Source organism: Rahnella sp. P4_A8 (assembly GCF_056402435.1).
On sequence record NZ_JBFUHK010000016.1, the window covers coordinates 57,672 to 100,834 of the forward strand.

Genomic DNA, 43,163 nt, shown 5'->3' on the forward strand with positions numbered 1-43,163 from the left:
AGGCCGTGCAGACCGTGATAAAGCGCCCGCCGGTGCCATCATTTGTAGCTGTTATTCCGTGGGGGAAATCCCGATCACTGAAGCCGTCCACCAGGGATGTCACAGCGTGCAACAGCTTGGCGAAAAACTCAAATGCGGCACAAATTGCGGCTCATGCATTCCTGAACTCAAAAAAATCATTGCCGGTCAGCTCGCCACGCTGACGGCGGGAGACAGCCAATGAACAACATTCCCGAAAGAACATTACAGATGCAGCAGATCGCGCAAATTCTGGCGGGTGCCAACCGGCGTAATCCGGTGTGTCGCGGTGAAGTCTGGCTGGTCGGCGCGGGGCCGGGGGATGTCGAGCTGCTGACCCTGAAAGCGCTGCGCGTGATCCAGCAGGCGGATGTGGTGGTGTTTGACCGGCTGGTGTCTGAGCCGGTGATGGCGCTGATCCCGGACGAGGCGCTGCGCATTGATGCCGGTAAATCGACGCGCAATCACACGCTGGGACAGGAAGAAATTAATCAGTTGCTGGTCAGTCTGGCGCTGGCCGGGCATCGCGTGGTGCGCCTCAAAGGGGGGGATCCGTTTGTGTTCGGTCGCGGCGGCGAGGAGATGGCACATTGCCAGCAGCACGGCGTAATGTGCCACATCGTGCCCGGCATCACAGCGGCGATGGGGTGTGCGGCATCCACGGGTATTCCGCTGACCCACCGCAGTCTGGCGCAGTCAGTGCGGTTTGTGACAGGTCACGGGGCACAGGGGGAGCCGGATGTTGACTGGCGGGCGCTGGCCGAAGCGCGTCAGACGCTGGTGTTTTATATGGGCATTGCCAACAGCGAAACCATCAGCCACCAGCTGATGGCGCATGGCTTACCGGGGACGACCCCGGTGGCAGTCATTGAGCGCGGCACCCGGCCGGAACAGCGGGTGCTGACCGGCAGGCTGGAGACACTGGCAGACATGATCCTTACCGGACAGGTGCAAACGCCTGCGCTGCTGATTGTCGGTGAGGTGGTGGGGATGTACCGGGGAGAGGGACAACGTCAAGACCGTGGGTTGCCACTCACACCGGCCCAAAGGGTTTTAACCGAACCTCTTTGCAATCCTGCGTTTTTTTAACTGCGCGCTAACGCTGGCTGGCTATGCTTCAGTTACCGCAGTGACAGGCTGGAAATCTTGCCGCTGCGCGGTGCCTTCTCCCGGTCCTGGAGCCTTGGGTCTCCAGGCCGCTCCGTTCAGCAAGATTTCTGAATCGGCAGCACGCACAACTCCCCCGCACGATCATCCGAAAAGCTTATGCTTAATTGATCCATCTATATCCTTTTTTGTTAGTGGCATCGACCTCATTCCTTATGCAATTCTCTGACTCACAAAAGAAAAAAAATTAAATCTCCTGCTTTGTAAATTTGGGGCGCAAGCCCTCTGCAGACTATTCATAAGGAAAAACGATGACCGTTATTCAGTTTAATCAACGTCAAATGACAACAAGCAAAATTGCTGCCGGGCTGGTTCTGGCAATCAGCACGCTTTCTACTTTTGCCGCCCATGCTGACCAGCTGGCGGATATCAAAAAAGCCGGTGTTGTGAAAGTTGCGACTTTCGATTCCAATCCGCCGTTTGGGTCTGTGGATGCGAAAACGCACGATATTGTCGGCTATGACGTCGATTTCGCCAAAGCGCTGGCGAAAACGCTGGGTGTGAAATTGCAACTGGTACCGACCAATCCGGCCAACCGTATTCCGTTGTTGCAGTCCGGCAAGGCGGATCTGATTGTGGCTGATATCACCATCACCCCGGAACGCGCGAAAGTGATCGACTTCTCCGTGCCTTATTTCGTCACCGGCCAGCAGTTCCTGGTGCCCGCCGGATCGCCGGATAAGCTCGATGCGTATGCTACGGCGCGCATTGGCGCGGTGAAAGGCACCACCGGTGAGCAGGAGTTGCATAATCGCTTCCCGCAATCCCGCGTGCTGTCTTATGACGATATTCCGCTGGCGCTTTCCGCTTTACGTAACGGCAACGTGCAGGCGATTACCCAGGACAGCACCATTCTGGCCGGTCTGCTGGATGGCGCGCCGGACAAGGCGAAATACAAAGTGTTGCCTGAATTGCTGAGCAAGGAAGAGATTGGCGTTGGCGTGAAAAAAGGCGAAACCAACCTGCTGAAAGTGGTCAACGACGAGCTGCTGAATCTGGAGAAAAACGGCCAGGCGGTCAGCATTTATAACGTCTGGTTCGGCCCGCAGACCAAATCTCCTCAGCCGCGTCTGTTCAAAATCGAAGCCAAATAATCTGTTTTATGCAAGGTAAGGCACATGCCGCAAGACACTTACTCAACCGCAGCAACGTCTGCGGTTTTTTCACATTCATCCGCCGGTAAAACCGCTGCCGTCGAATTTCGTCAGGTCAGTAAATCTTTTGGTCCGCATGAAGTGATCCGCAACGTTGATTTGCGTGTGGACAGCGGCGAAGTGGTGGCCGTTTGCGGGCCTTCCGGCTCCGGAAAATCCACCCTGATCCGCCTGATTAATCAGCTTGAATCCGCCTCAGGCGGCGAGATCCTGATCGACAATCTGCCGACGCGAAACCTCAAAGGTGCGGCATTACGCCAGTTGCGCACGCATATCGGTTTCGTGTTTCAGCAGTTCAATCTGTATGCCCATCTCACCGCCGAAGACAACGTCAGTCTGGCGCTGATCAAAGTGCATGGCTGGAAGAAAAGTGAAGCGCGGGAAAAGGCGCGGGCGCTGCTGACGCGTGTCGGGCTGGGGGATAAAGCGCGGCATTATCCCGAGCAGCTATCCGGCGGTCAGCAACAGCGCGTGGCAATTGCCCGGGCGCTGGTCACCGATCCGAACATTATTTTATTTGATGAACCGACTTCAGCGCTCGATCCGGAAATGATCGGCGAAGTGCTGCTGGTGATGCAGGAGCTGGCGAAAAGTGGCATCACCATGATTGTGGTGACGCACGAAATGAGTTTTGCCCGTGAAATCGCCGACCGGGTGATTTTCATGGATGGCGGAGAAATTCTCGAACAGGCGCAGCCGGAAGATTTCTTCCTGCGTCCGCAACATCCGCGCGCGCAGCGGTTTTTGCAGAAAGTATTGTTTCCGCTGCATCCGCAGGCAGGAGCAGAGCGATGATCTGGCATCCTGACTGGGCGGGCGTGCTGAGCGGCCAGCCTTTGCAATGGATTATCTCCGGCTTTCTCACCACGCTGTATGTCAGCCTGGCGGGAAGTCTGATCGCTACGTTACTGACTGTGCTGCTGATTGCGCTGCGCCTGAGTACCTCGCGTATTGCACGCGGCGCGGTGGCGGCGTTCGTCTCTGTTTTCCGTAACACGCCGCTGCTGGTGCAACTGCTGTTCTGGTATTTCGCGGCGTATGGCGCGCTGCCGCAAAGCTGGCGTTTTTACATTGGCGACAATCATCCGTGGGCGACGTTTCCGGGCAACATTGCCTGGCTGACGCCGGAATTTTTGTGTGCGGCCTGGGGGCTGGCGCTGTTCACGGCGGCGTTTCTGGTGGAAGAAGTGCAGGCGGGTCTGAATTCCGTGCCCAAAGGCCAGACTGAAGCGGCGATTTCGCAGGGGTTTAGCCGCAAGACATTGCTGCTTTCCATTCTTTTGCCGCAGGCGCTGACCAATGCGTGGCAGCCAGTCACCGGCCAGTATCTGAATCTGATGAAGCTTTCCTCGCTGGCGACCGGCATCGGTTTTTCGGAACTGACGTATCAGGTCAGTCAGATTGAAAGCTATAACGCACACGCCTTCGAAGGGTTTGCGGTCGGGACATTGCTGTATCTGGCGCTCGGGCTGATCCTCGGCGGGCTGATGACGGCGTTTGGTCCGAAACGTCCGCAGCGCAGGCCGCAGGCGGCAATGACGGAGGAAACCCGCGATGGAATTTGACGGGTCTGTTTTGCAGGATAATTTCACTTATCTGCTGTGGGGAAGACTGGCTGACGGTGAGCCGGGCGGGGTGTTGCTCACATTAATCATGGCGGCATCGGCGGGCGTTCTGGCGTTACTGGCCGGGGTTCTGATGGCGGCACTGGCGTGGCGTTTCGGCGGCTGGACGCGAAAAATTCTGTTTATCTGGGCGTCGTTTATCCGCGGCATTCCGCTGATTTTCGTGATTTTCTGGCTGTATTTCCTGCTGCCGGTGGTGTTTGGCGGATCGATCCCCGGTCCGCTGACGGTGATTCTGGCACTGGCCTGGTTTACCTCGGCGGCGGTGATGCATTCGACGCTGGCGGGTCTGGAAGCCTTGCCGCGCGGGCAAACCGAAGCGGGGATCGCGTCCGGCATGAGCTACGGCAAAGTGTTGTTGTTCGTGCTGTTACCGCAGGCGTGGCCGAATCTGCTGCCGTCCTATCTCGGACTGCTGATCTCACTGGTGAAAGACACATCGCTGGCGTTTATCGTCAACGTGCCGGAACTCACCACGGTGGCCGGACAGGTGAACAACCGGGTGCAAATTTACCCGGCAGAAATCTTCCTGCTGGTCGGGCTGATGTATTACCTGCTGTGTGTGACGCTGGCGTATCTGGCGGGGAGGGTAGTAAGAAAAAACAAAACAGCGTGAACGATTAAACAGTTGTAAGTGAAGGATAAGGATATGGATAACCGGGAGCCGTAAATAACCTCCGGTTATCCAAAATGAGTACAATAAAAATCAGCTCTGTTTTTTTATATCCTTACCCCATAACTTCAACCAAGGCGCAGTTTCAAAGTCTTTGGGGTAATTACTTTTTTCTTCCTCCTCGTCTGCAAATAAGTCGCGGAAATTTTTAACAAATCGTTCTAATGAGCTTAAATCTGGTGTGTAACCTCTATGTGAGTAGTTTAGTATTGGAAGCACACTTCCTTTGCTTTGTTCCATTTGCGCCATAAATGCATGAGCGCTTATATAGCCCGTAAGTTTTTCATCTAATCTGTACCAGCTATTTTTTTCATAGAAGTCAGGGCTAACTGCTTTATTATTGTAAAGATATAACGTGGCATAAGAATTTTTAGCGTTAGTTGAGATCGGAAAATGGGGATCCATGTTGTTCACGATACTGGCTGAATAATGCTTTGCAATATCACGTAATAACCTGGGTTTGACATGCCGGATGAATATTTCATAGGGAATGTAGGCCCACGCTGACCAGAATCCCATTAAAACAGAAAATTCTGCACTTTCCAGAATTTCAATATTGTCTATGACATGCAGGCTGCGTGAATCTGGCATTGAAATTTTTAATAAAAAACCAGAATATTCTTTAACCTTATTGAGCAAGTTTTTATATTCTGTATCAGATATTGCTGCAACTAAATCACAGGTGCTTCCATATTTCAAATCTTCGGAGCCCCATATTATACCGTGCACAGCAGCATACTTCAGTACGTATGAAGGGTCGAATGCAAACGCTGTACGTTGTTCTGCTTCGGCCTGATTGTGTATTGCTGACCACTTTACGGCTTCAACATCGTGGTCCAGTCGTTCGCTTTCCGGCCAATCTTTGAGATGATTTTTGCGGTCATTCATTAAGAGTTTTTCTAACCATTCCGCATTTTTTCGCACTTCAGTTTGAGTCCAGCGAACAAAAGATTCATCTGGTTCAATGATCTTTTGCTGCAATACAACGATCGGTGCGGCTCCTCTATGGCAGTTTCCTTGTAAGCAGGCCGCGGTATTAACATCTTCCTGCAATGCTGTCATGCGCACACGCAGCGCCTTTGTTTGATCTTGACTGTTACACGCAAAATGTTCAAAGCATGATTTTTTTAGCGGATTGCTTATATCATTGAAAATAAACTCTTTGGTTCTTGTATTAGGACAAGCCAGTGTTGTTCCCACTGCTCTTAATGCTTCACGAAAGTCTTGACGCGGTAAATTATGCGTGCCTTTTGCACTTACTACGGCAATTCTTGGACGCATCCAGATATAAAACTGATCTAAATCATCCCTGTCTTTAGGTTTATTATCCGAAAGATAAACTCTTCCTCCGTGGTGCGGTGCTTTAAGCACATCAACTCCAAGACCAGCAGGATATTCTGAGCAAATCCAGGACCAGTTTTCCTGATCCCCGGTTAAAACGATGCGTCTGCGTTGACTACCGTCCAGTAATGCATCAATAACAATAACCAGCGAGGTATCGTTTAAAACGGAATTACCAAAAAAATTAGGTTCAGAAGTATTATCACGATATTTCTTTATTCTTTGACCTATGTTGTTTTGATTACGCAGATTGTTATCCTGATTACTCACCGGAGAAAAATTATCTCGTGAGAGCGCATTCATGGTGTCGAATACATTTGCCGCCTCGGAAAATTGCTCCTCCTCTTGCCATGATTCACCCCGTATAAGCCATTCATGGGGCAGTGATTCATGAGCCAGTAATGTTTCAAGTTCTGAATAGGGGGCGCTATAAAGACGTTTTATCATTTTCCGTGCAGGTGAAATAACGGAAACCGTCACATTGCCATTGGTTTGAAAACGATGTTTATAGCCTTCAAGAGGATAGATAACAGGGATCTTTCTTGTATTAGCTTCATTCTCAAGGCCTTTTGCTTTGGAAACAGCGTCTTGCACTCTTGGTGCAAATAACCAGCTAAGCCTTTCAAAAGCCGGTAAACAGGGCAGCCAGAGTTCGCCGATAGTAATGTCTGTTTTTTTTAGCAGTGAGTGAAATCCCCCCTGATGGTCGTGATCAATGTGGCTTAGAACAACCACATCAAGATCCTCACTTCCGTCTTCTTTTTTATGGTCATTCAGGTGATCGGTTAAAGCTTGAGGCAAAGAGACACCACCGTCATATAACAGGCGAAAGGCGACTTTACCATGATGGTGAAGCTCTACCAGATGACAATCACCATGGCCAACCCCAAAGGTTATAATCTCGAAACTGTCTGCTGGCAATGTGGGTATAATCGAGCTCATCACAATTCCCTATAATTTCAATTATTTACTTGTTTTCATGTATCACAGATATTGTTTACATCAAATGCATAAGTGGTGATTATTAATCGATAATACGCACATTCCGGACTGGAATCCAAAACCCCGCCTGTTTCGGGCGGGGTTTTGGAGCGGAAAGCCACGGTAAAAATGCGTTTATTGTCTTTTGCTGACCGAGGTTAATTCCGTATCCACACTCAGATCCCGGTCAAACCATTTTTCGGAAATCTTCTTCAATGTGCCGTCTGCCCGTAATTCACCGAGTGCGACATCCACTTTTTGTTTCAGCGCTTCTCCGCGCGCATCTTTTCTGAATGGCAGGGCGACCTGTTTCAGGCCAAAGGGTTCTCCGACGATTTTCAGCGGCAGATTTTTACGCTTGATTTGCCCGAGCAGGATCACYTGGCCGGAAACATACGCATCGACTTTTCCCTGCGCCACGCTGTTAACCACCACATCCATACCCTCAAAGGTCACCAACCTGATTTCGTTTTTCGGGTCAAATTCTTTCAGGACTTTGCCATAGTTCGAACCGAGATCGGCGGCGACCGTTTTCCCTTTCATGTCCTGTAAACCGTGAATAGTGGTGTTGTTTTTACTGACTGCCAGTTGCGCCGCAGAGTAATAGTAGGGCGCTGAATAATCATATTTCTTGCGCCGCTCCGGCGTGTCAGCAAAATTGCCCACGGTATCCACTTTGCCGGTTTCCAGAGAGCCAAGAACGCCCACCCAGTCGGAGGTTACCCATTCAACTTTGTAGTGGATCTTGCCGGCGACGGCGTTGAGAATATCCGTGCTGAATCCTTTGATGGTGTCGCCCTCTTTAAAATAGTGCGGATAACCGTCCGGTGTCGCGCCCACCCGCAGAACGGGTTGATCATCCGCTTTGACGGCGGGTTTATCGCAGGCAGTCAGTAAAAGGGGGAGGGATAAAATAGACAGTGTTAACAATCGCATATGAAAATTTCCTGTTTAACCGGCATAGGGTTTGCCGAGATGTTTTTCGAGGCGACGTTGTAACTCACTGAAAATGATGGTCAGCGCCCAGTAGACCAGCGCCACAGCGAAATACGCTTCGAAGAATTTCAGCGACTCTGTGGCCACCATTTTTCCTGCAGCCAGCAGTTCGCTCACGCCTAAGGTGAACGCCAGTGAGGAGTTCTTGATCAGGCCGATATAGACGTTGCCGGTAGCCGGAATCGCATTGCGGCAGGCTTGCGGAAACAGGATACGGCTGGAGGCTTTAAACATGCTCAGCCCGGAGGCCAGAGAGGCTTCCAGTTGCCCTTTATCGACGGAGTCGATAGCGGCACGGAAGATTTCCGCCAGATAGGCAGACGTGTTTAAGCTTAAACCGAGGATCACCGCATTCATGGCACTCAGTGAATTCATCGAAGGGATAATTTGCGGCAGACCAAAATAAATAATCAATAACTGTACCAGTACCGGCGTACCACGAAAGAATGAAATATAAAGATGCGCGAAAGCCGCGGGTATTTTACCGGCCCTGAGTAATAAGGCGAAAATAATGCCCAGAACGGTTGCCAGCAGAATGGAAAGAAATGAAATCAGCAAAGTCACGGGAAGATAGACGAGGATCTGCGGAATAACGCCGAGCATATAAGGGAAATCAAAATTCATTGTGAAAAGTTCCGTTTACGGCCATCAGGTAAAATCATGTAAAAAAGAACGGGTGCGGTTTCCGGAAACGGTCTGGAATATTTTTGCCGGTTCGCCTTGTTCGATAATATGACCGTGCTCCATGAAAAATATCCGGTCAGAAACATTGCGGGCGAACCCCATTTCATGCGTGACGATCATCATGGTTAAGTCGCGACCGGCCAGCCCTTCAATCAGGTTCAGCACTTCACGGCGCATTTCGGGATCCAGAGAAGACGTGGGCTCATCAAATAAAATCACCTGCRGATCAACGGCCATTGCGCGGGCGATACCGACGCGCTGCTGCTGTCCACCGGAAAGAGTGCCGGGATAGGCTGCCGATTTGTGCGCCAGCCCCACCTGCGCCAGCAATTCCTGACCCCGTTCCCGCGCCTGCGCTTTATTCAGTTTTTGGGTAAAACGTAAGATCTCAGTGATATTTTCCAGTGCGGTTTTATTTTTAAACAAATTGTAGTGCTGAAAAACCATGGATGTCTGGCGGCGAAAATCGCCCGTTTGTTTGCGGGTAAGGGTTGCAGCATTAATGTGTTTATCACCAATCTGCATCAGGCCGGAATCCGGCCTGACCAGCAAATTCAGCGAACGTAACAGGGTGGATTTCCCGGAACCCGAAGGGCCAATAATCGATACCACTTCCCCTTTTTTTACAGTGAAATTAATATCCGACAGAGCAGGGAACTGGTTAAATGATTTATTCAATCCGCTGACCGTTATCATGCGTACTCCCGCACAGAAACAAACTGATTCTCCGGCTCACTTAACCCCAGATTCCCCCGCAGGGTCTGTGCCTCATAGTCCGTCCGGTACAATCCCCGCGCCTGCAAAATCGGGATCACACGGTCGGTGAAATCATCAAACGCCGTCGGGGTGCCGCCCCGGACGATAAAACCGTCGGCCGCACCTGAGGTAAACCAATGTTCCAGACCGTCGGCGACATCTTCGGCGGTACCGGAGAAGGTCGGTCGTGGTGTCGCGGCTTCCAGTGCGGCCTGACGCAGGGTTAATCCGCGTTCGCGGGCGTTGCGTTTGATCTCATCTGTGGTGCTGCGGAAGCTGTTTTGCCCCAAATCGCCGATGTCCGGGAATGGTGCATCCGGGTCGTATTGCGCAAAATCGTGATGCTCAAAGTAGCGGCCAAGATAATCCAGCGCGCTTTCCAGCGTCACCAGTTGGGCGGTTTCCTGATATCGACGTTCAGCATCGGCAGGCGACTCACCGATAATCACGCTGATGCCCTGAAAGACGCGGATGTCTTCGGCGGCACGGCCGTTTTCCACCAGCTGACGCTGTACATCGAGACGAAATGCGTGGGCCAGTTCGGGGGTTTCCTGACGGGTGTAAATGGCGTCAGCGGCTTCGGCAGCAAAGGCTTTGCCCTGTTCCGACGCCCCGGCCTGAAAGACGATCGGACGGCCCTGCGGGGAGCGTCCGACGTTCAGCGGCCCCTGCACCGAGTAGTATTTGCCGTGATGATTGAGTGTGTGCAGTTTCTCCGGCACAAAGAACTGGCCGGTGGCTTTGTTGCGCACAAACGCATCTTCTTCCCAGGAATCCCACAGCCCTTTCACCACGCTGACGTATTCACTGGCGATGCGGTAACGCTCGTCATGTTCCGGGTGCTTATCGCGGGAGAAGTTTTTCGCCGAGCCTTCCAGCGGCGAGGTCACCACGTTCCAGCCCGCCCGGCCACCGCTCAGATGATCGAGGCTGGCGAACTGACGCGCGACGGTAAACGGCTCGCTGTAGGAGGTGGATAAGGTGGCGACCAGTCCGATGTTGTGGGTGACCAGCGACAGGGCAGAAAGCAGGGTAATCGGTTCAAAACGGTTGAGGAAATGCGGAATAGATTTCTCAGTAATATAAAGTCCGTCGGCGACAAATAAGAAATCAAATTTAGCCTGTTCAGCTCGTTGCGCTAATTGCTGGCAGAACTGAATATTAATACTGGCATCAGCAACCGCATCCGGATGACGCCATGCAGACATATTTCCGGATGCGCCCTGAATAATGGCACCCAGGCGTATTTGTTTTTTCTGACTCATTGTTTCATCCTTAAGATTATATTATTCAGCCGCCGTTAAACCAGCGTGCGTAATTCAGCGATGGAGCGCACCAGCGGCGCCTGCTCCTGTGCTTCGAATGCCTGCTGGTTGAGAATTTTGCGCAGATAGACCAGTTCGACACCCAGCGGGTTGGTCGCGGTATGAAATGGCTCATAACCCCGTCGCTGATACAACCCGGTCAGCCACGGATGTTTCACCGCCGTTGCCAGATACACCGCCGGTGATTTCAGCGTGTCACGCAAAAACGTCTCTTCCACGTAGCGGATAATTTCATTGCCAAATCCCTGGCCTTTGGCGTGTTCTGCCACCGCAAACCAGTGCACAAACGGCCACGGCGCAAGATGATTTTTTGCCGGTGTCCACAAAAAACGGGTGGTCAGCGTCGCCGTCAGTACGCCGTCGTTTTCCAGCACATAGGTGGTTTCATTGCGGATAACATCCCGCACGTCTTCAACGCTGGCGCGGGTGATGGTGAAATGAATGTTATGTTCCAGCAGCGGCTCGTAAGCCTTTTGCAAAAGGCTGTGCAGCGCCGCTGCTTCAGACTCCTGAGCAAGGCGGATCACGTGGCTCATATCCAGTTCCTGTTGTTCGCAACACATCGTTAACAACGATTATTAAAGTCAGGAACAAAGGATGTAAAACAACAATAGTTGCTATGCAGTTGCGGGAGATGGAATAGGGGATGGGGTGGCCGCCCATACGGGCGTTAACTTCAAAGTCAAAACCGTGGGCGTCGGCCCACACCGACTTGGGGGGCGGCCTGCCGCCGCCCCCCAAGATCCCCCGGGCTCTTTCACTAATACCGCCGGACGAGGTTACAAACCGCGCTGACAATCCGTTTCGTCAGCATGGCGGTGCGGCTCATAACAAATTTTCCTGACGTTCCAGCCAGCGGGCGTGGCTTTTTTCATCGAGAATTTTTTTCATGTACAGCGTGGTGTGTCCTTTGCCGATGTCTCTTTCGAAGACCGRCTGAAAACCCAGTTTCAGGTACATGTCACGCAGCCACGGATGGCTGGTGGCGGTGCCGAGCGAGTAAGCCGGGGCTTTCAGTTCGCGGATCAGAATGTTGTCTTCCAGCCAGTCCAGCAGCTTTTTGCCGAGACGCTGACCGGCGTAATCCGGATGCGTGCCTAACCAGCCAATATGCGGCAGGCCTATGAGCCCCGGCATTGCACCCCATGGGAAGCGCAGGGTGACCGAAGCCACCATCCGCTGGTCATCAAAGAGCGCAAACACTGCATGATCGTTGAGATGTTGTGTCACGCTTGCCAGATCGGCGGTGGCAGCATCAAACTGAATCCCGAGTGCTTTGATTGGCGCATAGGCGTCCAGCATCAGCGCCAGATAATCGTGTTTATCATCCAGCGTCAGCCGCCTGAAATGTTGTGTCATAACCCGGATCCCTCAGAAGAAGTCAGATGACCGGACTGCACGGCAAAGCGGATGACCTCATCAACTTTTTGCGCGGCGCGGCCGGTGTAATGAGCCGGATCTCACCAGTGGTCAAGATCCCGTTCAGTAATATTGGCCGCCAGCACCGGATGTGCAAGCAGAACAGTTTTAAAAGATGGCTGTTTTTCAAACGCCTGCATGGCACAGTCATAAACCAGATGATGTGCAGTTTGTTTACCGGGTTATTGACCGTCAGACCGCAGGATTGCGTTTGTGTGGCATGGTGGTTGATCCGACAGGGGGGGGGCTGGTGGAAAGCCATAACAGCCTGCCCGAGCCTGACGTTAGCCACGGCTGCGATGTGTCGAATTCAGGGAGTTAGCAGGGAGAGGAAGAAAAAGGGCGTCTTTACAACGCCCGGAGATGTTTATGCTATTCGTCTGACGGGGGTTTCTTACCGGGCGTGCGCAACGGACGTTCAACAAATTGCATTGTGCGCTTATCGAAATACCGGCTTGGCCAGATAATCGAAGGCGGCACGCCGATAGCCTGGCTTATCAGCAATTCCCCCTTTGGCCAGGGGCGGGTAAGCGCATTGGCTAATGTGGTTGAACATAAACCCGCAGCGCGTGAAACCGCAGACAAGGTGGTGCCTTTTTTGCGCAGTGCAGCAATGATGTCAGCGGGGTGCCAGTCCTGATTAATCAGGATTTCTCCCTCATGCTGCTGGATGTACGACGTAGGAAACGGCAGGAAAGTCGGACTATGGGGCAGTTTCATAGGTATTCTCCGATGTGATAGTTAACCACCACCGGAGCTGCGAAACTCGTTTGGTGGTGGCTCAGACAAGGTTCGCAGTACCGGTCACATCGGAAGCCGGCCAGCCCGGAGGCTGCCTTGCCTGAGTCACCATAGGATGTACAAATTACAAGCATCTGTATCTGACAGGTGTACGGAGGCAAATACATAATTATTACATATGTATTTCCGATGTGGTATTCAGGCTGCGAAACCTAGCCGCGTATTTTTGACGCGACGAGGCAAATATAACGTAAGGAAGGTTTATAAACCAACTGGATAACGACATAGATGGGAGATGCTTTCCAGAGAAACAGATCTGTTGAAGAGTATTACAGCAGGCTTTTTTATCCGTGAGGACGAAGATAATAAAAGGGCAGGCGCATTGCCGAAAAACCTGTAATACGCCTGCTTAAACACTTTCAATTAGCGTGCCGGACAATCAGCGGGTCGGATGATTGACTTCCACCGGACGCAAATCAAACAGCAAGACTTCTGCCTGGTCGCCGTCCGTGAAGGTGAGTTTATCTTCCTGACGGATACGTGCACCGTCACCGGTTCTGAATTCAATGCCGTTCACTTTGATGCTGCCGCGTGCCACGTGGACATAGGCATAACGGTCAGGGTCAAGGTCGAACGTGGCCTGTTCCGCACCGTCGAAGAAACCCGCGTAAATCTTCATGTCCTGACGCACGCTCAGTGAGCCGTTGTCACCTGTTGGCGAGATAATCAGGCGGAACTGGCCGCGTTTTTCCGCTTCAGGCACAGAGACCTGCTGGTAACCCGGTTTGGTCCCATTTTCAGATGGCACGATCCAGATTTGCAGGAAATGCACCTTTTCGTCACCGGAGTGGTTGAACTCACTGTGCGTCACACCGGAACCGGCGCTCATCAGCTGCACGTCGCCGGGGACAATCACAGAACCGGTGCCCATTGAATCTTTATGCTCCAGCGCGCCTTCCAGCACATAAGAGATAATTTCCATATTGCTGTGCGGGTGCGCCCCAAAGCCGCGCCCCGGTGCAACCTGATCATCGTTGATGACCAGCAGGTCTGAGAAGCCGACCTGTTTTGGATCCCAGTAACTGGCGAAGGAGAAGGTGTGACGTGAATGCAACCAGCCGTGGTCACCCAATCCGCGTTGTTCAGAGAGACGTTGTTCAATCATGATGTGCTCCTCAGTTTGTCAGGGGGGAAGCGCGTTTGCCCTTCCGATGAACAGAGAATACACGTAAACTAATTTGCTCAACAATGCGGTTGTTTGACTATCACTGTCACGTTTTGGTTGACAATAAATGGCGTGAGAATAAAGGGTGCGGATAAGATGCAGACAGAAGATCTTCGTATTTTTATTGCTGTGGTAAAAGCGGGGAGTTTTACCACGGCGGCTGAACAACTGATGCTTTCTAAACAATACGTCAGTCGCCGCATGGCGTCGCTGGAGGCTGGCTTACATGCGCGGCTGCTCAACCGCAATACCCGCAAACTGTCGGTGACCGAGTCCGGCCAGTTGTTCGCGCAACATGCACAGCGCATCCTCGATGATATCGAAGAGGCCGAACGGGCGGTTTCGCCCAGGCGGCAGGCGCTTCAGGGAACGTACCGTATCAGCATTCCGATGTCGTTTGGTATCAGCCACCTTTCGCCGCTGATTGCCGAGTTTTTAGGTCAGCATCCGGCGATTCAGTTTCAGGTAGAACTGGTCGATCGCTATGTGGATCTGGTGGGTGAAGGTTTCGATATCGCGCTGCGCATTGGTAATCTGGCGGATTCCTCGCTGGTGGCGCGGCGGCTTGGCGAACTGAAGCGGGTGATCTGCTGCAGCCCGGAATATCTTCAGCGTAAGGGGACGCCGGAAATGCCGGAGGATTTGCTCAACCATCATTGCCTGCGTTACGGGCGCGAAGGACAGACCGGCTGGGAGCTGGAGCTGGAGGGCAAACGTCGTCTGTTTGATGTGCGCGGGCCAATTGTCAGCAATAACGGCGAAGTGCTGCGCGATGCGGCCGTCGCCGGACTCGGGCTGGTATTACTGCCGGAATTTATCGTCGGACCGGCGCTGCAATATGGCGCACTGGTTCGCGTTCTGGATGCATTTCATCCCGGCTCACTCAGCCTGCATGCCATTTATCCGCAGCACCGTCAGCGCAGCGAAGTCACCCGGGTATTTCTCGATTTTTTACAGGAAAGGCTAAAGGCACAACTGCTGGTATCGGCCTGAGATAAGCACCGCAGAGGTGAGTAGACCTGCGTCACACTTTTTGGGCGATCACACATAAATCCAGTGTTTTGTAGGATTTGCATCGTTTTTTCCTATAAAAACTGCCGTACTTTTATGTTACGCAAACGTTAACTGAAGGGGCGGAAAATGAATCATTCATCTGAGCAATATCTTGCAGCTCTGGGCGCAACACAACCATTAACTCCGGCGCAGGCTGACGAGCTGGAGACGCGCGGATACCTTGTTATTCATAATGTTATCGACAAAGACTGGCTGGAAGAGATGCGCACCGCGTTTGACATGCTGGTGGACAAAGAGGGCGATAATCTCGCCGTCGAACACCATCAGGAAGCCACCGCGACCCGTATCGCCAACATGATCAACAAAGGTACCGTGTGGGAAAAAGTGTGGTCGCATCCGCTGATCCTGTCCGTCTGTCATCATATTTTTGGTGGCGCGTTTAAGGTTTCGAGCCTCAACGGACGCGAAGCGCTGCACCGGGGCGGCCATCAGCCGCTGCATGCTGACTGGAAAAAGCCGCGTCCGGATTTTCCGAAAGTCCATCTGGTCAATGCCATCGTGGCGATTGACGATTTGAGTGCCGCCAACGGCGCACCGCGCATTATTCCCGGCACCCATCACCGCCCGGAATTGCCGGAAGATGTGCTGGCAGATGTTGAATTACCGCATCCTGATGAAGTGGTGTTCGAAGCACCGGCGGGCAGCGTGATGATTTACAACGCTCACGCCTGGCACGGCGGCACCAATAACCGCATCGGCACCCGTCGCCGCGTGCTGCACAGTTTGTATATTGACCGCGCGGATGCGCAGCAGCAGGATCAGCGTAAATGGCTGAAGCCGGAAACGGCAAGCCGCCTGACGCCTGCGCAGAAATGGTTGCTCGACGTGCTCTGAATTTCTGTTTTCCCCAGGCCTGGCCTGCCGGTCAGGCTTTTTCATGGCATTTTTACCGGCCTTTATGACGGACATCAGAGGGCGGTCACAGTGTGGCTGGCCGCATCACCGCGTATGTGTTACGTGTATGTTATGATGAAGAGAAAACCTCTGAGAGACTGCCATGCTGCAAGACGTGATAGAAACACTGTTCCGATCGGTGTCCGGCAGTGATGTGTTTGCTGTCAGGTTTCCTGATAATTCCCAGCCGCCGCCTGAACTGGCCTCCGTGGTCAGTTTTCCCCGTATTGAATTTGTCGTTGAAGGCGAAGTCCGCGATCGCAGCATTGCCGCAGGCAAAGGGCTGCTCAGGCAGGGCGATGCGCTGTATATTCCGGGGGGAAAATGGAATCTGATGGTGTGGGACAAGCCCGCGATTGTGCTGAGTGTTCTGTTCAGCAAAGAAAAACTGGGGTTCAGTTTACAGTTTTGGGATGGCGTGACATTTACCGGCACGGATAAACAAAGTGTTTCCCGCCTTGGCCCGCGTGTAGGCTCGTTTCTGTTGCAGGCGATGAATGAAATTGTCTCCAGTCCTGACGACCAGCAAACCGCGCGCTGCGTGGTGGCGGGGCTGTTAAGTCATTGTCAGGAACAGCTCGCTAACAGGGCGCAGATCCTTACCCGCAGCGGGGCGCTGTTTGAGGTAATCAAAAAGTATATTGAAGAGAATGCCTCACTGCCGCTGACGCGCGAAAACGTGGCAAAGCGTTTCCATATCACGCCGAATTATCTGTCTCATTTGTTTCGTAAATCCGGAGATATCGGCTTCAGCGAGTATCTGAATCACGTCCGCCTGGAAAAGGCAAAACTGTTGCTTAAAGGTTATGAACTGAAAATCAAAGAAGTGGCGACCAGCAGCGGCTTCGTTGACAGCAACTATTTCTGCCGGGTTTTCCGCAAAAGCACCGCCCGTTCGCCTTCTGAATATCGCAGTCAGTGGCTGAGTCAGTTGTCAGAGCGAAAGTCGTAAACAGCCTGTAGCCAGAAAGTAAAACATTCCGCACCGCAATGGGGCGGGGTGTTTGTTTCTGGTGCAAAAAAACCGCATCTTCCGTTCACTTTTTACCCCCCGGCACATCCCATCCGCCGTAATCCGTGGCTTTTCACCCGCACAGAGAAGTTGGCATCCTGCTTGCTAGGTTGTACATACAAGTTAGTACATGTCAGGTCTGCAAAATAATCACACGCAGGCGCCTTATGAAAAACACTCCGTAATGTGGCTGGAAACGTAATGATTTCATTTGAGAGCATAAGCAAATTTTACGCAGATGGGACGGTGGCTGTAGACAGGCTGTCGTTCAGTGCGCCGACGGGACAAATTACTATGCTGGTCGGGCCTTCGGGCTGCGGCAAAACCACTTCACTGCGCATGATCAACCGGTTAACCGAGCCGTCTTCAGGCAACATTTTGCTGAACGGACAGCCGACCGCCGGGATGGATCTGGTTAAACTGCGCCGCAAAATAGGTTATGTGATCCAGAACGCCGGGCTGTTTCCGCACAAAACCGTGCAGGATAACATTGCGGTCACGGCGCTGCTCAACGGTGCGACACGCACGGCAGCGCGTAAAAAAGCCCTCGAATTACTTGAAATGGTCGGGCTTTCGCTGACGATGGCGGAGCGCTATCCGTGGCAGTTGTCCGGTGGTCAGCAACAAAGGGTCGGCGTGGCGCGTGCGCTGGCATCGGACCCGGAATTTATGCTGATGGACGAACCTTTCAGCGCCGTCGATCCGGTGGTGCGCGAACAGTTACAGGATGAGTTTTTAAGATTACAACGTGAAATCGGCAAGACCATTATTATGGTCACGCACGATATTGATGAGGCGATGAAATTAGGCGACCAGGTTGCGGTTTTCCGCCCCGGTGGTCGTCTGGCGCAAATCGCCTCACCGGTGAAATTACTTAATGAACCGGAGGATGCGTTTGTCGCTGACTTTATTGGCCGTGACCGCGGATACCGCAAACTTTCGTTCGATATGATCCCTGATAATATCAGCCTGACGAAAGAACCTGTGATCGCGCCGGGTATTTCCGTCAGCGAAGCCCGATCCCTTGCCGGAGAAAGTGCCTGGTTACTGGTGGTTGAAAATGAATGTCCGCTCGGCTGGTATGATGTGACACAAAATAAAACCACCGTGGACCCGGAAGATATTAATCTCGGCAGCACCTTTGCGCCGAAAAATGGCACGCTGCGTCAGTTAATGGATTCGGTATTAAGTTCTCCCTGTCAGCGCGGTATCGTGGTTGATGAACAGCAGCGCTTTATGGGTACGGCAAATATCGAACAGGTGTTTTCACTTTCTCATTCCCGTGCTGTGAGGTAATACCATGCGTTTTGACTGGTTATTTCAGCAGCGGGAAAATATATTAACGCTGCTCGGCTGGCATGTTTACCTGTCTGTTATTCCGGTATTAATCGGGCTGGCACTGGCTATTCCGGTCGGGGGTGTTTTGCACCGCTGTGGGAAATTTAAAGACGGCATTCTCAATATATTAGGACTGCTCTATACCATTCCTTCCCTGGCGTTATTTGTTTTATTACCCGGTCTGCTGGGCACGAAAATTCTGGATACCGTGAATGTCGTGGTGGCTCTGACACTTTATGCGTTTGCGCTGCTGATCCGTACCGTGTGCGACGGGCTGGATTCTGTTCCACATGAAACCCATCAGGCCGCTGTCGCCATGGGCTACCGGCCCTTGCAGCGTTTCCTGAGCGTGGAATTACCGCTGGCTGTGCCGGTAATCGCCGCAGGTATGCGGGTAGTGGTGGTATCGAACGTCAGTATTGTGTCGATTTCAGCACTGGTCGGCATGCCGCAGTTGGGGGCGTTATTTACCCAGGGTTTCCAGCTACATTTTCTGACGCCGATTATTGCCGGTATTTTCCTGTGCATTGTGCTGGCGCTGCTGCTGGATAATCTGGTGCTGCGCACCGGCAATAAAATGACCACCTGGCAACCGAAAAGGAATGCGAAATGATTAACTGGTTGCTGGACTCCGGTCACTGGCTCAACGATGACGGCTTGCTGGTGCTGATATTTCAGCATCTGATTTACAGCATTGAAGCGTTGTTTATTGCGGTGATTATCGCTTTCCCGATCGGTTGTTATGTCGGTCATACCGGCAAAGGCGCGATGTTATTAATCGGCAGCGCCAATGCCATGCGCGCATTGCCTTCATTCGGGTTGATCATTTTACTGGTAATTCTGTTCGGGCCGGTATTTGAATCAGACCTGGCTTTTATTGTGCCTTGTCTGATTGTGCTGATCATTCTGGCATTACCGCCCATCATGATGGGGGTATATTCCGGCATCAGGGCGATTAATCCGGCGATTATTGACGCCGCAACCGGCATGGGATATTCACCGCTGAAATTACTGCTGACGGTGGAAATACCCTGTGCAATGGCGCTGATATTATCCGGCATCCGCAGCTCTGCGCTGCAAATTGTGTCTACGGCTACGATTGCTGCGTATGTTTCGCTTGGGGGATTAGGACGGCTGATTATTGATGGCCGTGCGCAGAACGATTATCCGCAAATGGTTGCGGGTGCTTTTATGGTGGGAATATTAGCGTTACTGGTTGATGTATTTTTCTCTTTTTTAATTCGTTTCATTGTTTCACCAGGATTACGGCAGCGTGAACGCCGCCGTAAAAAAACAATTCCTTTATCGAATAACTGAATTATCTACTCACTCATTCCGGAGCCTGACAAAAATGAAATTGAAAAATCTGCTCGCCGTTGCCCTGTTTTCTGCTGCCGTCGTGCACGCCCCTGCCGCTTTCTCCGCTGAGACGGGTGGCACCATTATTATCGGTTCGGCGGACTTCCCGGAAAGCCAGCTGATTGCCACTATTTATCAGCAGGCGCTGGCGGCGAAAAACGTCAAGGTGGAAACCAAACTTAATATCGGCAGCCGTGAGGTGTATATGCCTGCGCTGCTTGACGGCTCAATCAACCTGATCCCGGAATACAGCGGTGCCACGCTGAGTTATCTCGACGAAAAAACCCAGGCGCATTCTGCTGAAGATGTGGCGGCGGCGCTGGCGAAAGCGCTGCCTGAGAAAATCAAAATGCTGGATATTTCATCAGCGCAGGACAGCGATGTGCTGGCAGTGACTGAAAAAACTGCCAAAAAATACAATTTGAAAGATATCAGTGACCTGGCGCCGGTGGCGAAAACGCTGGTACTGGGTGGTCCGGCTGAATGGAAAACCCGTCGTGAAGGTGTGAAAGGGCTGAACGAAGTCTACGGCCTGACCTTTAAGAACTTCAAAGTGCTCGACGTCGCAGGTCCGCTGACGCTGTCTGCACTGACCAACAATCAGATTCAGGTCGCGGATATGACCTCAACCGATCCGGCGATGAAAACCAAGAATCTGGTGGCACTGGAAGATTCCAAACACTTATTCCCGGCGCAAAACATTGTGCCGCTGATTGCAAAAGACAAAGCCAGCGAGGTGGTTGAAACCACGCTGAACAATGTGTCCAGGCAACTGACCACCAGCGATTTGATCGTGATGAACGGCAAACTGGCGAATTTCGAAAGCGTGGATGCTGTGGCAAAAGAGTGGCTGACCGGGCACGGGCTGAATAAATGATGACGCGCACTGTCATCTTAGGCACGGCGGAAACCTCCGTCCGTGACATCGCCGATATCGCTTACGGGGCGCAGGTGCTGCCGGACCCGTCAGCATCAGACGCCATGCTGATCGTGCACGAGAAAATCAGGCAGGCAATTGCTGACAATAAAGTGATTTACGGCCTGACCACCGGCGTGGGCGACCTGGTCACTCAGCGCCTGTCGCCGGAGCAAATTTCCGACGTGCAGCTCAATATGCTGAAAAGCCATGCCTGCGGTACAGGGCCGGTTCTGGCGCAGCATGAAGTGCGGGCGATGATGGCGGTGATGATGAAATCCCTGTTGCAGGGATTCAGCGGCGTCAGCCCGGCGCTGGTGCAGACGATGGCCGATATGCTCAATAAGGGGGTGACGCCGTGGTCACCCGCCAAAGGGTCGGTCGGCTATCTGATTGCCACCGCACATATCGGGCTGTCAGTGTTCGGCTATGGAAAATCGTTCTATCAGGGCGAACTGTTACCGGCACGGGAAGCCCTGGAACGGGCGGGGATTGCCGTGCGCATTCCCGGCCCGCGCGAAGGCCATGCACTGGTCAGCGGCACCTATGAAATCACTGCGCTGGGGTGTCTGGCGGCGGAAACTTTCCGCGAATTGCTGCCGGTGGCGGATGCCGCGGGTGGCATGAGCCTGGAAGTGCTGAAGGGGAACATCCGCGGGTATGACGCCCGCCTTCATGCGCTGCGCCCGCACGACGGTCAGCAGGAAACCGCGCGGATTTTGCGCAGTTTACTGCGTGACAGTGAGATCCTCGATAAATACCGTGATTTTCGCGTGCAGGACGCGCTGAGCCTGCGCTGTATTCCGCAAATGCACGGCGCGGCGCGGGATGTGCTGAGTTATTGCCTGAAAACGCTGACCACGGAAGTGAATTCTGTCACGGATAATCCGGTGTTTATGGTCGAAGACGGCGAGCTGAATGTACTGCCGGGGGGCAACGGGCACGGTGCGCCGGTGGCACTGTGTCTGGATGCGCTGGCGATTGCCATTGCGCAACTCAGCACCGGTTCGCAGGCCCGTTCTGACCGCCTGACGAACAGCCATCTCAGCGGATTGCCGGCTTTTCTGGTGGCCAATGGCGGGGCGCATTCAGGGATGATGATCCCGCCGTATGCAGCGGCCGCGCTGGCAGGGGAAAACCGTGCGCTGGCAGCACCGGCCAGTGTGCATACCGTGTCCACCTGTGCCGGACAGGAAGATCATATTTCCATGGGCGTGACGGCGGCACGCAATGCTATTGATGCCGTTGAAAATGCCATTGATATCGTGGCGATAGAAATCCTGTGTGCCACGCAGGCGGTGGAATTCCACCGGCCACTGCGCGCCTCGGCGGGCACGGAAACCGTGCTGTCTCTGGTGCGTGAGCAGGTGGCCTTCCGGCAGAGTGACGAGGAAATGTATCCGGATATGCTGGCCATCCGCCAGCTCATCAAACAGGGCGATATCTTGCGCACGCTGACACCTTTGATTTTCGCAGACACCGTTGAGGGAGAAACCGCATGAGTGTATCAGCGACATCCCGGCCGCTGGAAGGGATCAAAGTGCTCGACCTTTCCCGCGTGCTGGCCGGGCCTTACTGCGCTTCGCTGCTCAATGATTTGGGTGCGGAAGTGATCAAAATTGAAATGCCGGGTAAAGGCGACGATTCCCGTGATTTCACTCCGCATGTTAATGGCGAAAGCACCTATTTCATGCTGCTTAATCACGGCAAAAAAAGCCTGACGCTGAACCTGAAATCACCGCAAGGCCGGGCCGTGCTGGAGCAACTGATCGAAAGTGCGGATGTGCTGGTGGAAAATTTCCGGCCCGGTGTGACCACCCGCCTGGGCATTGATTATGACGCCGTAAAGAAGATCAATCCGAAGCTGGTGTATGCGAGTATTTCCGGTTTTGGTCAGCAGGGACCGCTGGCGCATAAAGCTGCTTACGATCATGTGATTCAGGCGATGGGCGGCATTATGCAGGTCACCGGCTGGGCGAACGGCGAACCGACGCGGGTGGGGGATGCGATTGGTGATGTGGTGTCGGGTCTGTACTGTTCGTGGGGCATTCTGGCGGCATTGCTGCAACGGGGCATTACCGGCCTCGGGCAACATGTGGATGTCGCGATGCTTGATGCGATGGTGTCGATGCAAATGGTCTCGCTGACACAACTGCTGGGCGGTATGCCGCTGGCCGGGCGACTGGGCAATGCACATCCGATCAGCGCCCCCATGGACAGCTACCGTGCGGCAGACGGTTATCTGGTGATTGCCGTCGCCAATGACAGCCTGTTCCTCCGTCTGGCACAGGCCATTGGCAAACCGGAAATCGTACAGGATGCGCGCTTTGCGACGGATCCGCAGCGCCTGAAACATCAGTATGAGTTACGGGTGCTGATTGAAGAGTGGTTGCACGACAAAACGGTGGTCGTGGCGCTCGCCCTGCTCGATGCCGGTGGTATTCCCGCCGCACCGGTCTGGGGGCTGGATGAACTGCTGCAAAGCCCGCATGCCGCCGAACGCGGATTACTGCATCAGGTGATGCATCCGGTCGCCGGTGAAATCAGTATCTTACCGCAGCCCGTGAAGCTGAGCGGCATGAACCAGCTACCCGATTTAATGCCGCCACAGCTTGGCGAGCACACCCGCGCCATTCTCAGTGCACAACTGGGGCTGTCTTCGCAGGAGATGGACACACTTGCGCAACAGGGCGTCATTTAACCGGAGGCAGATAATATGGAACCAACGCAGGTTGCTGTCATTGGCGCGGGCACGATGGGCGCGCGGATCGCTGCGGTATTTGCCGCCAGCGGCTTTAAGGTGGCGCTTTATTCGCGCACTGAAAACTCGCTGCACAATGCGGCCAAAGTGATCGACAGTATCGACGCCGGGCTGGCGGCGTCGGTCACGTTTACGACGTCCATGGCGGAATGTCTGAAAGGCGCGAAGATTGTTTCGGAGAATATCGCTGAGGTGCTGGCGCTTAAGCAGCAGATTTTTCAGGAGATCGAAAAACATGTCAGCGACGACTGTCTGCTGACCACCAACACCTCCAGCGTCCCGGTCGGGCAGATTGCCAGCGTACTGGCGGTGCCGTCGCGCTTTATCGGCCTGCACTGGTTTAATCCGGCGGATGTGATGCCGATGGTGGAAATTGTCTGCGGACCGCAAACCCATGAAAATACGCGTCAGCAGGCCGATGCGCTTTGTCAGCAACTGGGTAAACAGACGGTGACCATTCATAAAGAAGCGCCGGGTTTTATCGTCAACCGGTTGCAATACGCCATGCTGCGTGAGGCGTTGCATCTGGTCACAGCCGGAATTGCCAGCATCGAAGACGTGGACTTCGCTGTACAAAGTACGCTCGCCCCGCGCTGGTCGGCGATGGGGCCGCTGAAGCTGATGGATTTTGCCGGACTGGACACGGTGAAAAATGTCGCCGCGATATTACTGCCAGCCTTATCGCGCGACGACGAGTTGCCGCCGTGGTTGCTGGCGCAAATTGAGCAGGGCAATCTGGGCACCAAAACCGGCGCCGGGTTTTATCCGTGGACGGCGCAGACTATTGAAGAAGGTCTCGCGCACCGTAACGCCACAATCCTTGCCATCAGCGGGATGCAAAAACCATGAGCGAACTTATCCGCTGTGAACGTCATCAGGGCGTGGCGCATATCATTCTTAACCGGCCGGAAAAACTTAACGCGCTGAGTGCAGAAATGCTGACGCAATTGCTGGAGAAAATGCGCGAACTGGACGGTGATAAACAGATCCGCGCGATGGTGATTTCCGGCTCCGCGCGTGCGTTTGCTGCGGGTGCCGATACCGGCACGCTGGCCACCGCCTCAGCGATAGCCCTTTACACCAGCGGTTTCAGTGAAAAGTGGGATCAGATTGCCGCCATTGAAACGCCGGTTGTCGCGGCGTTATCCGGTTATGCACTGGGCGGCGGGCTGGAACTGGCGTTGCTGTGCGATATCGTGATTGCCGATGACACGGCCATCATCGGGCTGCCGGAAACGCACATCGGGATTATCCCCGGCGCGGGTGGCACGCAGCGGCTGGTTAAATCGGTGGGGAAATCACTGGCGATGGAAATCATCCTCGCCGGGCGAAAAATCACCGCCACAGAAGCGCTGGCCGCCGGACTGATCAGCCGTGTCACCACGCCGGAAACGTTAACGGAACAGGCGTTAAAGATTGCGCAGAATATTTCCCGTGCCGCACCGCTCGCCGTTAAGATGGCCAAAAAAGCCGTGCTGGCGAGTTTCGATATGGGCTTAACGGCGGGCATCAGTTATGAACGTTCGTTGTCGGCCCTGATTGCGGCCAGTGACGACCGCAGCGAAGGCATGCGTGCACTGGCGGCGAAAGAACAGGCGGCGTTTACCGGCAAATAACGTCCGGTGAAATACGCCAGCCGCCGTGCTCCGTGCGACATACAAGGCAGGAATGATGTCATCAAACAGAACGCTATCAGAAGTCATTGCGGATGCCGGAGACGAGCCTTCTCCGCTGTATAAGCAGGTGAAACAGGGGATCATTAATCAGATCCTGCACGGACACTGGCAACCGCATCAGCGCGTGCCGTCAGAAAGTGAACTGGTCGCCGAGCTGGGGTTCAGCCGGATGACCATAAACCGGGCACTGCGCGAGTTAACCACGGAGGGCTATCTGCTGCGTTTGCAGGGCGTCGGCACCTTTGTCAATGAAATGAAAGCGTTCACGCCGATGCTGGAAGTGAATAACATTTCTGACGAAATTAAGAGCCGCGGGCACTTTCATACCTCCCGCGTGTTGCAACTGGGTAAGCAAAGTGCCGGTGACAGCATGGCGATGAAATTTATGCTGCTGCCCGGTGTGGTGTTGTTTCATTCGGTGATTGTGCATTACGAAAATGACATTCCGGTGCAACTGGAAGACCGGCTGGTGAATCCGGACATCGCCCCCTTGTATTTACACCAGGATTTCACTAAAACCACGCCTTTCGCCTATCTGACCCAACTGGCACCGCTGACGGCGGGCGAACATACCATTGAAGCGGTGATGGCCAGCCACGACGAACAGCGCCTGCTGAATATTCATCAGACCGAGCCGTGCCTGCAAACCCTGCGCCGCACCTGGCATCATGAAAAAGTGGTGACCTGCGCCCGGCTGTTGTATCCGGGCGGACGCTACAAAATGTTCGGCAGCTTTAAGAAATAAACTGAACAGGATCAGGCAAGGATTCAGGAGGACTGTGGCTTGTGACTTCGGCGGTAAATTCTATAGTTAACGGGTCATTAACGACTCAGGAGTTTACTGATGAAAACTGTTGGATTTGCTGCTTACGATCCTAAAAAACCGCTGGCGCCGTTTACGTTTGAACGCCGCGGCCTGCGTGATAACGATGTCGCAATGGAAATTCTGTATTGCGGCGTTTGCCATTCCGATTTACATACCGCAAGAAATGACTGGGGCTGGAGCTATTATCCGATTGTTCCCGGCCATGAAATCGTCGGACGTGTCACCAGTATCGGTAAAGGCGTCACCCGCTACAAACCGGGCGATCATGTTGCCGTCGGTTGCATGGTAGACAGTTGTCAGGAATGCGATCAGTGTAAAAAAGGTGAAGAACAGTTGTGCCGCGAAGGTAACACCGGGACTTACGCCGGTTATGATCGTTTCACCAAAGAGCCGACGCAGGGCGGATACTCCAAGCATTTAGTGGTGCGCGAGGAGTTTTGTCTGCGTATGCCGGAAGGGTTAGATCTCTCCAAAGCCGCGCCGCTGCTGTGCGCCGGTATCACCACCTGGTCGCCGCTGAAAACCTGGAACGTCGGGCCGGGCAGCCGTGTGGGCGTGATTGGTCTGGGCGGTCTGGGCCATATGGCGGTCAAACTGGCGGTCGGTCTGGGTGCAGATGTTACGGTGGTGAGCCGTTCAAATGCCAAAGAAGCCGATGCGCTGGAATTAGGTGCAAGCCGTCTGCTGGTCAGCGCCGACAGCGACGCGATGGCGCAGGCACACGATCATTTTGATTTAATCATCGATACCGTGCCGGTCAAACATGACGTCACGCCGTACCTGCCGTTGCTGGATGTGGACGGTACGCTGGTGCTGGTCGGGCAGGTCGGGCCGATGGAAGAATTCAACACCGTACCGCTGTTGTTAGGCCGTCGTCGCGTGGCCGGTTCGCCAATCGGCGGCATCCGTGAAACGCAGGAAATGCTCGACTTCTGTGCTGAGAAAAACATTCTGCCGGATTGTGAAATGATCCGCATGGATGAAATTAACGAAGCGTTTGAGCGTATGGAAAAAGCCGATGTGCGCTATCGTTTTGTGATTGATATGGCTTCCCTGACCGCGCCTGCGGCGGTGTAATCTGCCGCAGCAATGAAGACAAAAATGGCTCCTGCGGGAGCCATTTTTTCAGGCAGAAACCGGTAAGGTTGCGCGTCTTTTCAGCGGCACGGTGATAAAAATCAGACAGGCAACCACCAGCCCGATACCTGTCCAGCCCAGTGGCGGCAGGCGTTCGCCCACAATCACCACCGCCAGCACGGCGGCGACCGCCGGTTCCAGCAGGGTGATGGTGGTGGCCATGCTGGCCGGAATGCGTGCCAGGGCATAACCAAAACAGACATAACCGACAAACATCGGGATAAGCGCCATGTACGCGCCGACCGCGGCGTTATTCCATGACGCCAGAAGGGGCGCGCCGGTCACCCACAGCACCGGCATCAGCAGTAAACCGCCCAGCCCGAACGTGGCGCCCATTGCTGCGCGGGAAGGGACGCCGCGCTGCATTAAATGACGCGCCGCCCAGGCATAAAGCGCGTAGGTCAGTCCGGCAATCAGCCCGAGTACCACACCGGCTATCGCGTGGTCGCCCTGACCGGCGGTGGAGTGACTGCCACTTTCACCGACGCAAAGTAACACCATACCCGCCACGCCAATGGCGGCGCCGGTCATCCAGCGGCGGGTGAGACGTTGTCCGTCGAGATAATATTCAATCAGTGCGGATAACAGCGGCGCAGAACCGAGGGAAATCACGGTACCGACCGTGACGCCCGCCAGGTGCATCGAGGCGTAAAACGCCAGCGGATAAACTGCGACCGCCAGTGCGCCGGTAAATAACATGCGTGCGTTGTTCACCAGAGTTACCCGGCTGGTGACTATCCTTCTGGCGGAAATCAGCGCCTGCAACAATCCGCCCAGCCCCATGGCCACTGCGCCGATCGCCAGCGGGCTGACGTCGGGCGCAAATGTCGCCGCCGTGCCGGTCGATCCCCACAGAACGGAAGCAAATACCACGGCGAGTACGCCCGTCATGCGTTCACGAGGCGTTATCGTCATGGCGCCTCCATCATTGAGGTCGCCATGTCCATCGCCTGACGGACACATTGACCGTTGCCTTCCAGACCTGCACGCGAAATCGCGCCTTCCAGTAAAAATGAAAAATGCCGCGCCATCAGGCGGGCTTTGGCCTCGTCAGTGGGGAACAGTTCGAGAAGATGCGCAGTCACGATAGCTTCAACATGTTCTTTATGCCCGCGCACGGCGTGCCTGCCGGGCGCTCCGGCGGGCAGTTCGGCGGCGGCATTCAGTAACCCGCAGCCACGAAAGCCGTGCTCATAGGCAAATTCAGCGTGATCGTCATACGCCTGAAACACGGCGAGCACTTTTTCTTTCGGTGTTTTAGCTTTTTCAACACGCCGGGCGTACAGCTCCAGCCATTCGTCATGACGTATTTCAATGTACGTCGCGACCAGTTCGGCCTTGGATTCGAAATTGTTGTAGAGGCTTTTTTTGGCGACACCGGCACGTTTGATGATTGCGTCAATCCCGGTCGCAGCAATGCCGTTGTTATAAAACAAAACCCGGGCGGCACCGAGAAGCCGGTCGCGGGCGCTTTCAGGAGAGGAGTCTGTGGTGGACATTTTTTTACTCGTGTTGTTCATCTTGCTGGTAGGTATACCAGTCTACCTACTCAATGTAAACACCGGCTGAGAATAAGAAAAAGTGACGACTTAACCGTGCCTTTCGTGTGGGAAACCGCCATAATCCGCTAAAAGTTGTGGAGAGACAGCAGGTTGAGGTCATCTGCGGCAGGCAGAATTATTGTTAACTTCCGGAGGGATAAAAATGCTTCATGAATGGCTCAATGCCTTGCACGTGATTGCGGGCGTATTGTGGATTGGCGGCATGCTGGCGATGGCGCTGGTATCGATGGCCTGTTCGCGGACATCCGGTACTGCGGAAAGTGCAGGGCAGACGTTGTTACTGGAAACCGTGCGCAAATGGACGCGCAGTGTCACCAGCCCGGCGATGATCCTGTTGTGGGTGGCGGGCATCGTGATGATCGTCAGTTATGGCAAATTCCCCCATGCCTGGCTGCTGATAAAAATGGTGGTGGTGCTGGTTCTCTCCGCGCTGCACGGGCTGCTTTCCGGCGATTTACGTCGTCGCGCCACCGGTCAGCCGGTGAAAGATTTCGCGCTGGTGCGCAACGCCAGCGCGGTGATTATTGTCGGTGTGATCCTCATTGGTATTTTGGCGATAATCAGGCCTTTCTGACATCCGGTTTCCCGCAAAACTCAATCCACGTGAAAGCGTGGATTTTTTTATGACTCGCCGTTCACCAGCGCAATCAGGGTGCAGGGCACCGGCGGAATATTGCCTTCCTTTAAAATTGTCAGCGAATGGTTTTCGCGCACGGCAAACGATCCCAGCCCGATAATAACCAGCATCAGCGGAGCCGACAGCAGCATAATCGTCCATTAAAAAGCCCGCAAATTTGCAGGCTTCTTTTTATTGCTTATTGTGCAGAAAACAAAATACTTATTTTTTCTTATAAACGTCAGCAGTACCGTGAATTTTATTGTTGGTATTACCGGAGGTTAATACAAATACATCGCCGCCTTTTTTATCGGCTTTCTTAGAAAGATCTTCAATGGCGCCGGACTGCGAGGTTTTATTTGAGGTGGTCACAGAGCCGACTTTGGTATACTCAGAAGCCACTTTTTCAAAATCTATTTTCTTCATTAATTCAGCAGAATAAGTGCTGAAAGAGACACAGCCCATCACAGCCACTGCCAGCAGAGCTTTAGATATTTTCATGTAATCCTCAGATTTTAAATTGCCCAGTAAATTGAAGGAAAGTAATAGAAAGCTGTTTATTTAGTGAAACCCTGTTAATCAATAACTCACTGTTTAAAAGAGTGAGTTATCACTGCCATTTAGTAATAGACAAGGAAGTCAATAATTACAAGGAGGGAAGAAAAAATTAAGCTACCGGTGCGGTTTTTAGTCTTTTGTGCCGGAGGTTTTGTACACAGTAATAGCAATCACATACTTTTCGTTTCGCCTGCGCATGTTATCCATCTGTTAACCCCCGTCCGAAATATGTTTCATTGCTAATAATTAACTTTGAAGCAGATCACATTTATGCTTTTCCCCTGCACGGGCAGATTGTCACGGGTGAAAAAGCCTCTGATAATGTTACCGATAACATGTTACCGGTAACATTGCGGATAAACATGAACAGTGTGGACATAACGAATAAAACCACTGACCCGTCTTTCGCGTTTTTTAACCAGTCGAGGAGCGCAACCGTGAACAATGATCAGAACCGAATTTATGTGTTTATGGGCGTATCAGGCAGCGGAAAATCAGCCGTCGCCAACGCCGTGGCACACCAGCTTTCAGCCGGTTTTCTTGACGGCGATTTCTTACATCCCCGCAGTAATATCCTGAAAATGGCCGCCGGTGACGCCCTCAATGATGACGACCGCGCGCCGTGGCTGGCCGCCCTCAATGATGCCGCGTTTGCCATGCAGCGAACCAATAATGTGTCGGTCATCATCTGCTCGGCATTGAAAAAACGTTACCGCGATCGTCTGCGCGCAGGTAACGCCAACCTGTCTTTCATCTATTTACAGGGTGAATTCCCGGTCATCGAAGAACGCATGGCCGCACGCAAAGGGCACTTTTTTAAATCGCAGATGCTGATCTCACAGTTTGCAGCACTCGAACAACCTGGCGCTGAAGAAAGTGACGTGATCACCATCGGCATTCATCAGCCGCTTGATGCGGTGATTGCAGAGACCCTGCAACACATCCGTAGTTTTCAGCAACAGGAGCATTGCGCGTGAATACAGTAACTTTAGTCGGTACTGCAGCAGGCTCCGTGTTGCTGCTGCTTTTTCTGGTGATGAAAGTGCGTATGCACGCGTTCGTCGCGCTGATGCTGGTGTCGATTGCCGCCGGGATTTTCTCCGGCATGCCGGTCAATACCATTGCCGACACCATGCAGAAAGGCATGGGCAGCACGCTGGGTTTTCTGGCGATTGTGGTGGCGCTGGGGGCGATGTTCGGCAAGATCCTGCATGAAGTCGGCGCACTTGACCAAATTGCGGCCCATTTACTGAATCGTTTTGGCAAAAACAAAGCCCATTATGCTCTCGGGATTGCCGGGCTGGTTTGCGCCTTGCCGCTGTTTTTCGATGTGGCGATTGTGCTGCTGATTGGCATCGTGTTCGCGGTGGCGCGCCGTACTGACGGCAACATCGTCAGGCTGGCGATCCCGTTATTTGCCGGTGTCGCGGCAGCGGCGTGTTTCCTGCTTCCGGGGCCGGTCCCGATGCTGCTGGCGTCGCAGATGAATGCCGATTTTGGCTGGATGATCGCCATCGGTCTGGTGGCCGCGATTGCCGGCATGCTGATCGCCGGTCCGCTGTACGGCAATTTTATCAGCCGTCATGTCAGCTGGCCGATGCCTGTTGAAGAAAATGCCCCGACGCTCAACAAAGATAACCTGCCGTCATTCGGTTTCAGTCTGGCGCTGATTTTGTGTCCGCTGGTGTTGGTGGGAATGAAAACCATCGGCGCACGCTTTGTCACGGCGGGTACGCCATTGCACGACTGGCTGGAGTTTATCGGCCATCCGTTTACCGCCATTCTGATTGCCTGCCTGATTGTCATTTACGGGCTGGCAAAACCACGCGGCATGACCAACGAACAGACGCTGGCCATCTGCTCAGCCGCCGTTCAGCCCGCCGGGATCATCCTGCTGATGACCGGTGCGGGTGGCGTATTCAAACAAATTCTGGTGGATTCCGGCGTCGGCCCGGCCATTGGTGACGCGATGATCGGCACCGGCTTACCGATTGCCGTGGCCTGTTTTGCACTGTCAGCAGTGGTACGGGTGATTCAGGGTTCAGCCACCGTGGCCTGCCTGACCACTGTCGGGCTGGTATTGCCGGTAACCCATCAGATGGGGCTCAACGGCGGTCAGCTGGCCGCACTCGCCATCTGCATTACCGGCGGTTCCATTGTGCTCAGCCACGTAAACGATGCCGGTTTCTGGTTATTCGGCAAGTTCACCGGTGCCAGCGAACTGCAAACGCTGAAAACCTGGACGGTGATGGAAACCCTGCTCGGCACGACTGGCGGGATCATCGGCATGATTGCTTTCACGATGCTTTAAGAAAGGGGACAACATTATGATTAACAACACCGTGGCCCGTGTCACGCAGCGGATCATCAACCGTTCCGCATCCACCCGTGAAGCCTATCTGGCGCGTATGGATGCTGCCCGTTCGCAAACCGTTCACCGCGCGCAACTGGCCTGTGGCAATCTGGCGCATGGCTTTGCCGCCTGTCAGCCGGATGAAAAGAATTCCCTGAAAAATATGGTGCGCAGCGATATCGCCATTATTACCGCCTACAACGACATGCTGTCGGCGCATCAGCCCTACGAGCATTACCCGCAACGCCTGAAAGACGCACTGAAATCGGTGGGTGCGGTCGGTCAGGTGGCGGGCGGCGTACCGGCAATGTGTGACGGTGTCACGCAAGGGCAGGACGGCATGGAGTTGTCGCTGATGAGCCGTGACGTGATTGCCATGTCGGCGGCCATCGGCCTTTCACACAACATGTTCGACGGGGCGTTGTATCTGGGTATCTGCGACAAAATCGTGCCGGGCTTAGTGATGGCGGCGCTGTCATTCGGCCATCTGCCTGCGGTGTTTGTGCCCGCCGGGCCGATGAGTACCGGTTTGCCGAACAAAGAGAAAGTGCGTATCCGTCAGCTTTATACCGAAGGCAAAGTAAACCGTCAGGCATTACTGGAAGCGGAAGCCGCGTCGTATCACGGCATCGGCACCTGTACATTTTACGGCACTGCCAATACCAATCAGATGGTGATGGAAGTGATGGGGCTGCATCTGCCGGGTGCATCGTTTGTGCCGCCGGATTGCGCGCTGCGTGATGCACTGACCGACTCGGCAGCACGTCAGGTCACCCGTCTGGCCGAAACCACCGGCAACTATCAGCCGCTCGGTCAGATGGTGAATGAGAAAACCGTGGTGAACGGCATTGTTGCGCTGTTAGCCACCGGCGGTTCCACCAATCTGACCATGCACATGGTCGCTATGGCGCGTGCGGCAGGCATTGTCATCAACTGGGATGACTTCTCTGAGTTGTCCGATGCGGTGCCTTCGTTATGCCGTATCTACCCGAACGGCCCGGCGGATATCAACCAGTTTCAGGCGGCGGGCGGCGTGCAACTGGTAGTGCGCGAATTGCTGAAAAATGGCCTGTTACATCAGGAGGTCAACACCGTGGCTGGTTTCGGATTAGACCGTTACACGCAGGAGCCGTGGCTGGAAAACGGCGAACTGGCATGGCGCGAAGGCGCAGAGCATTCGCTCGACACAAACGTCATTGCCAGCGTGCAACAGCCGTTTGAGCATCACGGCGGCACAAAAGTGTTGTCGGGTAATCTCGGGCGTGCGGTGATGAAAACCTCGGCGGTGCCTGCGGATAATCAGATTATCGAAGCCCCTGCGGTGGTATTTGAAAGCCAGCATGACATTGTTCCGGCATTCGAGGCCGGTAAGCTGAACCGCGATTGTGTGGTGGTGGTGCGTTTTCAGGGGCCGCAGGCCAATGGCATGCCTGAGCTGCATAAACTGATGCCGCCGCTTGGCGTATTAATGGATCGCGGATTCCGTGTCGCACTGGTCACCGACGGTCGTTTGTCCGGCGCTTCCGGCAAGGTGCCTTCTGCTATCCACGTGACGCCGGAGGCTTTCAGCGGCGGCATGTTAGCAAAAGTGCGTGACGGCGACATTATTCGCGTCAACGGGCGAACCGGCGAACTCGAATTGCGTGTTGATGCTGCCGAACTGGCTGAACGAAAAGCGTATCAGCCTGATCTGAGCGCAGAACATATCGGTTGTGGCCGTGAGCTGTTCAGTGCCTTGCGCAGCCAGCTTTCCGGCGCGGAACAGGGCGCCTGCTGCATTACTTTTTAATTTATCGAAACGGATGAGAAGACAAGAATGAAAAACTGGAAAACAAGCGCAGAACACATTCTGACGGCGGGGCCGGTTGTGCCGGTCATCGTTATCAATAAACTGGAACAGGCGGTTCCGCTGGCGAAAGCGCTGGTGGCCGGTGGTGTTCGTGTGCTGGAAGTGACGTTGCGCACCGCCTGTGCGATGGACGCCATTCGTGCCATTGCCAGCGATGTGCCGGAGGCGATTTTGGGCGCGGGTACTGTGCTGAATGCGCAGCAACTGCAAGATGTCACCGACGCTGGCGCACAGTTTGCCATCAGTCCGGGGCTGACAGACGAATTGCTTGCCGCCGCGACCGCCGGTTCCATTCCGCTGATCCCGGGTATCAGTACCGTTTCTGAACTGATGCTGGGTCTGGATCACGGTCTGCGCGAATTCAAATTCTTCCCGGCGGAAGCTAACGGCGGGGTGAAAGCATTGCAGGCGATCGGTGGTCCGTTCCCGCAGGTGCGTTTTTGCCCGACAGGCGGGATTTCACTGGCGAATTACCGCGATTATCTGGCGCTGAAAAGTGTGCTGTGCATCGGCGGATCCTGGCTGGTGCCAGCCGATGCGCTGGAAAGCGGTGATTACGATCGTATTACGGCACTTGCCCGCGAAGCTGTGGCAGGGGCGAAATAGGTTTTAGCCGTTCGAAATAATAGCGATAAAAACCCACGTGAGTACGGATGCCCCGTACTCACTCCTTTATTTCTTCCGCAGTGCCCCGTTTCCCCTTTAAGAATTCCTTAACGTAACGCCTGTAGGATGGCGTTTTGACTGCCGGAAGTCTGGAATTCTCATCGCAGATATTTTGAATGAAGGGGCATCGTCATGGTATTGAACACCGCAGTGATCGCCGCACTGGGCAGTGTACTGATCACCCTCCAGTTTTCCTCTCTGTTGATCGCCTGGTGGCGAATGCGCCGCGGTATCCTGCGCGATGAAGCGCATGAAACCTCGGAATTTATCGTGCTGGTCAGGCCTTTGTGCGGATATAACGCCTTTGAAGAGGAAACACTGCGCTCCAGTTTTTATCAGGACTATCCCGCTTACGAAATTGTGTTCTGCGTGGCGTCACGCTTTGATCCGGTGATCCCGCTGGTGGAAAAGCTGATGGCTGAATTCCCTGATAAGCCTGCACGCCTGCTGACTGGCGATGACAAAATATCCGCCAATCCGAAGGTGAACAATCTTAATAAAGCCTGGAGTCATACCACCGCAGGCGTGGTGGCCATGGCAGACAGCAACCTGTTGTTACCGCCGGATTATCTGCGTTCACTGATGAATACCTTTGACAGTCAAACCGGACTGGTGAGTTCTCCGGCAGTCGGGATGATCCCGGAGAATTTCTGGGGTGCCGTGGAAGCCGCCATGCTGAATACGCATCAGGCGCGCTGGCAGTATTTGTCGGATTTTCTCGGTAACGGCTTTGCGCAGGGGAAAACGTTGTGCTGGCGGCGCGAGGTGCTTGATAATGGCGGCGGAATGGCGGCACTGGGTAGTGAGCTGGCGGAAGATGTCGCCTCAACCAAACTGGTGCGCCGCGCCGGGCTGAAAGTCCGTTTACCTGCACAGCCTTTTGCGCAGCCTATCGGGCATCGCAGTCTGGAAGCGGTCTGGAGCAGACAACTGCGCTGGGCGCGTATCCGCCGTGCCGGTTTTTTCTGGCTGTTTGTGCCTGAAATTATCATTGGTTTCTTGCCCGTGCTGGCGGCGGTGCTGTGGCTGACTGCCCGCGGTGATTTGCCACTGTTTGCTCTGCCGGTGCTTTTTGTGCTGTGGTATGGCGGTGAATGGGGGCTGGCCAAAGCGCTCGGCTGGCCGCATCAGCTGAGAGATATTCTGGCAATGTGCATCCGCGATATCCTGCTGCCCGCCTTGTGGTTATGGTGCTGGACCGGGCGCGGCTTTACGTGGCGGGGCACTGTTTTAGGTGAAAGGCACGTAGATAAAAAACACCCCGCATCTGCCAGCCAGCCGTCGGGGAAATAAGGACAGTATGTTTTCTCTTGAAACACTCGAAACGCTTATCAGAGCCCACGGCCTGCTGATCATGACGCCGCTGGCTATCCTTGAAGGGCCGGTAGTGACGGTGATTGCAGGCTACTTCGTTCGTCTCGGCTATTTCAGTTTGTCCGCCATGTTGACCGTGGTGATGATCGGGGAAGTGCTCGGGGATATTATTTTTTACTCGCTCGGGCGCTGGGTGATCAAAGCTGACGGCCAACCGCCCGCCTGGCTGGCCCGTCTCGGGCTGACCCAGCCGCGACTGGAAAAAATGGTGAAAAGTTTTGACCGCAAAGGCGGGCGGTTGCTGGTGCTGGCCAAACTGACTCATTCCGCTGGCGCACTGGTGCTGACCGGCGCGGGCATGGCGCGCATGCCGCTGGTGCCTTTTCTGTTCTATAACATCATCGCGGCTGTTCCCAAGAGCCTGTTTCTTCTGGGTATCGGCTGGATGTTCGGCGATATCATCGCACAGGTGAACAACTGGATAGCCTGGGTATCCCTGGGTTTGTTCATCCTGCTGGCCGTCACCGGTGTTATCTGGCTTAAGTCTAAACAATGATCACGGTGAGTTGCATTATTCCGGCACACAATGAGGGCAGCCGCATCGGCAGGGTGCTGGACGTGGTGCAGAACCATCCTTTACTGCGGGAGATTATCGTGGTGGATGACGGCTCCGCCGATAACACCGCACAAATCGCGCAGGGTAAGAACGTCAGGGTGATCAGCCTGCCTGAAAATCGCGGTAAAAGTTATGCCGTTGCCGAAGGCATTGCCGCAGCAACGGGCAGCCATCTGCTGATGCTGGATGCGGATCTTGTCGGGCTGAGTTATGACGATATAACCGCGCTCATCAGGCCGGTGATGGCGCATCAGGCGGAGGTCTCGATAAGCCTGAGGCGCAACAGCCCGTGGATCTGGCGGTTTATCGGGCTGGATTATATTTCCGGTGAACGGGTGTTTGCGCGCGAGTTAGTCGCGCAGCATCTCGCAGCCATCCGCCGGTTACCGCATTTCGGGCTGGAAGTCTGGATTAATCAGCAGTGGATTGCCGCCGGATTGCGCGTGCAGGTCGTCAGCTGGCAGGGCGTTATCAGCCCGTATAAAGCCGCTAAAATGGGCTGGTTGCGCGGATTAAAGGCCGATGTGTCGATGATGCGCGATATATTCCGTACCATCAGTTTGCGTGAATCCGTGCGGCAAATTATCTGTCTTAAGCGCAAAAGTCAGGTCTGAACAGGACAGAATATCAGTCAGCATTTTCTGTACTGTTGTCAGCCAGCGGCTATTTTTTAGTGAATTTTTTATTTGGTTACAAATAAACCACGCTTTACATCATATTCATATTTCTCCAGCACTCTGTTGCAAATCCTCATACTCCATTTCTTCCCTGGCGTTCAGTCAACTGATATCAATTATCATTAATGATTTGATAATGCGTCTTGTTGCCTGGAGTTTGCCCTTTGTTAGCCACATTTATTATCGGTCTTCGTGAAGGTCTGGAAGCGGCGCTTATCGTCGGGATCATTGCGGCATTCTTACGCAAAAACGGTAAAAGCCTTTTCGCGATGTGGATGGGCGTCGGGCTGGCGCTGATGCTTTCGGTGATGGTCGGCGTGGCGCTGGAGATGACCGAACGCGCGTTGCCGCAGGCAAGTCAGGAAGGAATGGAGTCGGTGATCGGCCTGATCGCTGTTTTCTTTGTCACTGGCATGATCATGTGGATGAACACCCACGCTCACACCATGAAAAATGAGCTGGAAAGCGAAGCCGCGCAGGCGATAAGCCAGTCAGGTGCCCGGGCGCTGGCGAGTATGGCTTTTCTCGCCGTGCTGAAAGAAGGCTTTGAAACCAGCGTGTTTCTGCTCGCCACATTCTCGGTCGCGCAGTCAGCCATGTGGGCGGCGGCCGGCGCGGTAACCGGCCTGCTGGTGGCGGTGGGCATCGGCTGTGGCATTTATTTCGGCGGCATCCGCATCAATCTCTCGCGCTTTTTCCGCTTCACGGGGTTGTTCCTGATCCTGGTCGCAGGCGGATTAATCATTAACGCGTTGCTGACAGCACACGAAGCGGGCTGGCTGAATATCGGGCAGCAGCGCGTGGCGGATCTCGCCTGGCTGGTGCCGCCGGGCACTGTCCGCTCAGCGCTGATTACCGGCGTGCTGGGCATTCCGCCGGATCCGAACCTGATCCAGACTGTCGCCTGGCTGCTCTACATTGTCATTGTGTCGCTGCTGATTTACTGGCCTGCACACCGCCGTCCCTCCGCGATTAACGGTGCGCGGCTGCGGCTGGCATTTGCCGGTGTGATGGTCGTGTCAGCAGTGGGATTGCGCCTTTTTTACCCAAACTACACACTGCAACTGCCTGCCAGCGCACCGCTGGTAAGTAATGACACCCGGAACACCGCACCGGCGGGTGAGGTAAAACTGTTGTCTGATACGAACGGCTATCAGCTGAATGTGACGCCTGCGGACGGCAACGTGAGGGTGACCGTTCTGCCCGCCAGCGCCGCCATTGCCGGTCATCATGGCGGCCTGCAAACCCGCGAGTGGCAAACCAAATCTCGCTTTACGCCTGCGGATGCGCCTGCCGTTCTGACGCTTGATCAACTGGTGGCATTCTATGGCAACCGTATTCCCATTGGTCTGAATCCGGCGATGCATCCGGGGCCTTATCAGGCGCAGTGGTCGGTCAGTTGCACTGTTCAGGTCTCTGTGGCGCAGGGCGTGTTGCTGGGGGCCAGTGCCCGGGCAGATGAGCTGATCACGCTTTCCGGCAGCGGCCTGCAATCCCCGCGAACCATCACCGTTCGTCATCCGACGGCGGCCGCTTCAGCCTGCAACTGGCAGGTGAGCGGGGCGTATCAGCAGACCGTTTCTGATGCCCTGCAACAACTGCAAATCGCACAAGATACCTACCGTTTCTGGGCATATATGTTGCCGGTCATTCTGGCCGCGCTGGCCCTGATTTTTGTTTTCTCAGCACGACGGGTTCTCCTGAAACACCGTAATGAAAGGCTGGCCGCTGCGGGTGAATACAGCCTGTCATTCGGTTCTCAACTACACACCAATTTGCCAAAAAATAAATAAAGGAAATGAAATTCATGCGTAAACCGAATTTTAAGAAAAAAGAATCTCTGATGACCACGGCGGGCCTGGCGGCGTTGCTGATGTTTTCAGTGGAAGCACCGGCTGATGCGGCGCAGGCAGCGGTAAAAAATGGCGTTTCACAAGTGAATATCACCATGACCGGAGATAACGGCGGTACGTGTGTGGTTGACCATAATTCAGCGAAAGCGGGGCCGGTCACGTTCAATGTGGTGAACAAAACGGCAACCGCCATCACGGAGTTAGAGCTGCTGAGCAATGATCGTATTCTGGGCGAAAAAGAGAATCTGGCACCCGGCCTGCCGACGGTGAAATTCACCCTGACTCTCGACGGCGGCAAATATCAAATCTATTGTCCGGGCGCGCAACATGAAATGACCGACTTTACCGTCACCGGCAAAAGCGCCACACAACCTGCGGGCAGCGCCGGGACCATTCTGGCGCAGGGCACCAAAGACTACGCCACTTATGTGAATGGCGTGGTGGATGCGATGGTGGTCGGTGTGAACCGCCTGAAAGCGGATATTGATGCGGGAGATCTTGCTACAGCGAAAGCCGATTACGCAAAAGCGCGTCCTTTCTACGAACGTATTGAATCTGATGTGAGCGGGTTTGTATTGCCGGGCTTCAAAGCGACGGACAACGCCGGTAACCTCGATTATCTGATCGACATGCGTGCGTCTAACCTTGACCCGAAAGCAGGCTGGCATGGATTCCACGCCATTGAGCGTGACCTGTTCGGTCAGGGTAAAATCACGAATGAAACCAAACAGCTGGCTGCCGAATTACAGAAAAACGTCGCACAGCTCGACACACTGACCAAAGCGCTGACTTACAAACCTGAAGATCTGGCGAACGGTGCCGCAGATCTGCTGGAAGAAGTGCAGAACACCAAAATCAACGGTGAGGAAGAAGCCTTCAGCCACTTCGATCTGGTTGATTTCGCGGGTAACGTAGAAGGTGCGCAACAGGCGTTCGCTTACCTGCAACCGGGGCTGGAAAAAATCGATCCGGCGCTGACCAGACAGGTTGCCGCGCAGTTTGCTGCCGTGCACGTTATGCTGGAAACCTATCGTGATCCTTCAGTCCCCGGTGGTTACAAATATTACACCGCGGAACTGAAAGCCTCTGATGCTGCTAAATTGAGCCGTACTATTCAGGCGTTGCAAGAACCCCTGTCTAAGATTGGTGAGAAAGTCGCGGCGAATAAAGGAGCCTGAGGAATGAGCGATAAACACCAACCGGCCAGGGAGGCCGGTAAGTTCTCCCGGCGTGATTTGCTCAAAGGTGCAGTGGCGGGCGCAAGTGCGCTGGCCATTCCTGCGGTCAGCCATGCGCACGGACAGACCGCCGCCCGTGACCCGGAAGATAAGGTCGATCTTTCACGTGAACACCCTTTTTACGGCACCGGCGGGCAGGCGGGGATCAGCACGCAGCCTCAGCGCCACATTATGTACATGACGTTTGATCTCACCACCACCAGCCGTCAGGATTTGCAGGTGTTGCTGGCGCGCTGGTCATCGGCGATTGCCCAACTGATGAAAGGTGGCACCATCGGTCAGATTGAGCCTCTGCGTAATAGTGGCGTCGGTATGGATACCGGCGAGGCGTTAGATCTGGGTCCGGCGTCACTGACCGTCACCGTTGGCCTCGGCCCGCGCGTGTTCAGCGAAACCTTTGGACTGGTGAAACAAAAACCGTTGCTGATGCGTGAACTGATGCAGCTCCCGAGCGATGACTTACAACCTGAAGTGACCGGCGGTGACCTCTCGCTTCAGGCCTGTGCGGATGATCCGCAGGTGGCCTATCACGCCATTCGTGATTTGGCGCGTATCGCCAAAAGTACCGGCGCTGCCCAGACCCGCTGGACGGTCATGGGCTTTGGCCGTGCGTCAGCCGGTAAAGGCCAGTCCACACCGCGCAATTTATTCGGCTTTAAAGACGGCACCCGCAACATCACCGAAAAAGCAGATTTTGACAAATATGTCTGGATCAACGATGGCGGCCCTGCATGGCAGCAGCAGGGCACCTATCAGGTGGTACGCAAAATCAAGATGCACATTGAAAGCTGGGATACTGACCGCGTCAGCGACCAGAACAATGTGTTTGGTCGCCATAAAGTCTCCGGCGCGCCGCTGACCGGCACCAGAGAGTTTGATACGCCGGACTTTAAGAAAACGGCTGCGGACGGCAACTTAATTATTCCGGCCACTGCGCATATCAGCCTGGCCGCACATGAAAATAATGGGGGGATTAAAATCCTGCGCCGTTCATATAACTACACGGACGGACTGAATAATATGGCCCAGCTCGATGCCGGTTTGTTATTCATCAGCTATCAGAAAGATCCGGCGCAGTTTGAAGCGCTTCAGAACCGTTTAGGCGCATCCGACGCGATGAATGAATATATTTCACATATCGGATCGGGTATTTTCTTCGTGCCACCGGCACCGAAGGAAGGCGAGTATATTGGTGCTGATATGTTTAAGGTGTAAGCCCGCCGGAAGCACATACACTAAAAACCAGGCCAGCGCATTTGCTGGCTTTTTTGGCGTTATGCCGGGGGAGCGCCCTCGTTGTCATCTGAAAACCTTTACGTTCGCTTCCCGCGCATAATTGCGCGGAGCTTTGTGCCAAAAGCGGACGTCAGATCCTCTAGATACAATCAGCGCAATGGCTTTGAGAAACAGACAGCTTCAGTCCTGCCTATGTATGGGCCGTAATTCTCAATACGGATATAACCATTTTTCTCGTAGAAATTTACAGCCCGATAGTTCATGTGTCGGGTTTCCAGCCTAAGTTCTGTATATCCCATCTCTTTTGCAGATTTTTCAAGAAAAGTGAGTAAGGCACCGCCAATCCCTGACACACTTCGGTCTGAAAACATTCTTTTAAGCTCGGCGATATTTTGCGTTAATGGCCGTATAGCACCGCATCCTATAGCTTTGCCATGAGAATTCTTTGCTAATGCCCATAAAGCTTTGTCATCACTCATTGCTTCAAAGGTGAAATTGCTTTTGCCATTATCACCAGTAATAGCGGCAAGTTCTGCTGACAGCATTTCGATTAAGCGATGAGATTCTGAAGAAAATGGATCTGATTTCTCTACTGTTATCATGGTTATACCCTGCAGGATGAGTGTGACCAACATAAAGCATTCTGTTAAGGAAAGCATCAGCCAAAACGGGGGATGGGACAACACTGTTTCCAAACTATCCCGAGGGTATCATGCCTGCTGCTCGCTCAACGTTGCCTGTCATGCCTGCTTAAAAAACAGGCTTAACGTAGGGTGTTGTCCGTTTTCCAGGCAGGCCCTACAAGAGCAGAGTTAGATCATTTGCGTTGAATCTCATAACTGCTGATTTTAAATTCACACGTAATCATTTCCCTTTATGTTTATTAAGTTTTTTTGACAAAGCAATCAATCTCCATATTGAATTTAGCTTTTACAATAACTGGAAGAACGGGTTGGAAAAAGATTATTTAACTGCCCACATAAACAATACATAAACAAAAAATAAAAATCGAAAAGAAATCACCTGCTCAACAACAATAAAAAAGTTGAAAGGAAATATAGTATTACATTATTAAATAAAGATATTACAAATCGGTTGCTATGTTTATTTTGCAAGATCATTAGGCATTCTTTTACCAGAAATAATAACCCCAACTTTTGACAATGAGGTTTTAATTATGAAAGTAAGTAGAATTGCAGCGTTGTTATTTATCTCCTTTACGGGTTTATCCAGAGCAGCGGAACCACTCCACCACTTCAATACATCTTCTGTTGACCATCTGATTATTCTTGCAGGCGATGGCGGAGCGGGTGGCGACTAAGATCATATAAATCCCATACTGCCAGATCACACGATCTGGCAGTTTTTATAACACGCAGCTGAGGAGAATTCTTTGTGAATATGAATCTTAAATTAGTAGCATTTTTGTTTTGTACTGAGTTTTGCTTGTCGGGTGTAGTACATGCTGAAAATGCGATAACGCCGAACAGTACAGCTACAATCCCTGTGTCAGCAGACCAGGCCAGT

General features: G+C 53.6%; 46 protein-coding genes and 1 pseudogene (1 of these 47 only partly in view). 32 read left to right on the forward strand and 15 right to left on the reverse strand.

Annotated elements, in window-relative coordinates; genetic code table 11:
• The 6 genes from AC1DUO_RS11065 to AC1DUO_RS11090 all read left to right on the forward strand — a co-directional run.
• Nucleotides 1–223: the final stretch of a nitrate reductase gene (locus tag AC1DUO_RS11065; RefSeq protein ID WP_119261700.1), read on the forward strand. Its footprint begins 2,450 nt before the window's first position; 223 of the gene's 2,673 nt are visible here — the last part of the coding sequence; its start codon lies beyond the left edge, outside the window; the stop codon is at nt 221–223.
• A 26-nt stretch (nt 224–249) separates the two neighbouring features.
• On the forward strand, nt 250–1,107 hold the full coding sequence (gene cobA, locus AC1DUO_RS11070) for a uroporphyrinogen-III C-methyltransferase (protein ID WP_370461765.1): 858 nt from the start codon (nt 250–252) through the stop codon (nt 1,105–1,107).
• A gap of 359 nt (nt 1,108–1,466) precedes the next feature.
• Nucleotides 1,467–2,279 (forward strand): ABC transporter substrate-binding protein, encoded by an 813-nt coding sequence (locus tag AC1DUO_RS11075; protein WP_373689692.1) that lies wholly within the window; start codon nt 1,467–1,469, stop codon nt 2,277–2,279.
• Nucleotides 2,280–2,303: 24 nt separating this feature from the next.
• Nucleotides 2,304–3,134: an amino acid ABC transporter ATP-binding protein gene (locus AC1DUO_RS11080; protein WP_013575691.1), complete on the forward strand. Its 831-nt coding sequence runs from the start codon at nt 2,304–2,306 to the stop codon at nt 3,132–3,134.
• A complete protein-coding gene (locus tag AC1DUO_RS11085; RefSeq protein ID WP_013575690.1) occupies nt 3,131–3,904 on the forward strand; it encodes an amino acid ABC transporter permease in 774 nt (257 codons plus the stop codon). Before AC1DUO_RS11080 ends, AC1DUO_RS11085 begins: the two co-directional genes overlap by 4 nt.
• Nucleotides 3,894–4,580, forward strand: a complete 687-nt coding sequence (locus AC1DUO_RS11090; protein WP_112152405.1) for an amino acid ABC transporter permease — start codon at nt 3,894–3,896, stop codon at nt 4,578–4,580. Before AC1DUO_RS11085 ends, AC1DUO_RS11090 begins: the two co-directional genes overlap by 11 nt.
• 90 nt (nt 4,581–4,670) lie before the next feature.
• Here AC1DUO_RS11090 and AC1DUO_RS11095 read toward each other — a convergent pair whose 3' ends face one another.
• The 8 genes and pseudogenes from AC1DUO_RS11095 to AC1DUO_RS11130 all read right to left on the reverse strand — a co-directional run.
• Nucleotides 4,671–6,920 (reverse strand): MBL fold metallo-hydrolase, encoded by a 2,250-nt coding sequence (locus AC1DUO_RS11095; protein ID WP_477987312.1) that lies wholly within the window; start codon nt 6,918–6,920, stop codon nt 4,671–4,673.
• Nucleotides 6,921–7,094: 174 nt separating this feature from the next.
• Complete coding sequence (locus AC1DUO_RS11100) at nt 7,095–7,895, reverse strand: amino acid ABC transporter substrate-binding protein (RefSeq protein ID WP_119261697.1); 801 nt, start codon at nt 7,893–7,895, stop codon at nt 7,095–7,097.
• Nucleotides 7,896–7,910: 15 nt separating this feature from the next.
• Nucleotides 7,911–8,579, reverse strand: a complete 669-nt coding sequence (locus tag AC1DUO_RS11105; protein ID WP_013575686.1) for an amino acid ABC transporter permease — start codon at nt 8,577–8,579, stop codon at nt 7,911–7,913.
• Nucleotides 8,580–8,603: 24 nt separating this feature from the next.
• A complete protein-coding gene (locus AC1DUO_RS11110) occupies nt 8,604–9,335 on the reverse strand; it encodes an amino acid ABC transporter ATP-binding protein (RefSeq protein WP_477987313.1) in 732 nt (243 codons plus the stop codon).
• Entirely contained in the window at nt 9,332–10,660 is a 1,329-nt protein-coding gene (locus tag AC1DUO_RS11115) for an LLM class flavin-dependent oxidoreductase (RefSeq protein WP_119261695.1), read from the reverse strand. The genes AC1DUO_RS11110 and AC1DUO_RS11115 overlap by 4 nt, the downstream gene beginning before the upstream one ends.
• A gap of 35 nt (nt 10,661–10,695) precedes the next feature.
• Nucleotides 10,696–11,256, reverse strand: a complete 561-nt coding sequence (locus tag AC1DUO_RS11120) for a GNAT family N-acetyltransferase (protein WP_013575683.1) — start codon at nt 11,254–11,256, stop codon at nt 10,696–10,698.
• A 289-nt stretch (nt 11,257–11,545) separates the two neighbouring features.
• The gene (locus tag AC1DUO_RS11125) at nt 11,546–12,079 is read right to left on the reverse strand and encodes a GNAT family N-acetyltransferase (RefSeq protein WP_477987317.1); all 534 of its coding nucleotides are present in this window, start codon (nt 12,077–12,079) and stop codon (nt 11,546–11,548) included.
• Nucleotides 12,076–12,318: pseudogene (locus tag AC1DUO_RS11130) on the reverse strand (adenylosuccinate lyase); the annotation flags it as partial. The gene AC1DUO_RS11125 and the pseudogene AC1DUO_RS11130, both read right to left, overlap by 4 nt.
• Between AC1DUO_RS11130 and AC1DUO_RS11135 the strand changes: the two are divergent.
• Nucleotides 12,255–12,461, forward strand: a complete 207-nt coding sequence (locus AC1DUO_RS11135) for a hypothetical protein (protein ID WP_477987319.1) — start codon at nt 12,255–12,257, stop codon at nt 12,459–12,461. The pseudogene AC1DUO_RS11130 and the gene AC1DUO_RS11135 sit on opposite strands and share 64 nt — an antisense overlap.
• A gap of 50 nt (nt 12,462–12,511) precedes the next feature.
• Here AC1DUO_RS11135 and AC1DUO_RS11140 read toward each other — a convergent pair whose 3' ends face one another.
• Together AC1DUO_RS11140 and AC1DUO_RS11145 are read right to left on the reverse strand one after the other, a co-directional pair.
• Nucleotides 12,512–12,787, reverse strand: a complete 276-nt coding sequence (locus tag AC1DUO_RS11140; protein ID WP_223509806.1) for a helix-turn-helix domain-containing protein — start codon at nt 12,785–12,787, stop codon at nt 12,512–12,514.
• A gap of 532 nt (nt 12,788–13,319) precedes the next feature.
• Complete coding sequence (locus AC1DUO_RS11145) at nt 13,320–14,045, reverse strand: pirin family protein (protein WP_013575680.1); 726 nt, start codon at nt 14,043–14,045, stop codon at nt 13,320–13,322.
• Between the two features lie 156 nt (nt 14,046–14,201).
• On the opposite strand from AC1DUO_RS11145, the gene AC1DUO_RS11150 reads away from it, so the two are divergent.
• From AC1DUO_RS11150 to AC1DUO_RS11210, 13 genes are all read left to right on the forward strand, one after another.
• On the forward strand, nt 14,202–15,098 hold the full coding sequence (locus AC1DUO_RS11150; protein WP_119261694.1) for a LysR family transcriptional regulator: 897 nt from the start codon (nt 14,202–14,204) through the stop codon (nt 15,096–15,098).
• A gap of 147 nt (nt 15,099–15,245) precedes the next feature.
• Complete coding sequence (locus AC1DUO_RS11155) at nt 15,246–16,013, forward strand: phytanoyl-CoA dioxygenase family protein (protein ID WP_013575678.1); 768 nt, start codon at nt 15,246–15,248, stop codon at nt 16,011–16,013.
• Between the two features lie 163 nt (nt 16,014–16,176).
• Nucleotides 16,177–17,025, forward strand: a complete 849-nt coding sequence (locus AC1DUO_RS11160; protein ID WP_015689991.1) for an AraC family transcriptional regulator — start codon at nt 16,177–16,179, stop codon at nt 17,023–17,025.
• 261 nt (nt 17,026–17,286) lie between these two features.
• Nucleotides 17,287–18,381, forward strand: coding sequence for an ABC transporter ATP-binding protein (locus AC1DUO_RS11165; protein WP_037035704.1), 1,095 nt, complete (start codon nt 17,287–17,289; stop codon nt 18,379–18,381).
• Between the two features lie 4 nt (nt 18,382–18,385).
• On the forward strand, nt 18,386–19,036 hold the full coding sequence (locus AC1DUO_RS11170) for an ABC transporter permease (RefSeq protein WP_013575675.1): 651 nt from the start codon (nt 18,386–18,388) through the stop codon (nt 19,034–19,036).
• Nucleotides 19,033–19,740, forward strand: a complete 708-nt coding sequence (locus AC1DUO_RS11175; protein WP_015689988.1) for an ABC transporter permease — start codon at nt 19,033–19,035, stop codon at nt 19,738–19,740. The genes AC1DUO_RS11170 and AC1DUO_RS11175 overlap by 4 nt, the downstream gene beginning before the upstream one ends.
• 34 nt (nt 19,741–19,774) lie before the next feature.
• Nucleotides 19,775–20,659 (forward strand): ABC transporter substrate-binding protein, encoded by an 885-nt coding sequence (locus tag AC1DUO_RS11180; protein ID WP_119261693.1) that lies wholly within the window; start codon nt 19,775–19,777, stop codon nt 20,657–20,659.
• A complete protein-coding gene (locus tag AC1DUO_RS11185; RefSeq protein WP_119261692.1) occupies nt 20,656–22,200 on the forward strand; it encodes an HAL/PAL/TAL family ammonia-lyase in 1,545 nt (514 codons plus the stop codon). Before AC1DUO_RS11180 ends, AC1DUO_RS11185 begins: the two co-directional genes overlap by 4 nt.
• Nucleotides 22,197–23,399 carry a CaiB/BaiF CoA transferase family protein gene (locus AC1DUO_RS11190; RefSeq protein WP_119261691.1) on the forward strand — a complete coding sequence of 401 codons (1,203 nt, stop codon included), beginning with the start codon at nt 22,197–22,199 and terminating at the stop codon, nt 23,397–23,399. The genes AC1DUO_RS11185 and AC1DUO_RS11190 overlap by 4 nt, the downstream gene beginning before the upstream one ends.
• A gap of 15 nt (nt 23,400–23,414) precedes the next feature.
• The gene (locus AC1DUO_RS11195; RefSeq protein WP_119261690.1) at nt 23,415–24,308 is read left to right on the forward strand and encodes a 3-hydroxyacyl-CoA dehydrogenase family protein; all 894 of its coding nucleotides are present in this window, start codon (nt 23,415–23,417) and stop codon (nt 24,306–24,308) included.
• Nucleotides 24,305–25,075, forward strand: coding sequence for an enoyl-CoA hydratase (locus AC1DUO_RS11200; protein ID WP_013575669.1), 771 nt, complete (start codon nt 24,305–24,307; stop codon nt 25,073–25,075). Before AC1DUO_RS11195 ends, AC1DUO_RS11200 begins: the two co-directional genes overlap by 4 nt.
• A 55-nt stretch (nt 25,076–25,130) precedes the next feature.
• The gene (gene hutC / locus AC1DUO_RS11205; protein ID WP_037035698.1) at nt 25,131–25,880 is read left to right on the forward strand and encodes a histidine utilization repressor; all 750 of its coding nucleotides are present in this window, start codon (nt 25,131–25,133) and stop codon (nt 25,878–25,880) included.
• Nucleotides 25,881–25,979: 99 nt separating this feature from the next.
• The gene (locus tag AC1DUO_RS11210; RefSeq protein ID WP_013575667.1) at nt 25,980–27,038 is read left to right on the forward strand and encodes an NAD(P)-dependent alcohol dehydrogenase; all 1,059 of its coding nucleotides are present in this window, start codon (nt 25,980–25,982) and stop codon (nt 27,036–27,038) included.
• Nucleotides 27,039–27,086: 48 nt separating this feature from the next.
• Here the strand turns inward: AC1DUO_RS11210 and AC1DUO_RS11215 are convergent, their stop codons facing one another.
• Together AC1DUO_RS11215 and AC1DUO_RS11220 are read right to left on the reverse strand one after the other, a co-directional pair.
• Nucleotides 27,087–28,013: a DMT family transporter gene (locus AC1DUO_RS11215; RefSeq protein ID WP_119261689.1), complete on the reverse strand. Its 927-nt coding sequence runs from the start codon at nt 28,011–28,013 to the stop codon at nt 27,087–27,089.
• Nucleotides 28,010–28,597 (reverse strand): TetR/AcrR family transcriptional regulator, encoded by a 588-nt coding sequence (locus AC1DUO_RS11220; RefSeq protein ID WP_119262239.1) that lies wholly within the window; start codon nt 28,595–28,597, stop codon nt 28,010–28,012. Before AC1DUO_RS11220 ends, AC1DUO_RS11215 begins: the two co-directional genes overlap by 4 nt.
• Before the next feature lie 205 nt (nt 28,598–28,802).
• Here AC1DUO_RS11220 and AC1DUO_RS11225 point away from each other — a divergent pair, with 205 nt between their 5' ends.
• Entirely contained in the window at nt 28,803–29,234 is a 432-nt protein-coding gene (locus tag AC1DUO_RS11225) for a CopD family protein (protein ID WP_013575664.1), read from the forward strand.
• A 47-nt stretch (nt 29,235–29,281) separates the two neighbouring features.
• Here the strand turns inward: AC1DUO_RS11225 and AC1DUO_RS11230 are convergent, their stop codons facing one another.
• Together AC1DUO_RS11230 and yahO are read right to left on the reverse strand one after the other, a co-directional pair.
• Complete coding sequence (locus AC1DUO_RS11230; protein WP_013575663.1) at nt 29,282–29,428, reverse strand: hypothetical protein; 147 nt, start codon at nt 29,426–29,428, stop codon at nt 29,282–29,284.
• Between the two features lie 70 nt (nt 29,429–29,498).
• On the reverse strand, nt 29,499–29,777 hold the full coding sequence (yahO, locus tag AC1DUO_RS11235; protein WP_013575662.1) for a DUF1471 family periplasmic protein YahO: 279 nt from the start codon (nt 29,775–29,777) through the stop codon (nt 29,499–29,501).
• 494 nt (nt 29,778–30,271) lie between these two features.
• Between yahO and gntK the strand changes: the two genes are divergently transcribed.
• The 10 genes from gntK to efeB all read left to right on the forward strand — a co-directional run bounded on the left by gntK (nt 30,272) and on the right by efeB (nt 41,615).
• The gene (gntK, locus tag AC1DUO_RS11240) at nt 30,272–30,811 is read left to right on the forward strand and encodes a gluconokinase (protein WP_015689980.1); all 540 of its coding nucleotides are present in this window, start codon (nt 30,272–30,274) and stop codon (nt 30,809–30,811) included.
• Nucleotides 30,808–32,145, forward strand: coding sequence for a gluconate transporter (gntU, locus tag AC1DUO_RS11245; RefSeq protein WP_015689979.1), 1,338 nt, complete (start codon nt 30,808–30,810; stop codon nt 32,143–32,145). Before gntK ends, gntU begins: the two co-directional genes overlap by 4 nt.
• 16 nt (nt 32,146–32,161) lie before the next feature.
• Nucleotides 32,162–33,976, forward strand: a complete 1,815-nt coding sequence (edd, locus tag AC1DUO_RS11250; protein ID WP_119261688.1) for a phosphogluconate dehydratase — start codon at nt 32,162–32,164, stop codon at nt 33,974–33,976.
• 27 nt (nt 33,977–34,003) lie between these two features.
• Entirely contained in the window at nt 34,004–34,642 is a 639-nt protein-coding gene (locus AC1DUO_RS11255; protein ID WP_112198389.1) for a bifunctional 4-hydroxy-2-oxoglutarate aldolase/2-dehydro-3-deoxy-phosphogluconate aldolase, read from the forward strand.
• A gap of 192 nt (nt 34,643–34,834) precedes the next feature.
• Complete coding sequence (locus tag AC1DUO_RS11260; protein WP_112198390.1) at nt 34,835–35,995, forward strand: ceramide glucosyltransferase; 1,161 nt, start codon at nt 34,835–34,837, stop codon at nt 35,993–35,995.
• A 7-nt stretch (nt 35,996–36,002) separates the two neighbouring features.
• Nucleotides 36,003–36,572 (forward strand): DedA family protein, encoded by a 570-nt coding sequence (locus tag AC1DUO_RS11265; RefSeq protein ID WP_013575657.1) that lies wholly within the window; start codon nt 36,003–36,005, stop codon nt 36,570–36,572.
• The gene (locus tag AC1DUO_RS11270; RefSeq protein ID WP_013575656.1) at nt 36,569–37,246 is read left to right on the forward strand and encodes a glycosyltransferase family 2 protein; all 678 of its coding nucleotides are present in this window, start codon (nt 36,569–36,571) and stop codon (nt 37,244–37,246) included. The genes AC1DUO_RS11265 and AC1DUO_RS11270 overlap by 4 nt, the downstream gene beginning before the upstream one ends.
• Nucleotides 37,247–37,473: 227 nt before the next feature.
• The gene (efeU, locus tag AC1DUO_RS11275) at nt 37,474–39,102 is read left to right on the forward strand and encodes an iron uptake transporter permease EfeU (RefSeq protein WP_119261687.1); all 1,629 of its coding nucleotides are present in this window, start codon (nt 37,474–37,476) and stop codon (nt 39,100–39,102) included.
• A gap of 14 nt (nt 39,103–39,116) precedes the next feature.
• Complete coding sequence (gene efeO / locus AC1DUO_RS11280; RefSeq protein ID WP_119261686.1) at nt 39,117–40,340, forward strand: iron uptake system protein EfeO; 1,224 nt, start codon at nt 39,117–39,119, stop codon at nt 40,338–40,340.
• 3 nt (nt 40,341–40,343) lie between these two features.
• Nucleotides 40,344–41,615 carry an iron uptake transporter deferrochelatase/peroxidase subunit gene (gene efeB / locus AC1DUO_RS11285; protein ID WP_119261685.1) on the forward strand — a complete coding sequence of 424 codons (1,272 nt, stop codon included), beginning with the start codon at nt 40,344–40,346 and terminating at the stop codon, nt 41,613–41,615.
• A gap of 170 nt (nt 41,616–41,785) precedes the next feature.
• Here efeB and AC1DUO_RS11290 read toward each other — a convergent pair whose 3' ends face one another.
• Nucleotides 41,786–42,271 (reverse strand): GNAT family N-acetyltransferase, encoded by a 486-nt coding sequence (locus AC1DUO_RS11290; RefSeq protein ID WP_119261684.1) that lies wholly within the window; start codon nt 42,269–42,271, stop codon nt 41,786–41,788.
• A 542-nt stretch (nt 42,272–42,813) separates the two neighbouring features.
• Here AC1DUO_RS11290 and AC1DUO_RS11295 point away from each other — a divergent pair.
• The gene (locus tag AC1DUO_RS11295; RefSeq protein WP_013575651.1) at nt 42,814–42,957 is read left to right on the forward strand and encodes a hypothetical protein; all 144 of its coding nucleotides are present in this window, start codon (nt 42,814–42,816) and stop codon (nt 42,955–42,957) included.
• Nucleotides 42,958–43,163 lie beyond the last annotated feature (206 nt).

Bases quoted from the DNA above. Each gene is read 5' to 3' on its own strand.
- cobA (WP_370461765.1), top strand. From the start codon at position 250: ATGCAGCAGATCGCGCAAATTCTGGCGGGTGCCAACCGGCGTAATCCG.
- AC1DUO_RS11075 (WP_373689692.1), top strand. From the start codon at position 1,467: ATGACAACAAGCAAAATTGCTGCCGGGCTGGTTCTGGCAATCAGCACG.
- AC1DUO_RS11080 (WP_013575691.1), top strand. From the start codon at position 2,304: ATGCCGCAAGACACTTACTCAACCGCAGCAACGTCTGCGGTTTTTTCA.
- AC1DUO_RS11085 (WP_013575690.1), top strand. From the start codon at position 3,131: ATGATCTGGCATCCTGACTGGGCGGGCGTGCTGAGCGGCCAGCCTTTG.
- AC1DUO_RS11090 (WP_112152405.1), top strand. From the start codon at position 3,894: ATGGAATTTGACGGGTCTGTTTTGCAGGATAATTTCACTTATCTGCTG.
- AC1DUO_RS11095 (WP_477987312.1), bottom strand. From the start codon at position 6,920: ATGAGCTCGATTATACCCACATTGCCAGCAGACAGTTTCGAGATTATA.
- AC1DUO_RS11105 (WP_013575686.1), bottom strand. From the start codon at position 8,579: ATGAATTTTGATTTCCCTTATATGCTCGGCGTTATTCCGCAGATCCTC.
- AC1DUO_RS11115 (WP_119261695.1), bottom strand. From the start codon at position 10,660: ATGAGTCAGAAAAAACAAATACGCCTGGGTGCCATTATTCAGGGCGCA.
- AC1DUO_RS11120 (WP_013575683.1), bottom strand. From the start codon at position 11,256: ATGAGCCACGTGATCCGCCTTGCTCAGGAGTCTGAAGCAGCGGCGCTG.
- AC1DUO_RS11135 (WP_477987319.1), top strand. From the start codon at position 12,255: ATGGCTGTTTTTCAAACGCCTGCATGGCACAGTCATAAACCAGATGAT.
- AC1DUO_RS11145 (WP_013575680.1), bottom strand. From the start codon at position 14,045: ATGATTGAACAACGTCTCTCTGAACAACGCGGATTGGGTGACCACGGC.
- AC1DUO_RS11150 (WP_119261694.1), top strand. From the start codon at position 14,202: ATGCAGACAGAAGATCTTCGTATTTTTATTGCTGTGGTAAAAGCGGGG.
- AC1DUO_RS11155 (WP_013575678.1), top strand. From the start codon at position 15,246: ATGAATCATTCATCTGAGCAATATCTTGCAGCTCTGGGCGCAACACAA.
- AC1DUO_RS11160 (WP_015689991.1), top strand. From the start codon at position 16,177: ATGCTGCAAGACGTGATAGAAACACTGTTCCGATCGGTGTCCGGCAGT.
- AC1DUO_RS11165 (WP_037035704.1), top strand. From the start codon at position 17,287: ATGATTTCATTTGAGAGCATAAGCAAATTTTACGCAGATGGGACGGTG.
- AC1DUO_RS11170 (WP_013575675.1), top strand. From the start codon at position 18,386: ATGCGTTTTGACTGGTTATTTCAGCAGCGGGAAAATATATTAACGCTG.
- AC1DUO_RS11175 (WP_015689988.1), top strand. From the start codon at position 19,033: ATGATTAACTGGTTGCTGGACTCCGGTCACTGGCTCAACGATGACGGC.
- AC1DUO_RS11180 (WP_119261693.1), top strand. From the start codon at position 19,775: ATGAAATTGAAAAATCTGCTCGCCGTTGCCCTGTTTTCTGCTGCCGTC.
- AC1DUO_RS11185 (WP_119261692.1), top strand. From the start codon at position 20,656: ATGATGACGCGCACTGTCATCTTAGGCACGGCGGAAACCTCCGTCCGT.
- AC1DUO_RS11190 (WP_119261691.1), top strand. From the start codon at position 22,197: ATGAGTGTATCAGCGACATCCCGGCCGCTGGAAGGGATCAAAGTGCTC.
- AC1DUO_RS11195 (WP_119261690.1), top strand. From the start codon at position 23,415: ATGGAACCAACGCAGGTTGCTGTCATTGGCGCGGGCACGATGGGCGCG.
- AC1DUO_RS11200 (WP_013575669.1), top strand. From the start codon at position 24,305: ATGAGCGAACTTATCCGCTGTGAACGTCATCAGGGCGTGGCGCATATC.
- hutC (WP_037035698.1), top strand. From the start codon at position 25,131: ATGTCATCAAACAGAACGCTATCAGAAGTCATTGCGGATGCCGGAGAC.
- AC1DUO_RS11210 (WP_013575667.1), top strand. From the start codon at position 25,980: ATGAAAACTGTTGGATTTGCTGCTTACGATCCTAAAAAACCGCTGGCG.
- AC1DUO_RS11215 (WP_119261689.1), bottom strand. From the start codon at position 28,013: ATGACGATAACGCCTCGTGAACGCATGACGGGCGTACTCGCCGTGGTA.
- AC1DUO_RS11220 (WP_119262239.1), bottom strand. From the start codon at position 28,597: ATGTCCACCACAGACTCCTCTCCTGAAAGCGCCCGCGACCGGCTTCTC.
- AC1DUO_RS11225 (WP_013575664.1), top strand. From the start codon at position 28,803: ATGCTTCATGAATGGCTCAATGCCTTGCACGTGATTGCGGGCGTATTG.
- AC1DUO_RS11230 (WP_013575663.1), bottom strand. From the start codon at position 29,428: ATGCTGCTGTCGGCTCCGCTGATGCTGGTTATTATCGGGCTGGGATCG.
- yahO (WP_013575662.1), bottom strand. From the start codon at position 29,777: ATGAAAATATCTAAAGCTCTGCTGGCAGTGGCTGTGATGGGCTGTGTC.
- edd (WP_119261688.1), top strand. From the start codon at position 32,162: ATGATTAACAACACCGTGGCCCGTGTCACGCAGCGGATCATCAACCGT.
- AC1DUO_RS11255 (WP_112198389.1), top strand. From the start codon at position 34,004: ATGAAAAACTGGAAAACAAGCGCAGAACACATTCTGACGGCGGGGCCG.
- AC1DUO_RS11260 (WP_112198390.1), top strand. From the start codon at position 34,835: ATGGTATTGAACACCGCAGTGATCGCCGCACTGGGCAGTGTACTGATC.
- AC1DUO_RS11265 (WP_013575657.1), top strand. From the start codon at position 36,003: ATGTTTTCTCTTGAAACACTCGAAACGCTTATCAGAGCCCACGGCCTG.
- AC1DUO_RS11270 (WP_013575656.1), top strand. From the start codon at position 36,569: ATGATCACGGTGAGTTGCATTATTCCGGCACACAATGAGGGCAGCCGC.
- efeO (WP_119261686.1), top strand. From the start codon at position 39,117: ATGCGTAAACCGAATTTTAAGAAAAAAGAATCTCTGATGACCACGGCG.
- efeB (WP_119261685.1), top strand. From the start codon at position 40,344: ATGAGCGATAAACACCAACCGGCCAGGGAGGCCGGTAAGTTCTCCCGG.
- AC1DUO_RS11290 (WP_119261684.1), bottom strand. From the start codon at position 42,271: ATGTTGGTCACACTCATCCTGCAGGGTATAACCATGATAACAGTAGAG.
- AC1DUO_RS11295 (WP_013575651.1), top strand. From the start codon at position 42,814: ATGAAAGTAAGTAGAATTGCAGCGTTGTTATTTATCTCCTTTACGGGT.